Source organism: Micromonospora sp. ATLC16 (assembly GCF_057196645.1).
This window is the reverse complement of sequence record NZ_JBXUOW010000015.1, coordinates 1-56,860: the sequence shown is the minus strand read 5'-3', so window position 1 is coordinate 56,860 and position 56,860 is coordinate 1. Positions and strand designations below refer to the sequence as shown.

At 71.3% G+C, this 56,860-nt stretch carries 52 protein-coding genes; 23 read left to right on the top strand and 29 right to left on the bottom strand.

Going from position 1 to position 56,860, the window contains the following annotated elements; all coding sequences use genetic code 11:
* Positions 1–67 precede the first annotated feature (67 nt).
* The 5 genes from AC2CHE_RS09175 to AC2CHE_RS09155 form a co-directional block, all read right to left on the bottom strand.
* A complete protein-coding gene (locus tag AC2CHE_RS09175; RefSeq protein ID WP_484504470.1) occupies positions 68–1,159 on the bottom strand; it encodes a DNA glycosylase AlkZ-like family protein in 1,092 nt (363 codons plus the stop codon).
* A gap of 218 nt (positions 1,160–1,377) precedes the next feature.
* A complete protein-coding gene (locus AC2CHE_RS09170) occupies positions 1,378–3,567 on the bottom strand; it encodes a transglycosylase domain-containing protein (protein ID WP_484504469.1) in 2,190 nt (729 codons plus the stop codon).
* A 331-nt stretch (positions 3,568–3,898) separates the two neighbouring features.
* The gene (locus AC2CHE_RS09165) at positions 3,899–4,711 is read right to left on the bottom strand and encodes a hypothetical protein (RefSeq protein ID WP_484504468.1); all 813 of its coding nucleotides are present in this window, start codon (positions 4,709–4,711) and stop codon (positions 3,899–3,901) included.
* A 440-nt stretch (positions 4,712–5,151) separates the two neighbouring features.
* On the bottom strand, positions 5,152–6,261 hold the full coding sequence (locus AC2CHE_RS09160) for an SPFH domain-containing protein (RefSeq protein WP_484504467.1): 1,110 nt from the start codon (positions 6,259–6,261) through the stop codon (positions 5,152–5,154).
* A 4-nt stretch (positions 6,262–6,265) separates the two neighbouring features.
* Positions 6,266–6,736 (bottom strand): NfeD family protein, encoded by a 471-nt coding sequence (locus tag AC2CHE_RS09155; RefSeq protein WP_484504466.1) that lies wholly within the window; start codon positions 6,734–6,736, stop codon positions 6,266–6,268.
* A gap of 83 nt (positions 6,737–6,819) precedes the next feature.
* On the opposite strand from AC2CHE_RS09155, the gene AC2CHE_RS09150 reads away from it, so the two are divergent.
* A complete protein-coding gene (locus tag AC2CHE_RS09150) occupies positions 6,820–8,139 on the top strand; it encodes a serine hydrolase domain-containing protein (RefSeq protein WP_484504465.1) in 1,320 nt (439 codons plus the stop codon).
* A 24-nt stretch (positions 8,140–8,163) separates the two neighbouring features.
* Here AC2CHE_RS09150 and AC2CHE_RS09145 read toward each other — a convergent pair whose 3' ends face one another.
* Positions 8,164–9,453: an AI-2E family transporter gene (locus AC2CHE_RS09145; protein WP_484504464.1), complete on the bottom strand. Its 1,290-nt coding sequence runs from the start codon at positions 9,451–9,453 to the stop codon at positions 8,164–8,166.
* A 77-nt stretch (positions 9,454–9,530) separates the two neighbouring features.
* Positions 9,531–10,343 (bottom strand): DUF3097 domain-containing protein, encoded by an 813-nt coding sequence (locus tag AC2CHE_RS09140; protein ID WP_484504463.1) that lies wholly within the window; start codon positions 10,341–10,343, stop codon positions 9,531–9,533.
* Between the two features lie 205 nt (positions 10,344–10,548).
* Here AC2CHE_RS09140 and AC2CHE_RS09135 point away from each other — a divergent pair, with 205 nt between their 5' ends.
* Positions 10,549–11,343, top strand: a complete 795-nt coding sequence (locus AC2CHE_RS09135) for a hypothetical protein (protein ID WP_484504462.1) — start codon at positions 10,549–10,551, stop codon at positions 11,341–11,343.
* Positions 11,344–11,361: 18 nt separating this feature from the next.
* Here AC2CHE_RS09135 and AC2CHE_RS09130 read toward each other — a convergent pair whose 3' ends face one another.
* The 4 genes from AC2CHE_RS09130 to fabG form a co-directional block, all read right to left on the bottom strand.
* Positions 11,362–12,141: an HAD-IIA family hydrolase gene (locus AC2CHE_RS09130; protein WP_247674807.1), complete on the bottom strand. Its 780-nt coding sequence runs from the start codon at positions 12,139–12,141 to the stop codon at positions 11,362–11,364.
* Positions 12,142–12,178: 37 nt separating this feature from the next.
* Positions 12,179–13,210 carry a ferrochelatase gene (locus tag AC2CHE_RS09125; protein ID WP_484504461.1) on the bottom strand — a complete coding sequence of 344 codons (1,032 nt, stop codon included), beginning with the start codon at positions 13,208–13,210 and terminating at the stop codon, positions 12,179–12,181.
* A 79-nt stretch (positions 13,211–13,289) separates the two neighbouring features.
* Positions 13,290–14,057 carry an enoyl-ACP reductase FabI gene (gene fabI / locus AC2CHE_RS09120; RefSeq protein WP_484504460.1) on the bottom strand — a complete coding sequence of 256 codons (768 nt, stop codon included), beginning with the start codon at positions 14,055–14,057 and terminating at the stop codon, positions 13,290–13,292.
* Between the two features lie 25 nt (positions 14,058–14,082).
* Entirely contained in the window at positions 14,083–14,787 is a 705-nt protein-coding gene (fabG, locus tag AC2CHE_RS09115; RefSeq protein ID WP_484504459.1) for a 3-oxoacyl-ACP reductase FabG, read from the bottom strand.
* Positions 14,788–14,940: 153 nt separating this feature from the next.
* Between fabG and AC2CHE_RS09110 the strand changes: the two genes are divergently transcribed.
* The 4 genes from AC2CHE_RS09110 to AC2CHE_RS09095 all read left to right on the top strand — a co-directional run bounded on the left by AC2CHE_RS09110 (position 14,941) and on the right by AC2CHE_RS09095 (position 19,070).
* Entirely contained in the window at positions 14,941–16,227 is a 1,287-nt protein-coding gene (locus tag AC2CHE_RS09110) for a sensor histidine kinase (RefSeq protein WP_484504458.1), read from the top strand.
* On the top strand, positions 16,224–16,886 hold the full coding sequence (locus tag AC2CHE_RS09105) for a response regulator (protein ID WP_484504457.1): 663 nt from the start codon (positions 16,224–16,226) through the stop codon (positions 16,884–16,886). The genes AC2CHE_RS09110 and AC2CHE_RS09105 overlap by 4 nt, the downstream gene beginning before the upstream one ends.
* A gap of 97 nt (positions 16,887–16,983) precedes the next feature.
* The gene (locus tag AC2CHE_RS09100) at positions 16,984–17,946 is read left to right on the top strand and encodes an alpha/beta fold hydrolase (RefSeq protein WP_484504456.1); all 963 of its coding nucleotides are present in this window, start codon (positions 16,984–16,986) and stop codon (positions 17,944–17,946) included.
* Positions 17,943–19,070, top strand: coding sequence for an acyltransferase family protein (locus tag AC2CHE_RS09095; RefSeq protein WP_484504455.1), 1,128 nt, complete (start codon positions 17,943–17,945; stop codon positions 19,068–19,070). Before AC2CHE_RS09100 ends, AC2CHE_RS09095 begins: the two co-directional genes overlap by 4 nt.
* A gap of 590 nt (positions 19,071–19,660) precedes the next feature.
* On the opposite strand, the gene AC2CHE_RS09090 is transcribed toward AC2CHE_RS09095, so the two are convergent.
* From AC2CHE_RS09090 to AC2CHE_RS09080, 3 genes are read right to left on the bottom strand one after another with little or no spacing between them, the layout of a single operon-like run.
* The gene (locus AC2CHE_RS09090; RefSeq protein ID WP_484504454.1) at positions 19,661–20,611 is read right to left on the bottom strand and encodes a VWA domain-containing protein; all 951 of its coding nucleotides are present in this window, start codon (positions 20,609–20,611) and stop codon (positions 19,661–19,663) included.
* Positions 20,608–21,621 carry a DUF58 domain-containing protein gene (locus tag AC2CHE_RS09085; protein WP_484504453.1) on the bottom strand — a complete coding sequence of 338 codons (1,014 nt, stop codon included), beginning with the start codon at positions 21,619–21,621 and terminating at the stop codon, positions 20,608–20,610. The genes AC2CHE_RS09090 and AC2CHE_RS09085 overlap by 4 nt, the downstream gene beginning before the upstream one ends.
* On the bottom strand, positions 21,600–22,706 hold the full coding sequence (locus tag AC2CHE_RS09080) for an AAA family ATPase (RefSeq protein ID WP_484504452.1): 1,107 nt from the start codon (positions 22,704–22,706) through the stop codon (positions 21,600–21,602). The genes AC2CHE_RS09085 and AC2CHE_RS09080 overlap by 22 nt, the downstream gene beginning before the upstream one ends.
* 235 nt (positions 22,707–22,941) lie before the next feature.
* On the opposite strand from AC2CHE_RS09080, the gene AC2CHE_RS09075 reads away from it, so the two are divergent.
* The 3 genes from AC2CHE_RS09075 to AC2CHE_RS09065 all read left to right on the top strand — a co-directional run bounded on the left by AC2CHE_RS09075 (position 22,942) and on the right by AC2CHE_RS09065 (position 25,205).
* On the top strand, positions 22,942–23,214 hold the full coding sequence (locus AC2CHE_RS09075) for a hypothetical protein (protein WP_484504451.1): 273 nt from the start codon (positions 22,942–22,944) through the stop codon (positions 23,212–23,214).
* Between the two features lie 39 nt (positions 23,215–23,253).
* A complete protein-coding gene (locus AC2CHE_RS09070) occupies positions 23,254–23,784 on the top strand; it encodes a PH domain-containing protein (protein WP_484504450.1) in 531 nt (176 codons plus the stop codon).
* 137 nt (positions 23,785–23,921) lie between these two features.
* A complete protein-coding gene (locus AC2CHE_RS09065) occupies positions 23,922–25,205 on the top strand; it encodes a PH domain-containing protein (protein ID WP_484504510.1) in 1,284 nt (427 codons plus the stop codon).
* Positions 25,206–25,223: 18 nt separating this feature from the next.
* Here the strand turns inward: AC2CHE_RS09065 and AC2CHE_RS09060 are convergent, their stop codons facing one another.
* A complete protein-coding gene (locus tag AC2CHE_RS09060; RefSeq protein WP_484504449.1) occupies positions 25,224–26,243 on the bottom strand; it encodes a phosphatase PAP2 family protein in 1,020 nt (339 codons plus the stop codon).
* A gap of 115 nt (positions 26,244–26,358) precedes the next feature.
* Here AC2CHE_RS09060 and AC2CHE_RS09055 point away from each other — a divergent pair, with 115 nt between their 5' ends.
* Both AC2CHE_RS09055 and AC2CHE_RS09050 read left to right on the top strand, forming a co-directional pair.
* Positions 26,359–26,763, top strand: coding sequence for a thioesterase family protein (locus tag AC2CHE_RS09055; protein ID WP_484504448.1), 405 nt, complete (start codon positions 26,359–26,361; stop codon positions 26,761–26,763).
* Positions 26,760–27,596: an MBL fold metallo-hydrolase gene (locus AC2CHE_RS09050; RefSeq protein WP_484504447.1), complete on the top strand. Its 837-nt coding sequence runs from the start codon at positions 26,760–26,762 to the stop codon at positions 27,594–27,596. The genes AC2CHE_RS09055 and AC2CHE_RS09050 overlap by 4 nt, the downstream gene beginning before the upstream one ends.
* A gap of 62 nt (positions 27,597–27,658) precedes the next feature.
* On the opposite strand, the gene AC2CHE_RS09045 is transcribed toward AC2CHE_RS09050, so the two are convergent.
* The gene (locus tag AC2CHE_RS09045) at positions 27,659–28,594 is read right to left on the bottom strand and encodes a PfkB family carbohydrate kinase (protein ID WP_484504446.1); all 936 of its coding nucleotides are present in this window, start codon (positions 28,592–28,594) and stop codon (positions 27,659–27,661) included.
* A 404-nt stretch (positions 28,595–28,998) separates the two neighbouring features.
* Here AC2CHE_RS09045 and AC2CHE_RS09040 point away from each other — a divergent pair, with 404 nt between their 5' ends.
* On the top strand, positions 28,999–30,114 hold the full coding sequence (locus AC2CHE_RS09040; RefSeq protein ID WP_484504445.1) for a lytic polysaccharide monooxygenase auxiliary activity family 9 protein: 1,116 nt from the start codon (positions 28,999–29,001) through the stop codon (positions 30,112–30,114).
* Between the two features lie 59 nt (positions 30,115–30,173).
* Here AC2CHE_RS09040 and asnB read toward each other — a convergent pair whose 3' ends face one another.
* Positions 30,174–32,135 carry an asparagine synthase (glutamine-hydrolyzing) gene (asnB, locus tag AC2CHE_RS09035; protein ID WP_484504444.1) on the bottom strand — a complete coding sequence of 654 codons (1,962 nt, stop codon included), beginning with the start codon at positions 32,133–32,135 and terminating at the stop codon, positions 30,174–30,176.
* Positions 32,136–32,267: 132 nt separating this feature from the next.
* Here asnB and AC2CHE_RS09030 point away from each other — a divergent pair, with 132 nt between their 5' ends.
* The 3 genes from AC2CHE_RS09030 to AC2CHE_RS09020 all read left to right on the top strand — a co-directional run bounded on the left by AC2CHE_RS09030 (position 32,268) and on the right by AC2CHE_RS09020 (position 37,897).
* Positions 32,268–33,749, top strand: a complete 1,482-nt coding sequence (locus AC2CHE_RS09030; RefSeq protein WP_484504443.1) for an aminopeptidase P family protein — start codon at positions 32,268–32,270, stop codon at positions 33,747–33,749.
* Positions 33,750–34,112: 363 nt separating this feature from the next.
* On the top strand, positions 34,113–35,876 hold the full coding sequence (locus AC2CHE_RS09025) for a right-handed parallel beta-helix repeat-containing protein (protein ID WP_484504442.1): 1,764 nt from the start codon (positions 34,113–34,115) through the stop codon (positions 35,874–35,876).
* Positions 35,877–36,226: 350 nt separating this feature from the next.
* Complete coding sequence (locus AC2CHE_RS09020; RefSeq protein ID WP_484504441.1) at positions 36,227–37,897, top strand: hypothetical protein; 1,671 nt, start codon at positions 36,227–36,229, stop codon at positions 37,895–37,897.
* Here AC2CHE_RS09020 and AC2CHE_RS09015 read toward each other — a convergent pair.
* The 3 genes from AC2CHE_RS09015 to AC2CHE_RS09005 all read right to left on the bottom strand — a co-directional run bounded on the left by AC2CHE_RS09015 (position 37,869) and on the right by AC2CHE_RS09005 (position 39,790).
* A complete protein-coding gene (locus tag AC2CHE_RS09015; RefSeq protein WP_484504440.1) occupies positions 37,869–38,258 on the bottom strand; it encodes an alpha-1,6-glucosidase domain-containing protein in 390 nt (129 codons plus the stop codon). The genes AC2CHE_RS09020 and AC2CHE_RS09015 overlap by 29 nt on opposite strands.
* 73 nt (positions 38,259–38,331) lie before the next feature.
* Entirely contained in the window at positions 38,332–39,033 is a 702-nt protein-coding gene (locus tag AC2CHE_RS09010; protein WP_484504439.1) for a cellulose binding domain-containing protein, read from the bottom strand.
* 79 nt (positions 39,034–39,112) lie between these two features.
* Positions 39,113–39,790: a hypothetical protein gene (locus tag AC2CHE_RS09005; RefSeq protein WP_484504438.1), complete on the bottom strand. Its 678-nt coding sequence runs from the start codon at positions 39,788–39,790 to the stop codon at positions 39,113–39,115.
* A 12-nt stretch (positions 39,791–39,802) separates the two neighbouring features.
* On the opposite strand from AC2CHE_RS09005, the gene AC2CHE_RS09000 reads away from it, so the two are divergent.
* Positions 39,803–39,958, top strand: a complete 156-nt coding sequence (locus tag AC2CHE_RS09000) for a hypothetical protein (RefSeq protein ID WP_484504437.1) — start codon at positions 39,803–39,805, stop codon at positions 39,956–39,958.
* A 113-nt stretch (positions 39,959–40,071) separates the two neighbouring features.
* Here AC2CHE_RS09000 and AC2CHE_RS08995 read toward each other — a convergent pair whose 3' ends face one another.
* Together AC2CHE_RS08995 and AC2CHE_RS08990 are read right to left on the bottom strand one after the other, a co-directional pair.
* Positions 40,072–40,461 (bottom strand): hypothetical protein, encoded by a 390-nt coding sequence (locus AC2CHE_RS08995; RefSeq protein WP_484504436.1) that lies wholly within the window; start codon positions 40,459–40,461, stop codon positions 40,072–40,074.
* A gap of 37 nt (positions 40,462–40,498) precedes the next feature.
* Entirely contained in the window at positions 40,499–41,158 is a 660-nt protein-coding gene (locus AC2CHE_RS08990; RefSeq protein ID WP_484504435.1) for a hypothetical protein, read from the bottom strand.
* A 19-nt stretch (positions 41,159–41,177) separates the two neighbouring features.
* Between AC2CHE_RS08990 and AC2CHE_RS08985 the strand changes: the two genes are divergently transcribed.
* Positions 41,178–41,366 (top strand): hypothetical protein, encoded by a 189-nt coding sequence (locus AC2CHE_RS08985; RefSeq protein WP_484504434.1) that lies wholly within the window; start codon positions 41,178–41,180, stop codon positions 41,364–41,366.
* Between the two features lie 7 nt (positions 41,367–41,373).
* Here the strand turns inward: AC2CHE_RS08985 and AC2CHE_RS08980 are convergent, their stop codons facing one another.
* Positions 41,374–43,047 (bottom strand): right-handed parallel beta-helix repeat-containing protein, encoded by a 1,674-nt coding sequence (locus AC2CHE_RS08980; protein ID WP_484504433.1) that lies wholly within the window; start codon positions 43,045–43,047, stop codon positions 41,374–41,376.
* A 554-nt stretch (positions 43,048–43,601) separates the two neighbouring features.
* On the opposite strand from AC2CHE_RS08980, the gene AC2CHE_RS08975 reads away from it, so the two are divergent.
* Positions 43,602–44,258: a C39 family peptidase gene (locus AC2CHE_RS08975; protein WP_484504432.1), complete on the top strand. Its 657-nt coding sequence runs from the start codon at positions 43,602–43,604 to the stop codon at positions 44,256–44,258.
* Between the two features lie 270 nt (positions 44,259–44,528).
* Here AC2CHE_RS08975 and AC2CHE_RS08970 read toward each other — a convergent pair whose 3' ends face one another.
* Entirely contained in the window at positions 44,529–44,888 is a 360-nt protein-coding gene (locus AC2CHE_RS08970; protein ID WP_484504431.1) for a VOC family protein, read from the bottom strand.
* Between the two features lie 158 nt (positions 44,889–45,046).
* Here AC2CHE_RS08970 and AC2CHE_RS08965 point away from each other — a divergent pair, with 158 nt between their 5' ends.
* A complete protein-coding gene (locus AC2CHE_RS08965) occupies positions 45,047–47,902 on the top strand; it encodes an aconitate hydratase (RefSeq protein ID WP_484504430.1) in 2,856 nt (951 codons plus the stop codon).
* Between the two features lie 62 nt (positions 47,903–47,964).
* Here AC2CHE_RS08965 and AC2CHE_RS08960 read toward each other — a convergent pair whose 3' ends face one another.
* From AC2CHE_RS08960 to AC2CHE_RS08950, 3 genes are all read right to left on the bottom strand, one after another.
* Positions 47,965–48,564, bottom strand: a complete 600-nt coding sequence (locus AC2CHE_RS08960) for a GTP-binding protein (protein WP_484504429.1) — start codon at positions 48,562–48,564, stop codon at positions 47,965–47,967.
* A gap of 121 nt (positions 48,565–48,685) precedes the next feature.
* Positions 48,686–49,108: a roadblock/LC7 domain-containing protein gene (locus AC2CHE_RS08955; RefSeq protein WP_484504428.1), complete on the bottom strand. Its 423-nt coding sequence runs from the start codon at positions 49,106–49,108 to the stop codon at positions 48,686–48,688.
* Between the two features lie 84 nt (positions 49,109–49,192).
* Positions 49,193–51,667 carry a sensor histidine kinase gene (locus tag AC2CHE_RS08950; protein ID WP_484504427.1) on the bottom strand — a complete coding sequence of 825 codons (2,475 nt, stop codon included), beginning with the start codon at positions 51,665–51,667 and terminating at the stop codon, positions 49,193–49,195.
* A gap of 305 nt (positions 51,668–51,972) precedes the next feature.
* Between AC2CHE_RS08950 and AC2CHE_RS08945 the strand changes: the two genes are divergently transcribed.
* The gene (locus tag AC2CHE_RS08945) at positions 51,973–52,221 is read left to right on the top strand and encodes a DUF2630 family protein (protein WP_484504426.1); all 249 of its coding nucleotides are present in this window, start codon (positions 51,973–51,975) and stop codon (positions 52,219–52,221) included.
* Between the two features lie 179 nt (positions 52,222–52,400).
* Here AC2CHE_RS08945 and AC2CHE_RS08940 read toward each other — a convergent pair whose 3' ends face one another.
* Positions 52,401–53,333: a serine protein kinase RIO gene (locus AC2CHE_RS08940; RefSeq protein WP_484504425.1), complete on the bottom strand. Its 933-nt coding sequence runs from the start codon at positions 53,331–53,333 to the stop codon at positions 52,401–52,403.
* 160 nt (positions 53,334–53,493) lie between these two features.
* Entirely contained in the window at positions 53,494–54,138 is a 645-nt protein-coding gene (locus tag AC2CHE_RS08935) for an HAD family hydrolase (RefSeq protein WP_484504424.1), read from the bottom strand.
* Positions 54,139–54,291: 153 nt separating this feature from the next.
* Between AC2CHE_RS08935 and AC2CHE_RS08930 the strand changes: the two genes are divergently transcribed.
* From AC2CHE_RS08930 to AC2CHE_RS08920, 3 genes are all read left to right on the top strand, one after another.
* Positions 54,292–54,864 (top strand): TetR/AcrR family transcriptional regulator, encoded by a 573-nt coding sequence (locus AC2CHE_RS08930; protein ID WP_484504423.1) that lies wholly within the window; start codon positions 54,292–54,294, stop codon positions 54,862–54,864.
* A 102-nt stretch (positions 54,865–54,966) separates the two neighbouring features.
* Positions 54,967–55,890: a TIGR04222 domain-containing membrane protein gene (locus AC2CHE_RS08925; RefSeq protein WP_484504422.1), complete on the top strand. Its 924-nt coding sequence runs from the start codon at positions 54,967–54,969 to the stop codon at positions 55,888–55,890.
* Entirely contained in the window at positions 55,887–56,705 is an 819-nt protein-coding gene (locus AC2CHE_RS08920; RefSeq protein WP_484504421.1) for an MbnB/TglH/ChrH family RiPP precursor modification enzyme, read from the top strand. The genes AC2CHE_RS08925 and AC2CHE_RS08920 overlap by 4 nt, the downstream gene beginning before the upstream one ends.
* Positions 56,706–56,860: the final 155 nt, after the last annotated feature.

Here is a 56,860-nt window from a genome sequence, read left to right as displayed (position 1 = left end):
AGCGGCCAGGGCCGGGATCGGGTACACGTTTCAACGGCGGGCCAGCCGGCGCGGTCCGAGCCGGTGGCTACGACGTCTGGGCGCGGGTGGTCTTCAAGCCGAGCCAGGTGGCGAGAGCCTCGATCTCGGCGTCGACCTCGGCGGACATCGCCCGGGTGAAGGGAACGTCCTGGTGCAGGGCGTTGACGACGAGGACGCCCGCCTTGCGGTCGGCGGTCGCGTCCAGCTTGCCGACGAGCCGGTCATGGTGGAGTACCGGCAGCGCGAAGTACCCCCACCGGCGCTTGTCCCGGGGCTTGTACATCTCCAACAGGTACTCGTAGCCGAACAACTGCTCGGTGCGTACCCGATCGTGGATCAGCCGGTCGAACGGCGACAGCAGCGCGGTGCGCCCCTCGAACGGCAGCCCGAGGTACGCCGGGTCGACCCGCCAGGTCCCGGGTACGCCCTCGACCTCGGCCTCCTCCCCCGCGACGCCGACGAACGGCGACTCGTTCGGGGTCAGCGTGCCACCGGACCGCGCGATGCCCAGCGCGGCGAGCCGGCGCTCGTCGCGCAGCCCGGCCGCCTCGACCGGATCGAGATCGGGCAGGTCGACCGGGTACACCCGCTCGGGGAGATCCCAGTAGCGTTGCCGTCCCTTTCGGCCGGAAATCGCCACCTCGCCGTGCCGGGCCAGCAGTTCGAGCATCCTGGTGACGTTGCGGTTGTTGGTCCAGCCGCTCGATGGCCACGGAACCACGCTGGTGTCGGGGATGTCCCGGGACAGCAGCGGCCCCTTCGCCGCCAGCACCGCCAGGATGTCCCGGCGAAACGACGCGTTCTGCTCCAGCCAGGCTCGGGCAGACGGGTGGGTCGCGGCGCGGGCCTCGGCGATCGCGGCGGGCAGGTCGCCCGGCGTCCGGATGTAGGCGACGGTCTCGACCAGGTTGCGCTCGACCTCGATCGCCCTGGTCAGGTGCGCGGGCTCATAGGTCGGACCGAGCCGGCTGAACAGCACCAGATCGGCGCTTGGCGCGATGGCCGCCGTGGGATCGAGTTGCAGGATCGTGAGCCGCTCGACGACCTCCACCAGGTCGCTAGGACGCGGCACGGCGAGCAACTGGGCCTGGACCGCGATCCGCCGGGCGTCGTCCCCCGTCAGTCGATGAACGACCACACCACCGACCCTACCCGACCGACCGACTCTCTCAAGATCCCCACCCCACCCCACCCCACCCCGCCCCGCCCCACCCCACCCCGCCCCGCCCCGTTGATCATGAGGTTAGCGGCAGTTTTTGATCTCCAAACTGCCGCTAACCACATGATCAACGAGGTGCAGCCGGGGGGCCGGGGGGCCGGGGGGCCGGGGGGCCGGGGGGCCGGGGGGCCGGGGGGTTAGCCGCGGTTTTGGGGCCAGCGGCGGAGGTCGGACAGGGGGTTGTCGGGGGTACGGCGGGGATCGGGAAGCGGGTCGCGTTCGACCGGGCGGCGGGGGGTGCCGACGAGTTCACGGCTGGGTGGGGTGAAAGCCTGCTCCGGCTGGCCCTCGACCGCCGTGGCGATGGTCCGGGCGACCGCGTCGATCACCCGGGCCTGCACGGCGGCGCCGACGTGGTCGGTCGGGTCGTCCGGGTTGGCGGCGATACCGGCGACCGCGACCTGCGGGGTGAAGCCGACGAAGCTCTCCGTGGCTGCCTGGTCGGAGCTGCCGGTCTTGCCGGCCACCGGGCGCCCGTCGATAATCCGGTTCACCGCGGTGGCGGTACCCCCGTTGCACTGCCCGAAGGCGGACTGCTGACCCACCGGGCAGCGCGCCGCGTCGGTGGCGGCGCGGGCCACGTCGGGGTCCAGCACCTCGTGGCAGTCCGGATCGCCGACCGGCAGCCGCTGACCGTCCGCCGCGGTCACCGACACCACCGGCAGCGGCGCGCAGTACGTCCCCTCGGCCGCCACCGTCGCGTACGCGTTGGCCAGGTCGAGTGGGGTGGTGGCGGCCACGCCGAGGGTGAACGCGCCCCAGTCGGCCGCGTCGTGCTGGGCGAAGTCGGCGTCGGACTCGGCGCGGAAGGTGATGCCCAGCCGCTGGGCCATCTCTACCACCTTCTCCGGCCCGATCTGCTCGGCCAGCCAGACGAAGTAGGTGTTCACCGAGCGGCCGAAGCCGTCCCACATCATCCGGTAGCCGTCCATCCACTCCGGGTTGGAGTTGGCCGGACACCAGCGACCGTCGCAGCTGCTCTCCCCCTCGGCCGGGTACCGGGTGGGCAGCCGACTCGGCGCGTCGAAGCCGGTCGACAGGGTCCGTCCGGATTCCAGCGCGGCGAGCATGGTGAACAGCTTGAAGGTGGAGCCGGCCTGGTAGCCGGCGACACCGGCACCGCCGGAGATCAACGGGTTGACGGTGTTCGGGTAGTTGACCTGCCCGTCGGGGTTGTTGTCGAGGCTGTAGTGCCGGTTGACCGCCATGGCCAGGACGCGACCGGTGCCGGGCTCGACGGCGGCGATCGGTACCGCGCGCGGGTTGTCGTACCCGTAGATGCCGGTGGCCTGACGCTGGGCGGTGGCCTGAATCTGCGGGTCCAGCGTGGTGACCACGGAATACCCGCCGCGTCGCAGCGCCTGCTCCCGCTCCTGCTCGGTGTCGCCGAACTCCGGCTGGGCGACCCACCAGCGGCGTAGGTAGTCGCAGAAGAAGCCCCATTCGTCGCGCCCGCTGGCGGTGGCGGCGCAGCCGTTGGCCTGCTCGCTCGGCTCCAACATCACCTTCCCGGCCCCGGCCTCGGCGGCCTGCTCGGCGGTGATCGCGCCGGTCTCGACCATGGAGTCCAGCACGTACCCCCGGCGCTCCAACGCCGCGTCGGCGTCACCGTCGATCGGGCTGTACGCCTCCGGCGACTGCACCAGGCCGGCGAGCAGCGCCGCCTCGGCGAGGGTCAGGTCGGCCGGCGCCTTGGAGAAGTAACGCTGGCTCGCGGCGGCCACCCCGTACGCCCCGGAGCCGAAGTACGCGATGTTGAGGTAGCGGTTGAGGATCTCGTCCTTGCCGAGACGCTGTTCCAGCGCGTTGGCGTACCGGATCTCCTGGAGCTTGCGGCCGATCGTCGGTTCGGTGGCCGCGGCCCGCTCCGCAGCGGTGCGGCTCGGGTCGGTCTTGAGCACGTTGCGGACGTACTGCATGGTCAGCGTCGAGCCGCCCTGCCCGCTGCCCTCGGTGGCGTTGCTGACCACCGCCCGGAGCATGCCGCGCAGGTCGACCCCGCCGTGGTCGTAGAAGCGCCGGTCCTCGGCGGCCACGATCGCCTGGCGCATCACCGGCGCGATCTCCGCCAGCGCCACGTCGGTCCGGTTGACGTCGTAGAACGTGGTGAGCAACGTCTTGCCGTCGTTGGCATAAAGGTAGGACCGTTGCGGGGTGGCCGGGGTCCGCAACGCGTCGGGCAGCGCGGCGTAGTTCCCGAGCGCCGCCTCCGTGGCGAAACCGAGCAACAGGTTGCCCGGCAGCGCGGCGACCGCCAGGACCAGACCGGCGAGCACGCCGGCCAGCACGACGGTGAGCAGCCGCGACAGCGGCGTAGGGGTGGCCATGGTCCCCAGGATTGCCGCGAATGCCACCTTCCGGCCACCAGAATCGGCCAGTTGTCAGGCAATTCACCGCTATTTGCCAGCCGCTGCTGCGCTTGTCGACGAGCAAATCGCCGGATCCGGTTCGAGCGCCGACAGGCGGCACAGCCAGTCACAGGACAGACAAACGGTTCCGACTCGTCGGCATCCCGGCGTGGCGACGAACGTCGGACAACCGCCGATGAGACCGTCGCGTACGTGCCGCACTCAGGCCGCCGCCAGGGCCGGGCGACTCGGGCGTCACGCCCGTGCCGCACCGGGGTTCCGCCCGGCGATGCGGGTCGACTCGCTTCCCTCAGGCGGTTCCGAGTGGGCCCGCGCCGCCGCCGGGGCCCATCGGCGCGGGCGGACCGGCGGTGGCGACGCTGGCGCTGGTGGCGTCCCGGAGGATCTCCCGGGGCAGCAGGCGGCCCGAGCGGTAGCAGATGCCGATGCCGGAGATCAACACGAAGATAGCGCCAAAGGTCTGCAGCGAACCGATCAGCGCGCCGCCGAGGCCAAGCAGCGGGCTGGCGATCATCAGCATCGCCCCGTCCCCGATGCTGAACATCCCCGAACGCGCCACCGCCCACCCGGTCAGCAACCAGCCGGCGCTGTAGCAGGTGGCACCGACCAGCACCAGCGAACGGGCGCTGGTGCCGAAGACCGGGGTGTGCTCGGACAGGCCCGCGAAGGGCAGCATCAGCACCGTACCGGCGATGCTGACCAGCAGGCCGGACACTGCGGCGTGGCGGCTGCGGGTGGCGGCCAGCAGCCCGGTCAGGCCGAGCAGGGCCAGCAGGCCGAGCCAGACCGCGGCCACCCAACCGATCAGGTACAGGGCCCGACCCTCGGCCGGATACGGATCGTTGCCCACCCCACCGTCGCTGGCCATCGCCACCGCGCCGTAGAGGATCGCGTACGCCGGCAGCAACCAGACCGCAGCGCGGGCCAGCCGCCGCAGCGACCAGGCCCAACTGGCGTTGGTGGCGGGTCTGGGTGGTGCCGGCTCGTCGACGAAGGGGAGGACGCCGAACCCCCCACCGGTACGCCGGGTGCCGATCGGCCCCTGCGGGTCGTGGGCTCCGGGCACCTCCGGCGTGGACCACAGCCGCCGCACTGGCTCCATGCGTCACCTCGCTCACCTGCGGACGGTTCCGGGACCCGCCGAGGTGCCCCGATGCCTGGCCACCACCCGCACTAGGACCGATCGTGGCAGGCAGCGGGCCACTTAATGAGCATTTCTCGCATTTGTCGTCGGATCCGAGCCGCGCGGCGGAATCCCACCCCGCCACAGCGCGAGACCACCGGTCCAGACGCCGGTCGGAGCCGGCCCGAGACGCGGCATCCCGCGCCAACCAGCCACACGGAGACCGCAAGATGCGGCATCTCGGGCCCACCGGCCGCACGGAGACCGCAAGATGCGGCATCTCGGGCCGACCCGACCACGCGCAGGCCACACCCGCATCCAGGTCGTCTCGGACGCGAACCGGGCCAGGACGCGAACCGGGCCAGGACGCGAACGGCCCGAACCGCCGAAGCGGTTCGGGCCGACAGCACCGGATCGGATCAGCCGCGCTCGCGCTGATCCGAGGTGTCGTTGAGCAGGGCAGCCGGGGAAACCGGCTCCGGCGCGGGCAGCCCCTGCGGGCTGTTGCCGCCGGTGGCCTGCGCCTCGGCTACGCGTACCTCGTTGTGGATCTCCTGGGCCGCCGCGGCGGCGGCCTGCGCGGCCTCCGCGGCCTCCCGCTCGACGGCGCTGGCATCGTCGGAGGCTTCCTTGCTTGGCGCGTCACCGACCATCTGGCCCAGACCGCCGAGTGCGCCGCCCATACCTTCGAGGGCCTTGGTCAGCTCGGTCGGCACGATCCACACCTTGTTGGCCGTGCCGTTGGCGATCTGCGGCAGGGCCTGGAGGTACTGGTAGGCGAGCACCTTCTGACTCGGATTGGCCTGGTGGATAGCGTCGAACACGGTACGGATCGCCTTCGCCTGACCCTCGGCCTGCAGGATCCGGGCCTGCCGGTCACCATCGGCGCGCAGCACCGCCGCCTGCTTCTCACCCTCGGCCGAGAGGATCTGCGACTGCTTGTGCCCCTCGGCGTTCAGAATCGCGGCCCGGCGGTCCCGCTCGGCACGCATCTGCTTCTCCATCGAATCGCGGATGCTCGGCGGCGGCTCGATCGCCTTGATCTCCACCCGGGTCACCTTGATGCCCCAGCGGCCGGTGGTCTCGTCCAGCACGCCGGAGAGGTGCCGGTTGATCTCCTCCCGGCTGGTCAGCGCCCGCTCCAGGTCCAACGAGCCGATCACGTTACGCAGCGTGGTGACGGTCAGCTGCTCGATCGCCTGGAGGAAGTTGGAGATCTCGTAGGTGGCCCGGACCGAGTCCACCACCTTGAAGTAGAGGACGGTGTCGATCGAGACGACCAGGTTGTCCGAGGTGATCACCGGCTGCGGCGGGAAGCTGACCACCTGCTCGCGCATGTCGACCTTGGTGCGTACCGCGTCGATGAACGGCACGAGAATGTTGAGGCCGGGATTCAGCGTGCGCTTGTACCGGCCGAGCCGCTCGACGACGTCCTGACGCTGCTGCGGCACGATCCGCACCGACTTGGCCAGGGTGACCACGACGATCAGCGCCACTGCTATCAATAGGGCGGGAACTACGAACTCCATCCGTTCACCTTTCCGCTTCGGGTAGCTCATTAGGAGTGGTGACGTCCCGCCAGACCAGGGCTACCGCTCCCTTGACCTGGATAACCTGCACCCGCTCGCCGGGTGCGAAAACCTGGGTGGCGTCATAGGCGCGGGCGCTCCACACCTCGCCGTCGATCTTCACCATGCCCCGGTCGGCGTCCACCTGCTCAAGTACCAGGGCGGTGGAGCCCTCGATCGCCTCGACCCCGAAGGTGGTGTCGCCGCTGTCGGAGCTGGTCTGCTTGTGTCGTTGGATGACCGGCCGCGCGGCGAACACGGTAAGTGCGGAGACGACCGCGAAGACCACCGCCTGCACGGCCACCGGCGCACCCAGCGCGGCGGCGCCCGCAGCGGCGAACGCGCCGACCGCGAACATGATCAGGAACAGGGTCGCCGTGAAGATCTCAGCGACCGCCAGCACCACACCCAGCACGATCCACAACACGGCATCCACGTAACGATCGTGACACGTCCGTGCACGTGTCATCGAACTGTCATGATCTTAGGGCGACCCACCCCGACATCGAGGGAGACTTCGTGCCCCTGCGTCCCGAAACCACCCGGCAGGTCGACGCTCTGGTGGCCGACGCGCAGTCCGCCGGCCACGTCCCATCGCTGATCATCGGCGTGGTGCGCGACGGTGCGCTGGCCCATCTGGCCGCCGCCGGCACGCAGCCGCTCCCCGGCGCCGATCTCCAGTACCGGATCGGTTCGATCACCAAGACGATGACGGCCGTACTGGTCATGCAGGAACGCGACGCCGGCCGGCTGGCACTGGACGACCCACTGCGCCGACACCTGCCAGAGGCCGCGGCGGCCGGACCGGCCACCCTGCGGCAGTTGCTCGGACACGCCGGCGGCCTGCAACGCGAACCCGACGGGCCGTGGTGGGAACGCACCGAGGGCGTCGACCTGGCCGCCCTGCTGGCCGGGTTCGGCGTCACGAAGGTCGCGCACCCGCCGCACCGCGTCTGGCACTACTCGAACCTGGCGTACGGGCTGCTCGGCGGCGCGCTGGAGCGGATCACCGGCACTCCCTGGGCGCAGCTGGCGCAGGAGCGGATCCTGGAGCCGCTCGGACTACACCGCACCACCTACGCCGCCACCGAGCCGTTCGCCCGTGGATACGTGCTGCACCCCTGGCACGACACGCTGCGGGAGGAGCCACGGACCGACAGCCGGGCGATGGCGCCGGCCGGTCAGCTCTGGTCAACCGTCACCGATCTCGCCCGCTGGGCGGCCTTCCTCGCCGACCCGGATCCGGCCGTCCTCAGCCCCGCCACCGTCGACGAGATGTGCGCTCCGGTGATCCTCAGCGACCTCGACGCCTGGCGCGGCGGATACGGCCTCGGCATCCAACTCACCCGCGACGGCGACCGGGTCCACGTCGGGCACGGCGGCTCCATGCCCGGCTACGTCGCCACGCTGGCCGTGCACCGTCCCAGCCGCACCGGCGTCGTCGGCTTCGCCAACGCGTACGGCTTCCGCACCGGCGGGATCGGGCCGCTCGGCCACCGGATCCTCACCCACGTGCTCGACGCCGAGCCCGTGCCGACCCGGCCGTGGACACCGGCCGAGGCCCCACCGCCGGCCGACCTGGCTCCGCTGACCGGCCGCTGGTGGTGGATGGGCACGGCGCTCGACGTCAGCTGGGACCGGGCGGGCGGCGAACTGGTCGGCACCCTGCGCGGCGACCGGGTCAGCCGCTACGCCCCGGAGGGCCCCGACCGGTGGCGCGGCGTCAGCGGCGTCGAGAACGGCGAGGTGCTGGCGGTGCTGCGCGACGAGGCGGGCCGCCCGGTCGCCCTGGACATCGCCACCTTCGTCTTCACCCGTGACCCGGACGACGAACCCTGACGGTCCGCCCGGTCGTCGGCACCGTCACGGCGCGGTGGACCGGACCACCACCGCGTCGGGCACCTGCGACGTCGGCGACGGGGGCAGGGGAGTCGGTGGCGTCGGCCGTTGCCGGGACAGTCGGCGCACGGCGGTGTTGAGCACCGCGATCAGCGGTACGGCGACAAGCGCGCCGACGATGCCCTCCAGCACCACTCCGGCGGCCACCGCCAGCACCACGGGCAACGGGTGCAGCGCCACCGCCCGACCCATGATCCACGGTTGCAGGACGTTGCCCTCCACCTGCTGCACCACGACGACCGCACCGAGAATGATCAACGCGGTGACCCAGCCGCCGTCCACCAGGGCCACCAGGACCGCGACCGCGCCGGACAACGTCGCGCCGACGATCGGGATGAACGCGCCGAGAAACACCAGCGCCGTCAGCGGGAAGGCGAACGGCACATCGAACACCACCAGTGCGATGCCGATGCCCACCGCGTCGATGAACGCCACCAACACCGTGGCGCGTACGTAGGCGACCAGGGTCCGCCAGGAGGCCCGCCCGGCGTCGTTGACCCGCCAGCGGGCGGCGACCGGGAACATCCCGACCAGGAACCGCCAGATCCGGTCCCCGTCGCGGAGGAAGAAGAACGTGGCGAACAGCACCAGCAGTGCGCCGGTGAACACCTCGACCACGGTGCCGGCGGTCGCGATCGCGTTGCTGGTCAGCGCCTGCGAATTCTCGTTGACCCAGTCCTGCCCGGACTCGATGTAGCTGTCGAGCTGGGTGTCGGAGAGGTTCAGCGGTCCGTCGCGCAGCCAGTCCTGGATCTGCCCGATGCCGGCCGCGGCGCTGGAAGTCAGCTCGGGCAGGCCCGCGATGAACTCGTTGACCACAAGCGTCAACGTGCCGATCACCGCGGCCAGCCCGCCGATGAGCACCACGGCCGTGGCCAGCGTACGTGGGAACCGGGCGCGCAGCAGCCAGCCGACGGCCGGCGCCAGCAGGGCGGCGAGCAGCAACGCCACAAGCAACGGCACGATGACGACGCGGATCGCGCCGAAGACGCGCAGCAGTCCCCAGCCGACGATCCCGATGACGATGAGCCGCCACGACCAGGCGGCGGCGATCCGCAGCCCTCTCGGCACGTCCGCGTCGTCCTGGCTCGCCGTGGAGACGGCACCGTCGTCGGTCGGCGTCACCGGGTCGACGATGAACCGATCCCGCTCGGCACGCCGCGCCTTCTCCCGCTCGCGGGTCGCACGCACCGACTCGCGTCCCGTCGCGTACGCCTGACGCAACAGCCGTCGCAGCTGCTCTAACCGGCTCACGTGCGTACCCCCGGGGGGTGGTAGGGATCAGGCCGTTCACGGTAGCGGTCGACGACCTCGCGGGTGCGGCCGGCGGCTCAGTCCGCTTCGGTCACGAAGTCGATCAGCCGCTCCATCGCGTTGATCAGCGGCGTCTCCACGTCGGCGAAACTGTCCACCCGGGACAGGATGTGCCGCCACATGTCGGCCGGTCCGGCGACACCGAGCGCGGTGCAGACACCTTCCTTCCAGGGCCGTCCCGGTGGCACCACCGGCCACGCCGCGATGCCCAGCGCGGCCGGTCTCACCGCCTGCCAGACGTCGACGTAGGGGTGACCGGTGACCAGGACGTGCGGCGAGTTGACCCGGGCCACGATGCGGCTCTCCTTGGAGCCGGGCACGAGGTGGTCGACAAGCACACCGAGCCGACGGCCCGAACCCGGTCCGAAGTCGCGTACCTCGGCGTCGAGCGCGTCGATGCCGGACAGCGGTTGCACCACCACACCCTCGACGCGCAGGTCGTCGCCCCAGATCCGCTCGACCAGGGCGGCGTCGTGCACGCCCTCGACCCAGATCCGGCCGGCTCGGGCGACCCGGGCGCGGACCCCGTCCACCGCGACCGACCCGGACGCGGTACGCCGCCGGGCAGCCGGCACCGGCGGCCGGGTGGGACGGCGCAGGGTGACCGGGCGGCCGTCAAGCAGGAACGCCGCCGGCAACAGCGGAAAGTTACGCCGACGACCGTGCCGGTCCTCCAGCACCACCGCGCCGGATTCGAAGCCGACGACCGCCCCGCAGAAGCCGGATTCGGCGTCCTCGACCACCAGGTCCGCTTCGGCGTCGACCTCCGGGGTCACCTTCCGCCGCCGCCAGTCCCCCGCCAACACGTCCTCGCCGTACCGCCGCCCCATCCCGCCACGCTAGTCCCCTCCACCCCCACCCCCACCCCCGACACACCCCACCCCCAGCCAGACGAACGCGATCATGCAGTTGTGGCACGTGGCAAAAGCCGTGAAAAGTAACGAATCGCGTGCCACAACTGCATGATCGGCGCGACGGGGAGGCGGCGGCCCGGCAGTCGAGACACGGACGGGCGTCACCACGTACTCTTTCGGCATGTCCACCCCCGCTGCGGGTGCGGCCATCCTCGCGCCGCGCCGGTCGAGCCGGTTCGTTGCCTGGGTGCGCGCGTGGCGCGCCGGGCTGGTGCCGTTCGACGAAGTCGCCGACGCCGTCGCCGGCACCGAGGAGCATTTGGTCGCCGACGCGCCCGGCACCTGGACCGACGTACCGCTGCGGGACGCGCTGCCCACCCTGGCCAAGCTCTCGCCGGACGAGATCCGGCTGGTGCTGCCGGCGCCGGGCGACCCACGCGGCCTGCCCGGCCCGGGCGACTTCGCCGGTGCCGCGCTGCTCGCCGGCGAGGCCGTGATAGCCGGCGGGCTGGGGCTGATCCCCGAGGTACGCGTACACACCTCCGGTTCCGGCGACACCTTCGAGACGGTGCTCTGGCGAGTGCACCCGCTGCCGGCGAACGCTCCCGCCGCCTGCCTCACCCTGCCCGGCGCCGCCGAGGCGGAGGCGGAGCTGGCCGCCGCGCTGGCCGACACCACCGCCGCGCTCACCCGCCTCGACGTGGCCCAGTGGCGTCCGGAGCTGGCCGGCGCCCTGGAGGCGTTGCGTCGCCCCGACGGCACCACCGACCTGCCCCCCGGGTTCGACCCGCGCTCGCGCCGGCTGTTCGCCCGCGCCGCCGTGCTCGACCGGGTGCTCGCCCTGGCCGGGCACGCGGCGCCCGGTGGCGCGGTCAACAACTACGAGGCCCAGCAGCGCGACGCCGCCCTGCGCCCGCTCACCGCCGCCTGCCGCCAGGCCCTCGTGGCCGCCTGCAACGCCCCCCTGCGACCCTGAATCGCCGCCCGGCGGGGGTCAGACCTCGTCGATCAGGTCGGCGACCGAGTTGACGATGCGGGAGGGGCGGTACGGGTAACGCTCCGCCTCCGCCCGGGAGCTGATCCCGGTCAGCACCAGGATGGTCTCCAGCCCGGCCTCCAGGCCGCAGAGGATGTCGGTGTCCATCCGGTCACCGATCATCGCGGTGCTCTCCGAGTGCGCGTTTATGGTGTTCAGCGCCGATCGCATCATCATCGGATTGGGCTTGCCGACGAAGTACGGCTCCACTCCGGTGGCCTTGGAGATCATCGCGGCCACCGAGCCGGCGGCCGGCAGGGCGCCCTCCACCGAGGGTCCGGTGGCGTCGGGGTTGGTGCAGATGAACCGCGCCCCGTCGTTGATCAACCGGACCGCCTTGGTGATCGCCTCGAAGCTGTAGGTGCGGGTCTCCCCCAGCACCACGTAGTCGGGGGCGAAGTCGCTGAGCACGTAGCCCACCGCGTGCAGGGCGGTGGTCAGCCCTGCCTCCCCGATGACGTACGCGGTGCCGCCCGGCCGCTGGTCGGCCAGGAACTGGGCGGTGGCCAGGGCGGACGACCAGATTGCCTGCTCCGGCACGTCCAGGCCCATCCGGGCCAACCGGGCCTGCAGATCACGCGGGGTGTAGATGGAGTTGTTGGTCAGCACCAGGAACGGCTTGCCGGAGGCACGCAGCCGCTTGACGAACTCCGGCGCGCCCGGCACCGGCTGGCCCTCGTGCACCAGCACCCCGTCCATGTCGCTGAGCCAGCTCTCGACGGGCTTACGGTCCTGCATGGTCATCCTCAGGGGTGTCGTCGGGTTCGCCGGGCGGTCAGGACGGACGGCGGGCTGAGACGCAGCAAACCGTGGGACAGGTGTCCCACATCGGCAGGTCACCCAGCCGACGGCGCAACTCGACCCCGTTGGGGGCGATCCGTTCCCGCACCAGTTCCCGCACCATGGTCACGTAGCGCGGGTCGGTGCCGGGGGTGCCGGCGCGGACGAAGTCCACCCCGAGCCGCTTGGCCGTGTCCAACGCCTCGGTGTCCAGGTCCCACACCACCTCAAGGTGGTCGGAGACGAAACCGATCGGGCTGACCACCACCCCGGTCACGCCCTGCTCGGCAAGCGTCTCCAGGTGGTCGTTGATGTCCGGCTCCAGCCACGGGACGTGGGGCGGGCCGGAACGGCTCTGCCAGACCAGGTCGTACGGCAGGTCCGGGGCCGCCGCCGCGTGCACCAGCCGGGCCGTCTCGGCGAGTTGGGCGGTGTACCGGCCGCCGTGCGGTCCGGCGCTGTCCGCCGCCGAGATCGGCACCGAGTGCGCGGTGAACACGAGCCGGGTGCTGTCCCGGCGCGCCGGGTCGAGCTGGGCCAGCGCGGAGCGCACCGCGTCGGCGTGCGGCTCGACGAAGCCGGGATGATCCCAGAACTGGCGCAGCTTCTCGATCACCGGCGCGTCCGGACCGACCGCAGCCCGCGCGGCGGTGATGTCCTCCTGGTACTGCCGGCACGAGGAGTACCCGCCGAAGGCGCTGGTGACGAACGCCAACGCCCGTCGTACGCCGTCGTCACGCATCTGGGCCACCGTGTCGGCGAGCATCGGATCCCAGTTCCGGTTGCCCCAGTACACCGGCAGGTCGAGCCCGTTGGCGGCGAAGTCGTCGCGGACCGCCGCCAACAGCTCCCGACACTGCTGGTTGATCGGGGAGACCCCGCCGAAGTGCTGGTAGTGCTCGGCGACCTCGGCCAGCCGCTCCGGCGGGACGCCCCGCCCCCGGGTCACGTTCTGCAGGAACGGCAACACGTCGTCGGGCCCCTCCGGGCCGCCGAAGGACACCAGCACCACCGCGTCGTACACCATGGGCCCATTCTTGCCGGTGGCCTGCGGCGTCCCGGCAACGCCCCCGGGTTCCGGTCGTTGACAGCGCCCCGGCGACGCCTCAGGCGCCGACCGCGTGGTAGCCGCCGTCGACGTGCACGATCTCTCCGGTGGTCGCCGGGAACCAGTCCGACAGCAGCGCGAGACAGGCCCGGGCGGCCGGTTCCTGGTCGGTGAGGTCCCAGCCCAGCGGGGCACGCCCGGCCCAGGCGTCCTCGAACTGCTCGAAGCCGGGGATGGACTTCGCGGCCATGGTGCGCAGCGGCCCGGCGGCCACCAGGTTGCTCCGGATGCCCTGCTTGCCCAGGTGCAGGGCGAGGTAGCGGGAGGCCGACTCCAGCCCGGCCTTGGCCACGCCCATCCAGTCGTACACCGGCCACGCCTGAGTGGCGTCGAAGGTCAGGCCGACCACCGAGCCGCCCGGCGACATCAGCGGCAGCGCCGCGACCGCCAGGGACTTGTAGGAGTACGTCGAGACGTGCAGCGCCGTCGACACGTCCTCCCAGGAGGCGTCGAGGAACCCGCCACCGAGGCAGCTCTGCGGGGCGAACCCGATCGAGTGGACCACCCCGTCGAGGCTGTCGACGTGCTCGCGGACCTTGTCGGCCAGCCCGGCGAGGTGCTCCGGGTCGGTCACGTCCAGCTCGATCACGGGCGCCGGCTCGGGCAGCCGCTTGGCGATCCGCTCCACGAGTGACAGTCGGCCGTAACCGGTGAGCACGACCTGGGCGCCGTTCTCCTGAGCGAGCTTGGCCACCGAGAAGGCGATCGAGGCGTCGGTGATGACGCCGGTGACGAGCAGCCGCTTACCGGCCAGCAGTCCGGACATTAGCTCATTCCTCCGTGCTCAGGATTCAGTGACCCATGCCCAGGCCACCGTCGACCGGGATGACCGCGCCGGAGACGTACCCGGCGCTGTCGCCCGCCAGCCAGGTGACCACCGCCGCCACCTCGTCCGGGCTGGCCATCCGGCCCGCCGGGATCGACTTGAGGATCTCGTCCTTACGCTGGTCGGTCAGCCCGGCGGTCATGTCGGTCTCGATGAAGCCCGGCGCGACAACGTTGGCGGTGATGTTCCGGCCACCCAGTTCCCGGGTGATCGAACGGGCCACCCCGACCAGGCCAGCCTTGCTGGCCGCGTAGTTGACCTGACCGGCGCCACCGGACAGGCCGACCACCGAAGAGACGAAGATCATGCGCCCCCACCTGGCCCGCAGCATCTTCCCGGAGGCCCGCTTGGCGCAGCGGTACGCGCCGGTCAGGTTGGTGTCCAGCACCCGGGTGAACTGCTCCTCCGACATGCGCAGCAGCAGCGTGTCGTCGGTGATGCCCGCGTTGGCGACCAGCACCTCCACCGGCCCCAGCTCCGCCTCGACCGCCGTGAAGGCCGCTTCGACGGACTCGCCGTCGGTGATGTCGCACTGCACGCCGAACAGTCCGTCGGGGGCTCCGCTGCCCCGGTGAGTGATCGCCACCCGGTCACCCTGCTTGGCAAAGGCCTCGGCGATGGCCCGACCGATCCCCCGGTTGCCTCCGGTAACCAGCACAGTTCGCGACACGGTACGTCCCCTCCCAATGATCGCTGCGGCTTGGAGACTAGGCGCTACCGCACGGTAATCACTAACCCGCCGGGCGTCATACCCGGGTACCACTGGATGGATCACTCCGTGGTCGCACGACGGAGTCCGTCAATCGAACTACCCTGCCGGGATATGGACCGCAGTACCGTCGGTGCCGCCCTGACCGGGCTGCGCCGCACCGTGGCGGGGCCGGACTATCCGGCGCGGCGCCGACCACTGGACCGGTTGCGACACCGGCCCGGCACCGTCGCCGTCCTGCGGACGCTCGGGCTGCTGGCGCTGCTCGGGCTGGCCGCGGTCACTGCGCACTTCCTGCTGGACACCCGGCGCCTGCCCGTCGCCACCGCGTGGGTCATCGCGCTGCTCACCGTCGCACCGCTGCCCCTGCTGCCCAACCGACCGCTGCTGGCCTGGCGGATCATGCTCATCGGACAGCTGTTCGGCACCTTCAACCGACGCTCGACGGACCACGCCGTGGTGCTGAGCCCCGCCACGTACGAGGTTTGGCCGTGGAACCCGACGCAGGTCCTGGTCATCATCGTCGTGCTGGTCACCGTGGCCGCGCGGGTCGACCGGACCGTGCTCGCCTGGACAGGACTGTTCAGCCTGATCCCGGTCTGGATGTTCGTGCCGCCGGGCAACCAGGTGGCCGTCACCCTGCTGTTCGTGGTGCTGCTCATCGTCGGCGACCTGCTGCGGCACAACCTGCTCACCAGACGGGCCCTGACCGAGCAGGCCGAGCTGAGCGAGTTGGAGAAGGCCCGGCGGGCGGTGCTGGAGGAACGCACCCGCATCGCCCGGGAGATGCACGACGTGGTCGCACACCACATGTCGCTGATCGCCGTCCAGGCCGAGACCGCGCCGTACCGACTCGCCGTGCCCGAACCGACCCGCGCCGAGTTCACCGCCATCGCCGAGGCCGCCCGGGCGGCACTCACCGACATGCGGCGGCTGCTGCGCGTACTGCGCAGCGATACGGAGGATCCCTGGACCGCCCCGCAGCCGACGCTGGCTGAGTTACCGACGCTGGTGGCCGCCGCACGGCGGGCCGGCATGACCGTGGAACTGGACGACAACGTCGCCGCCGAGCCACCGGCCCCGGTCGGGCTGGCCGCGTACCGGATCGTGCAGGAGGGACTGGCCAACGCGGCCCGCCACGCGGCCGGCGCCGAGGTGCGCGTCACGGTCCGCGATCGCCCCGGCACCCTCACGGTACGCGTCCAGAACGCCGCCGGCGGAACTCCGGCCGGCGCCGACACACGTGGTGGCGGGCAGGGACTGACCGGCATGCGGGAGCGGGTCCTCGCCCTCGGCGGCAGCTTCACGGCCTGTCCCACCGCCGACGACGGCTACGTCGTCGAGGCGCTACTGCCGGCTGACCCGCAACCATCCGACGAGCCAACGGACGGGACATCATGATCCGGGTGCTGATCGCCGACGACCAGGCGATGGTTCGGCAGGGCTTCGGTGCCCTGCTGGCCGCCCAGCCCGACCTGCTGGTGGTCGGCGACGCCGCCGACGGCGCCCAGGCGGTCGCCCAGGCCCGCCGACTCGACCCCGACGTGGTGCTGATGGACGTGCGGATGCCGGTACTCGACGGGCTCGCCGCGACCCGCAAACTGCTCGGCGGCGGGCCGACCGACCGGCCCCGCGTGCTCATCCTCACCACCTTCGACCTGGACGACTACGTCTACGAGGCGCTGCGCGCCGGTGCCAGTGGCTTCCTGCTCAAGGACGCCCCCGCCGGCGACCTGATCCACGCGGTACGCGTCGTCGCGGGCGGTGACGCGCTGCTCGCCCCGACCGTCACCCGCCGCCTGATCGCCGAGTTCGCGGCCCGGCCACACCGGCAGCGGCCCCGACCCACCGCTCTCGCCGCACTCACCCCACGCGAGACCGAGGTGCTGCGGCTGATCGCCCAGGGACGCTCCAACGGCGAGATCGCGGCGGAGCTGGTCGTCGCGGAGCAGACCGTCAAGACCCACGTGGGCCGGATCCTGGCCAAGCTCCAGTTGCGCGACCGCGCCCAGGCCGTCGTGCTCGCCTACGAGACCGGTCTGGTCGCCGCCGGAGAGTAGCTCCAGCGTGGTAGCCACGAACGGTTCCCCGGGTTGACGACCGGCACCACACCGCCGACACATCCTGCCCTTCACGACCGGGTGGAGGGAGTACGTGATGGTGGGCGGCACGTTGTTACGACTGGGCCTCGCGGCGGTGCTGGCGACCGGGCTGGTACGGCCACCGACGGTCCCACCCGACCCCGCGCCGGCCGGCTTCGTCGAGGCGTACCCGTCGACCGCCGCCGCGCTGGACGCCGCCGGCCCGCCGTACACCCACTGGGCCGCGCAGGGACGACGGTTCCTGGCCTTCGACCCACGCGGTGACGGTCGGGCCGTCGAGGTTCTCGGTGACCTGGCCACGGCCGATCGGATCGCGGTGCTGGTGCCCGGCGTCGGAACCCGGCTGGCCGACTTCGATCGAGGGCTGGGTGGCGTCTCCCAGCGCGCCCCGGCCCGGCAGGCCCGAGACCTGCTTGCCGCGTTGCAGGCCGCCGATCCGCAGGCCCGGGTGGCCGTGCTGGCCTGGCTCGGCTACGACCCGCCCGACGGTATCGTCACGGCAGCCATCCCGGCCGCCGCCCGTCGCGGTGCCGACCGGCTCGGCGACGACCTGCGCACACTGGCCCGGCGGCTGCCGGCGGCCCGCATCACGTTGGTGGGTCACAGCTACGGCGCGCTGGTCGTCGGGTTGGCTGCCATGGACGCCCCGCCGCAGGTCACCGACGTGGTCACCCTCGGCGGTGTGGGCGTCGGTGCGGGGCACGCCGACGATTTCGGGCCGATTCGGGTTTGGACGGCCGAGGCACCGGACGACTGGATCCGACGGTTGCCGCAGCGACGCGTCCTCGGGCTGGGACATGGTCGACGACCAGGTACACCCGCCTTCGGCGGCCGACCGATACCTGTCGACGCCACCGGTCACGACGGGTACCTGCGGCCCGGTGGGCCGACCCTGACCGCGATCGTCGCGGTGGTGTTGCACGGCGCCACGCAGTCGCACGGCAGTCGCTCGACGCCACCGACCTCCGGGCACGCCGCCGCGGCGGGGAGCGGCCGGACGACGGGACAGACCCGATGAGCGACCGCGACACCGCTCACCGATCGGCTCGGGACCCCCTGGTTGACGGCCTGCGCGCCGTCGCGGTCGCCGGAGTGGTGCTCGGTCACTGGCTCGTCACCGGCCTGGTGCTCGACACCGAAGGCGCGTTGAACCTGGCCAGCCCGCTGACCGCCATGCCGGCCCTGGCCCCGCTCAGTTGGGTGTTGCAGACCCTGGGGCTGTTCTTCTTCGCCGCCGGTCACGCCTCCGCCCGTTCGGCGGACCGGCACCCCGGAGCCGGTTGGCTGGGACACCGGCTGCGGCGGCTGCTCCTGCCGGCGGTCGCGCTGCTCGGTACCGGGTCGGCCGTACTGCTGGCCGCTGCCGTCGCCGGTGTCGCCGACGACACCCTGTCGGTGGCGCTGACCCTGGCCATCAGTCCCCTGTGGTTCCTGGCCCCCCTGCTGGCCCTGGTGGTGCTCACCGGTCCGCTGCGCGCCGCCGTACGCCGCTGGGGCATTTTGCGCTGCGCGGTCACCGCGACGGCCGTGGTGGCCGGCGCCGACCTGGCCGTGCGGCTGCTGCCGGCCGGCGCCTGGCTGCCACCGGTGACGGTGCTGGCCGCCTGGGCCGTGCCGTATCTGCTGGGACTGGCCCATGCCGACGGCCGGCTGAGCCGAGGGCGTGAAGTCCGTTGGCTGGTCGCCACGGGGGCCGTTGGACTGGCCGCCGTACTCGCTCTCGGCTACCCGGTCAGCGCGGTCGGGGTCCCCGGCGACGGCCGATCCAATCTCGATCCGCCATCGCTGCTCGTGGTGGCGCTCGCGGTCACCCAGACAGGTCTCGGCCTGTTGGCCCGGCCGACGCTGGTCCGACTGCTGTGCCGGCCGTTGCCCCGCCGGCTGACCGATGGGATCAACCGGCATGCGGTACGCGTCTACCTCTGGCACCAACCGGTGCTGGTCGCGGTGGTGGTGCTCGCCGCGCACGGCGGGACCGCGCTGCCGGGGCTGCACACCGCGCCGGACGATCCGACCTGGCTGCTGGCCCGGATCGGTTGGCTGCCGGTGCTCACCGCCGTGCTGGTGCTGCTTGTCCGACGCCGGAAGCCCCGGCTGAGGACGGCATCCGTCGGCGCCGGCCGGGCCGCCGACGACCGATGAACGGGGGCGCCTCGTCGGCCGGTCGGCCGAATGTGCCGGACGCGCACCCCGGGTGTACGATGATCGACGTTTGCGGGTCGCTCGGCGGTCCGCGTCGCCCCGGAAGCCGACCGCAGGAGGTGATCGCTGTGCGAGATAGCGATCCTCCCAGTCGTGGCCGGGCCGACCGCCAGCCACGCTGAGCCCCGCTCCGCCTGAGCTGGCACCGCTCTCCCGCGCATCCGTCCCGCCGCCCGGCTCCCCTGCCGGGGCGGCCGATCGGACGGGTGCCGCCGGAAAGCACCCGGTCACGACTTCGCGTGTGCGCGTCCCGATCCACCCCTCCCGCGGCCCCCTCTGCCCGGGCCGCCAGTCGCCACGTCGGAGCTGTCATGAGCCGCTACGTCGCCCCGCTGGGCTTCACCCTCGCCGCCGTCTGGGTAGCCGTCCTCTTCTTCCTGGCCAGCGCCACCCACTAACCCACCCACCCCCTAACACCCACCCACCCACCCGCCCAACCGCCCGTCCACCTCCGTTGATCATGAGGTTAGCGGTCGGTTTGATCTTCAAAAGTGCCGCTAACCTCATGATCAACGGGGCTCTGGTGGCGGTCAGATCATGCGGGAGGACCAGAGGAGGCTGAACGCCCCGGCGCAGAGGGCCAGCAGCAGGGCTATGCCGGCGTACCACTGGGTGATCTCTCTCGGCTCGGTGCGGAAGCCGATCGAGCTGCCCATGTCCTGGTACACCTGCTTCAGCTCGTTGACGGTGGCCGCCTCGTAGAAGTAGCCCTCCGTGGCCTCGGCCAACTCGGCCAGGGCCAGGCGGTCCACCGGCACCCGCTGCAACTGACCACCGATGTCCACGTGCCCGGAGTCGGTGCCGAAGGCGATCGTGGAGACCGGCACGTTCGCCGCCTGCGCCGCGGCGGCCGCCTCCTCCACCGACCGTCCGGCCGTCCGGAAGCCGTCGGAGAGCAGCACGATCCGGGCCGGCGGGATACCGGCCGCACCGTCGGCCGGCACCGACCGGATCGCCTCCAGGCAGGTGAAGACCGCCTCGCCGGTGGCCGTCGCCTCCGCCAGCACCAGCCCGTCGATGGCGCTGGTCACCGCCGGACGGTCCTTGGTCGGCGGCACCAGCACGTTCGCCGACTTGGCGAACGAGACCAACCCCAGGTTGTACGTCTCCGGCAGTTCCGCGACGAACTGCATGGCCGCTTCCTGGGCCGCCTCCAGCCGGTTCGGCGGCACGTCGTCGGCCTGCATCGACAACGACACGTCGATGGCCAGCATGACGGTGGCCCGCTCCAGCGGTTCCCGGGTGTCGACCGCGGGCCGGGCCAACGCGCCGGCCAGCACCAGCAGGGCCAACAGGAACGCGGTGGCCGGCAGGTGCCGGCGCCAGCCGAGCCCCTTCGGCGCCACGGTACGCAGCAGGTCCACGTTCGTGAACCGCAGCGCGTAGTCGCGCCGGCGCAGCTGCCGCCAGACGTACAGCGCGGCGAGGGCGAGCACCGGCAGCACGGCCAGCAGCCACCACGGTTGCAACAGTCGAATCATCGTGTCGTCCCCCGGGTGCGGGCGTGCCGCTGGGCGGCAACGAAACGCACCATGTCCAGCAGCCAGTCTCGATCGGTACGCAGACGCAGGTGCGCGGCGCCTGCGGCACGCAACGCGGCGGAGATCTCCGCCCGCTGGGCCGCGGCGGCCGCCGCGTAACGGTGCCGCAGGCTCGGGTCGGCGGTCTGCACCTCGTGCAGCTCGCCGGTCTCCGGGTCGACCACCGGAAGCACCCCGACGTCGGGCAGTTCCAGCTCCCGCGGATCGACCACCTCGATCGCCAGCAGATCCTGTCGTACCCGCAGCTTGCGCAGCGGACGCGCCCACTGGGCCGGCGGGGCGAGGAAGTCGGAGATGACCACGGCCACCCCGCGCCGCCGGGGTGGCCGGTTGAGCATGTCGATGAGCGCGCCGAGGTCACCGCGCCCCGGTCGGATCTCGGTGCCGGCGATGGCCCGCAGCATGCCCTGGGCCTCCTTGCGTCCGGACCGGGCGGGCAACCGGACCAGTCGCCCCGGGCCGGCCGGTGGCGCCTGCCGCCGGCCACGGCGGGGCACCGGCATGTCGCCGCCGCTGCCGACGACCGCACCGATCCGGTTGCCGCCCCGCACGGTCAGGTGGGTGATCGCCGCTGCCGCCGCGATCACGATGTCCCGCTTGAGCCACCGGCCGGTACCGAAGTCGAGGCTCGCCGACAGGTCCACCGCCAGCCACGTCTCCAGCTCACGGTCGGCCACGGTACGCCGCACGTGCGGGGTGGTGGTGCGGGCGGTCACCGGCCAGTCCATCCGGCGCACGTCGTCGCCGGGACGGTACTCGCGCGACTCGCCGGCCTCGCTGCCCGGCCCGGGTAGCAGGCCCGCGTAGTCGCCCTGAAGCAGGCCGTCGAGTTTGCGGGTCACCAGCAGTTGCAGGCGGGACAACACGGCACCGGGACGGTCGGTGGCCGCCAGCGGGTCCGGCTCACCGGGTCGAGGGGTGGTCGAGGTCACGGCCGCTGCCCGGGCCACCCCGAGGTAGGCGCCGCCGCCCCGACGGGCGGGGTGGCCTGCTGCCGGGGTGCCACCGACGGCAGCGGGATGGTCGACATCACCCGGTGCACCACGTGGTCGGCCGGTACGTCGTCGGCGAGCGCGTCGTAGCTGAGCACCAGCCGGTGCCGCAGGATGTCCGGTGCGATGTCCTGCACGTCCTGCGGCAGGGCGTAGTCGCGACCACGCAGCAGCGCCAGCGCCCGGGTCGCCCGGACCAGCCCGAGCGAGGCCCGCGGGCTGGCACCGTACTGGATCAGTTGCGCGACGTCGGGCATGCCGTGCTCCGCTGGCGTACGGGTGGCCAGCACCAGCCGGACCGCGTAGTCGACCAGGGCATTGTGTACGAAGACCTGGTCGGCTTTGTGTTGCAGGGCGATCAGGTCCTCGGTGTCGAACACGGCGGTGGGCTCGGGCGACGCCACACCCATCCGGTAGACGATCTCCCGCTCCTCGGCGTCGGTCGGGTACCCCACAATGATCTTCATCAGGAAGCGGTCCCGCTGCGCCTCCGGCAGCGGGTACACGCCCTCCTGCTCGATCGGGTTCTGCGTCGCCATCACCAGGAACGGGTTCGGCACCCGGTGGCTCTCGCCGCCGATCGACACCTGCCGCTCGCTCATCACCTCCAGCAGCGCGGACTGCACCTTCGCCGGTGCCCGGTTGATCTCGTCGGCGAGCAGGAAGTTCACGAAGACCGGGCCCAGTTCGACGTCGAACTTCTCGCTGGACTGCCGGTAGATCCTGGTGCCCATGATGTCCGCCGGCACCAGGTCCGGGGTGAACTGCACCCGGGCGAACGATCCGCCGACCACCTTCGCGAGGGTCTCCACCGCGAGGGTCTTGGCCACCCCCGGTACGCCCTCCAACAGACAGTGCCCGCGGGCGAGCAGCGCGACGAACATCCGCTCGACCATCCGGTCCTGCCCGACGATCACGCGCTTGATCTCGAACAGCGCCCGCTCCAGCAGGGAGGCGTCCTGCGCCGGCGTGGTCGGCGGTGCGGGCGCCTGTGGTTGCGCCCCGTTCGGCGGCGGGGCATCGGGCGTGGTCGGCTGGGCCACTGGTCCTCCACAGCGTGATCGGTCGTCGCGGCGTGTGCGGTACCAAGCCTCGCATGCCCGACTGAGTACCGACGGAGGGAGCGACCGTTTTCCGCCACGCCGTTCCGGACGACGGAATCGCCGATCGCCAGTGGACAAAAGCCGCCCCGGCGTGTGTACCATTCATCCGTCGCCGGGCGGCTTCCCCCGTGGCCGCCCGGCGCTCACTCTTTCCCGCCGTCCTAGACTGAGCGGGATGACGCACTCCGACAGCCCCGCCGAAACACTGCTATGTTCGGCCCGCGGGTGTCGTGCCGCGGCCCGATGGGCACTGCGCTGGAACAATCCCCGCCTGCACGCGCCGGAGCGGCGCAAGACCTGGCTCGCCTGTGACGTGCACCGGTCGTCACTCGGCGACTTCCTCGGCGCGCGGGCCTTTCTGCGCGAGGTCACCCCGCTGGCGGGATCGCCTACGCTCGAAGAGTGGACGCGTACAACGAAAGACCGGCACCGTGAGCGCGAGGAGTGAGCTTGCGAGCCCCGCAGTCGCGAACGAAAGGCCGGCACCGTGAGCGATGACGCGCCCGAGTTCCGGCCGCCGGCCGCGCCGACCAGCCCGCTCGAACCGTGGCCGGACGCCGTCCGGTGGCAGTCGATATCGACCGACCTGATCTGGGTGGAGTTGTTGCGCCTGGCGGCCGGGGTGGCCGTCGTCTCGGCGGTGCTCGGTGTCGGTTGGGCGCTGACCGGTTCCTGGACGTTCGGCTTGGCGCTCGGTGCCGTCGGGCTGTTCGCTCTGTGGCGGGTGGTGACCATCGTCCGGGCGGTACGGGCCTGGGGCTATGCCGAACGTGAAGACGACCTGCTGGTCCGGCACGGTCTGCTGGTCCGCCGGCTGTCGATCGTCCCGTACTCGCGGATGCAGTTCGTCGACGTCAGCGCCGGCCCGCTGGAACGGGCATTCGACCTGGCGACCGTGCAGTTGCACACCGCTGCGGCGGCGAGCGACGCCCGGGTGCCGGGGCTGCGTCCGGCGGAGGCGTCCCGGCTGCGGGACCGCCTGACCGCGCTCGGCGAGGACCGGGCGGAAGGGCTGTGAGCGGGTCGGCCGCTCCGGGTCCGGACCGGACCCCGCCCACCGCTGAAGAGCACAGTCACGTCGGGAACGCGGTTGGCGACCAGGCGCCCCGCGGGTGGGTAGGTCCACCGCCGCAGGATTCGTCGGCGCGGCAACGGCTGCATCCGTTGAGTCCCGCGCTGCACGGCGCCAAGTCGCTGGTCGTGGTCATCGCCGGGTTGTCCTGGTCGACCCTGTCCCGGGTCGGGTTCGGTTGGTTCGTCGCGATGGTGATCGTGCTCGCGCTCGGCGCGAGCGTGCTGGCCGTGATCAGCTGGTACAACACCGGCTACCAGGTGGTGGGCCGGGAGCTGCGCATCCACGAGGGGTTGCTCTGGCGGCGCACCCGGGCGATTCCGCTGGAACGGCTCCAGGCCGTCGAGGTGGTCCGGCCGCTGCTCGCGCAGCTCACCGGGCTGGCCGAGCTGCGCCTGGAGGTGGTCGGCGGCGGCAAGACCGAGGCCCCTCTGGCGTACCTCAGTGTCGCCGAGGCCGCGGCGCTGCGGCAGCGCCTGCTGACCCTGGCCGGTCACCCCTCCGGTGCGGTGCCGGCGCGGCCGGTGCCGGCCGGCGCAGAGGCACCCCCGCCGCCCGGCCGTCCGCTGCACGCGGTGAGCAACCGGGACCTGCTGATCAGCCAGCTGCTGACCCCGCAGGCGTTCCTGCTGCCCTTCGGCGTGGCCTTCGTGGCGACGCAGTTCCTGTCCGAGGGCTCCTGGTCCTTCATCGCGGTGGCGAGCACGCTCACCGCGATGGCCGGTGTCCTGCTGCAACCCGTCCGCCGGGTGCTCGACGACTGGCGGTTCCAGCTGGCCCGCGACGACGACCGGCTGCGCATCCGCAACGGGCTGCTGGAGACCAGGTCGCAGACCGTACCGTTGCACCGGGTGCAGACCGTGCGGGTGACCTGGCCGTTGCTGTGGCGGATGAAGGGCTGGCTGCGGCTGCGGCTGGAGGTGGCCGGTTACGCCGCCGGCGAGGCCGGCGAGCGCAACCGGCCGGACCGGCTGCTTCCCGTCGGTGACCAGCCGACCGGCGAGATGATCGTCGCCGAGGTGCTGCCCGGGGTGGCGCTGTCGTCGCTGCCGCTGCGGCCACCACCGGCTCGGGCCCGCTGGGTCAACCCGCTGAGCCGCCAGGTGCTCGGTGCCGGCCTGACCGAGCAGGTGCTCGCCGTCCGTTCCGGCCTGCTCACCCGCCAGTTGACGATCGTGCCGTACGCCCGCTTGCAGAGCGTCCGGGTGATGCAGGGGCCGGTGCAGCGGCTGCTCGGCTTGGCCACCGTGCACGCCGACACCGCTGGTGGTGCCGGCGCGGCAGCGGCGGACCGGGACCTCGCCGACGCCTGGGCCCTGGCGGCGGAGTTGGCCGCCCGGGGCCGGGCCGCCCGGCGCGCGGGCTGACCTGGCGCGGCGACGGAGTCAGCGGGGGGCGGGCACGGCGGAGGAAGCCTCGGGCACGTGCTCGGCGGTGTCGATCGGGCCGGGGCGGGCCTTTCGGCGCGCCCACCAGCGTTCGGCCCAGCCGACCGCCAGGAACGTCATCCCGACGTACGCCCAGCCGACCAGCACGTCGATCACGTAGTGCTCGCCGCTGTAGACCAGCGTGAAGGTCATCGCCAGCGGGTAGGCCAGCAGCAGCGGCCACCAGCGACGCCGGGCGTTACGCAGGAAGAACAGCACCACGAACAGGGCGAAGGCGGTGTGCAGCGACGGCATCGCGGCCACCGGGTTGGAGGCCAACTGCCCGGCGTTGAGCAGGTTGCCCGCCCCGTGCATGCCGAACGCCTTCCAGCCCCGGGTGGAGATCCGGGCAACCTCCTCGATCAATCCGTTCTGTGCCGCCCACCACGGCGGCGCGGCCGGGTAGAGGAAGTAGGTGATCAGGCCGGTGCCAAAGAGGAAGAACCAGCGGCGCATGAACGCCGCCCACCGGCTGCGCTCGAGCATCCAGAGCACCGCCGCGGCGGCCAGCGCCGCCACGAAGTGCGAGAAGTACACCCAGCTGACCAGGACGTCCCACCAGCGGACCTCCGGCTGGTACAGGTGCTGCTGCAACCAGACGGTCGGCACCTGACCGTCCATGGCCCAGCCGAACATCAGGCGGTCGGCCAGGATCAGCTCGTAGGCGTGTGGCACGGTCCCGTCGTGGTAGGCGAACCCACGGGAGAGGTTGTAGGCGACCAGCAGCAGGACCACCGGCACCCAGTCCCGGGCGAAGCGCAGGTGGCTGCGCCACGGGCGGGCGGAGTACCAGGCGATGGTGCCGGCCCAGATCCATAAGAACGCGTACACGGGGTCGGTGGGCAGGCCGATGACGAGCCACCCCGCCACGAAGGCGACGCCCCAGACCGACATCGCGATTACGCGGCGGCGCCCGCCGTCGAGCGGGGCGGGCGGCTCGGTCGGGGCTGGGGGCTGGGGGTCGGTCGCGGCAGACATCGCGGACAAGGTTAGCGGCGACCCGCGCCCGACCGGCGGCAGGAGCGCCTGCGGTGTCGTGGCGCATCTGCCCGGCCGCGTGGCCCGGGCTCCGCCGAGCACCTACGCTGTGGCCATGCGGGAGCCACCGGATCAAGCCCTGGCCCCGGGTCTGACCGCCCGGGTCGAGTTGACCGTCACCGACGCCGACACCGCCCAGGCGGTCGGCTCCGGCGACGTTCCGGTGCTCGGCACGCCACGGGTGCTCGCCCTGGCCGAAGCGGCGACCGTGGCCGCGACCGCCGGCCACCTGCCGGACGGCTCGACCACCGTGGGCACCCGGGTGGAGTTGGAGCATCGGGCCGCGACAGCGGTGGGCCGCACGGTCGCGGCGCAGGCCCGGCTGACCGAGGTGGAGCGGCGGCGGCTGGTGTTCGAGATCACCGTCACCGAGGGCGGGCAGGCCGTCGCCGAGGGGCGGGTGGAGCGGGCCCTGGTCGACCGGCACCGGTTCCTGGCACGCGCCGGCGGGGCAGCATGACGACGGCCGGCCGGTTCGTCGAGGTCGCCGACCGGGTGCTCGTGCTGCGTGAGCCGGTGCTCGCGGTCAACGTCACGTTGGTGCTGGGCGACGGAGCGGCGCTGCTGGTGGACACCCTCTCCACCGTTGGGCAGGCGACCGAGCTGGCCGCCGCCGTACGCGCGGTCACCACCGACCCGCTGACGCTGGTGAACACCCACCACCACTTCGACCACTGCTTCGGCAACGCCACGCTGGCGGGTCATCCGGCCCGCCCGGTCTGGGCGCACGAACTGGCCGCCGTGACGATCCGCGACGAGTCGGACCGGCTGCGCCGGGAGGCGTACGCGGAACTGCAACCCACCCATCCGGAACTCGCCGCCGAGCTGGCCGACACCGCACTGCTGGCGCCCACCCACACCGTACGCACCGAGGCGGTCCTCGATGTCGGCGGCCGACAGGTGGTGCTGCGCCATCCGGGGCGGGGGCACACCGACGCCGACCTCGTCGTGCAGGTTCCCGACGCCGACCTGCTGGTCGCCGGTGATCTTGTCGAGCAGGCCGGTCCGCCGGCGTTCGAGGACTCGTACCCGTTGCAGTGGCCGGACGCGCTCGCCGAGCTGTCGCGGTCCATCTCACCGGGGACGGTGGTCGTGCCCGGCCACGGCGCGCCGGTCGACGCGGAGTTCGTCCGAGCCCAGCACGCCCAACTGGTGGAGCTGGCCTGGCTGATCCGGGCCGGGCACACCGGCGGCGCACCGCCCGAGCGAGTCGCCGCCGAAGCCCCGTTTCCGGCCCGGCACGCGCTGATCGCCGCCCGGCGTGGATACGCCGAACTCGACGGCACCGCCTGACCTCGTCCCCCGCGATCGACGCCGGTCTGCCGGTCGGATGGCCCCCGGCCGGAGGCTTGCCGTCAGTCGCCGAAGCGCTGGCGCACCTCGTCGCGGGTGGGCATGGCGACCGCGCCGCCGGGGCGTTCGCAGACCAGGCCGGCCACGCGCAGGGCGTACCCGACCCGCTCGTGCCAGCCGGACGGGCCGACCGGCTCGCCGTCGGTCAGCAGGTCGGCGACGAGGGCGGCCATCACCGAGTCACCTCCACCGGTGGCGTCGACGGCGTCGACCTTCGGGGCGGGTACGCGTACCGGATCGGCATCTGCGGCGGCGATCACCGCGCCAGCCGCGCCGAGGGTGACCACGACCGTGGCCGCGCCGAGTTCGCGCAGGTAGACCGCCACCGACTCGACCGGCTCACCTGGATAGAGCAGTTCCGCGTCGGCCGCGCTGAGCTTGACCAGGTGCGCCCCGGCGGCGAACTCGGCGACCACCTCGCGCAGTCCGGCCAGCGCCTGCGGGCCGGCCAGCAGCCGGGGACGGACGTTCGGATCGAACACCCGCAGGCCCGGAGCGGCCGCCCAGGCCCGGCGGGCGGCGGCCAGCGTCGTCGGTGCCAGCAGCACGATCGAGCCGCAGTAGAGCACCTGAGCGCCCTCGACCAACGCGACGTCGAGTTCGTCGGGACCGAGCAGCGCGTAGGAGGGCGGCTCGCCGTAGAAGCGGAAGTCCGGTTCCGCGCCGGAGAAGGTGGCCACGGCCAGCGTGGTCGGTAGCGCAGCGGTCACCGCGCCGGCCAGGCCGACCTGCTCGGCGGTGAGGAAGTCCCGGATCCGGCCGGCGAGCACGTCGTCGCCGAGCGACCCGACGAACTGCACCGCGCCACCGAGCCGGGCGACACCGACGGCGACGTTCAGCGGTCCACCGCCGATCGCCTGCCGGTAGACCGGCGCGCCGTCGCACTCGGTGTCCAGCAGGTCGACGAGCGCCTCGCCGAGCACGACCGCGTATCCCATCGTCAGGTCCTTCCGTCTGCCGTACGTGATGCCCAGGCTGGCACAGCGGGTGTGCGCCGGGGTGTGGAAGTCACGGTATTGGCGCGACCCGGGCCCCGCACACCGGGTCGGTCGCACACATCGAGGGGTGACTATTGCGCCAAGCGCGTCGGCATGGTGGGATGGTGATGCCAGGTGGCGCGGGGCTGCGCGTCCACCGGTGCCGGGCTTCACATCGCGCGAGGGCATTCACGCGTCGACACTCCGCCGGCGACAGCGTGCCGGGCTGGGCCATCCGTCCCCATCCGCACGGTCGCCGCGTAGTCGCATTTCGCCCGCAGCAGCGGGGGCGGCACCATACCCGTCCACCCGCGCGTTCGGCGGGGCGCGCCCACGCAGTGCGCTCCGCGAGTCAGGAGAAACCCGTGCACCGTCCACGCTTGGCCGCGCTGCTAACCGCGGCTTTCACTCTTCTCGCGGGTGCGGTCGTCGTGACCGCCAGCCCCGAGCCGGCCGCCGCGCACGGCGCGGCGATGACGCCGGGCGCCCGCACCTTCCTGTGCTGGCGCGACGGCCTCACCCAGTCCGGTGAGATCAGGCCGAACAACCCGGCCTGTGCTGCCGCCGTCGCGCAGAGCGGGACGAACTCGCTCTACAACTGGTTCAGCGTGCTGCGTTCCGACGCCGGCGGTCGCACCACCGGCTTCATCCCGGACGGCCAGTTGTGCAGCGGCGGGGCCACCGGCTTCCGCGGCTACGACCTGGCCCGCAACGATTGGCCGTTGACGCACCTGACGGCCGGCCGGTCGATCGAGTTCAAGTACAGCAACTGGGCCCACCACCCGGGCACGTTCTACTTCTACGTGACCCGGGACAGCTGGAGCCCTACCCGGGCGCTGGCCTGGAGTGACCTGGAGGCCCAGCCGTTCCTGACGGTGACCAACCCGCCGCAGCGCGGTGCGGTCGGCACCGACGACGGTCACTACTACTTCACCGGCAACCTGCCCTCGAACAAGAGCGGCCGGCACATCATCTACTCCCACTGGGTCCGCTCGGACAGCCAGGAGAACTTCTTCGGCTGCTCCGACGTGGTCTTCGACGGCGGCAACGGTGAGGTGACCGGCATCGGCGGCAACCAGTCCACGCCCCCGCCGAACCCGACCACCCCGCCGCCGAGCCCGACCACCCCGCCGCCGAGCCCGACCACGCCCCCGCCGAGCCCGACCACCCCGCCGCCGGGCCCCGGTGGCTGCACCGCCACGGTCAAGGTGACCAGCAGCTGGTCCGGTGGATTCCAGGGTGAGGTCGAGATCCGCAACACCGGCACCTCGCCGCTGAGCGGCTGGACCGCCAGTTGGAGCTGGCCCGGTGGCCAGCAGATCAGCCAGGTCTGGAACGCCACCCAGACCACGTCCGGATCGTCGGTGACGGCCCGCAACGTGTCGTACAACGGCACCGTCGCGGCCAACGGCAGCACGAGCTTCGGCTTCCTCGCCAGTGGCAGCAACGCGACGCCGACGGCGACCTGCGCCAGCAGCTGACCGTCAGCAGCACGAAGGGGGCCCCGCGCGGGGCCCCCTTTCGCTTGTCCGTTCGCCGCTCAGCGCACCATGGAGCCGACGACGGGCTTGGTCAGCAGGGCCGACTGGTTGCGTTGGATGCCCGGGTCGAGGGTCTTCGCGACGAAGATCGCGTGCCAGATGCAGAAGATCAGCACCGTCCACACCTTGCGGGAGTGGTCGAACTCCTCCCGCTTGTGCTCCTCCAGCAGACGCAGCGCGTACGACAGGTCGAGCAGGTCGCCGGCACCGGAGGTGGACAGCACGTGCCGGGCCCACTCGTACATCTCGCCGCGCAGCCAGACCCGGGTCGGGGTCGGGAAGCCCAGCTTCCTGCGGTTGACGATGGCCGGCGGCACCACACCCTGCAACGCCTGGCGCATCGCGTACTTGGTGGCGTCGGAGCGTGGCGGCAGCTTCAACTCGACCGGGATTTTCGCCGCCACCTCGAACACGGCACGGTCGAGGAAGGGCACCCGCACCTCCAGCGAGTGCGCCATGGAGATCCGGTCCGCCTTGACCAGGATGTCGCCACGCAGCCAGGTGTAGAGGTCGACGTACTGCATCTTGGTGACGTCGTCCAGCTCGGTGCACTCGGCGTAGATCGGCGCGGTCACGTCGGTGTAGCGCACCGACGGGTCGTAGCGGCGCAGCAGCTGCTGCTTCTCCTCCTCGGTGAACATCCGGGCGTTGCCGTAGTAGCGCTGTTCGATCGGCGTGGTGCCGCGCTCCAGGAAGCTCTTGCCCTTGACCCCCTGCGGGATCGCCTTGGAGACCGCCCGCAGGCCCTTCTGCATCCCGTCGGGCAGCCCGTTGACGCCGCTCAACGAGAGCGGCTCCCGGTAGATCGTGTAACCGCCGAAGAATTCGTCGGCGCCCTCGCCGGAGAGCACCACGGTGACGTGCTCGGCGGCCTTCTTCGCGACGAAGTAGAGCGGCACCAGCGCCGGATCGGCGACCGGGTCGTCCAGGTGCCAGACGATCTTCGGCAACGCGTCGATCATGTCCTGCGGCCCGATCTTGGTCGGGATGGTGGTCACGTCGAGGTGGCGGGCCGATTCCTGGGCGACGTCGATCTCGGAGTAGCCCGGCACGTCGTAGCCGACGGTGAAGGTGAGGATGTTCGGGTTGAACTCCCGCGCCAGGGCGACCACCGCCGTGGAGTCGATCCCGCTGGACAGGAACGAACCGACCGGCACGTCGGAGCGCATGTGCACGCGTACGCTCTCGCGCAACGTCTCGCGGATCTCGTGGTAGAGCTTCTGCTCGTCGGAGACCGGCGCCGGCCGGAACACCGGCCGGTACCAGCGCCGCACGTCGATCCGGCCGCCCGGGGTCCAGGTGAGGTACTCCCCCGAGCCGATCCGGTTGATTCCCCGGTGCAGGGTGCCGGGCTCGGGGACGTACTGCAGGGTCAGGTAGTGGCTGAGGTTGGCCGGGTCCACCCCGGCGTCCCCGGCGTACGCCGACTGGGCGAAGGGCAGCAGGGCCTTCTTCTCCGAGGCGAGGTAGAGCCCGTCGGCGGTCTCCAGGTAGTGCAGTGGCTTGATGCCGTAGTAATCGCGGGCACCGAAAGCGCGACGCTCCTGCCGGTCCCAGATGACGAAGGCGAACATGCCCCGCAGCCGGGTGAGTACCTGCTCGCCCCAGTAGTGGTAACCGGCGACGATGACCTCCCCGTCGCCGTTGGTGGCGAACCGGGCACCGAAGTCGCGGATCAACTCCTCGCGCAGCTCGATGTAGTTGTAGATCTCGCCGTTGAAGGTCAGTAGGTAACGCCCGGCGGCGTAGGGCAGCGGCTCGTGGCTGAGCGCGACGTCGATGATCGCCAACCGCTTGTGGGCGAACACTCCGTCCGCGTACCGGCCGGAGGCGTCACCGACCACCTCGACCCCGGTCTCGTCCGGGCCGCGGTGGTGCAGGCATTCCAACGCTCCGGCGATGTTGTCGCGGTGGGCGGCGGCATCGCCGCGCGCACTGAAGAAAGCCAGGAGTCCGCACATGTCCGTCATCTTTCCACGCGTGCTGATCGGCCGTCGCGGCACTGTCGGCTCACCGCAAGGCCACCGGCGGGTCGGCCGCGCCCGGGTTCGCGGTACCGTCGGGACCAGCATTGAGGCGAAGGGAGCGGGGCAATGACCGAGGAACGCGACGACGGCAAATCGACCGACGGCACCGAGTCGCACGACCCGGATTTCCCGCCCGCGTTCCTGTCGTTCATGCGGCGTGGCTGGCAGGACACCACCCTGCCGGTCGGCCCGCGGCCGGAGGTGCCGAACTACGCCAAGCGTCGGGCCGCCCTCTCGGCGGCCTTCCCGGGCGAGACGTTGGTGATTCCCACCGGCGGTGAGAAGGTACGCGCCAACGACACCGAGTACCGATTCCGACCGGGCAGTGACTTCGCCTACCTGACCGGGGACCACGAACCGGACAGCGTACTGGTGCTGCGGCCGAACGGCTCCGGTCACGACGCAATGCTGTACATGCGGCCCCGCTCCTCCCGGGAGAACGACGAGTTCTTCCGCAGCCGTCATGGCGAGCTGTGGGTGGGCCGGCGACACACCCTGACCGAGAAGTCGACCGAGTTGGGCATGCCCACCGCCGACCTGACCGAGTTGGAGGCGGCGCTGGCCGGGCTGGCGCCCGCGCGTACCCGGGTGCTGCGCGGCTTCGACGTGCGGGTGGACACCGCGGTACGGCCCTGGGACGGCCCGCGCGAGGAGGGACAGCCGGCCCGCGACCGTGAGCTGGCGATCGCCGTCGCCGAGCTGAAACTGGTCAAGGACGAGTGGGAGATCAGCCAGCTCCAGGAGGCCATCGACGCCACGGTCCGCGGCTTCGAGGATGTGGCCCGGGTGCTACCGGCCGACCGGGGCGTCTCCGAGCGGCTTTTGGAAGGGGTATTCGCGCTGCGGGCCCGGCACGACGGCAACGACGTCGGCTACGGCTCGATCGTCGGTGCCGGTGAGCACGCCACGATCCTGCACTGGGTGCACAACCACGGCGTCACCCGACCGGGTGAGCTGCTGCTGATGGACATGGGTGTGGAGGGACGGCGCCTCTACACCGCCGACGTGACGCGGGTGCTGCCGGTCGACGGGCGGTTCACCCCCTTGCAGCGCCAGATCTACGACATCGTGTACGCCTCGCAGCAGGCCGGCATCGAGTTCATCAAGCCGGGGGTGGCGTTCAAGGACGTGCACCGCACCTGCATGCGGGTGCTCGCCGAAGGGCTGGCCGAGCTGGGGCTGCTGCCGGTGAGCGTGGACGAGGCGATGGACGACAACTCCACCGTCTACCGTCGGTGGACCCTGCACGGTTTCGGGCACATGCTCGGCATCGACGTGCACGACTGCACCAACGCCCGCAAAGAGATGTACCGCGACGGCACCCTGGGCGAGGGGTACGTGCTCACCGTCGAGCCGGGGCTGTACTTCCAGTCGGAGGACGAGCTGGTGCCGGAGGAGCTGCGTGGCATCGGCATCCGGATCGAGGACGACGTCCTGGTCACCACCGCCGGCGCGGTGAACCTCTCGGCGGGCCTGCCGCGCCGGGCCGACGAGGTGGAGACCTGGTTGGCCGAGCAGCGCGAAGCCGGGCCGCGACTGCCCGGCTGACCGTGCCGCCCGACTGATCGGGCGGTACGCGTCGACCGGGTTCCCCAGCTCGCCGAGCTGGTAACCCGCAGTCAGGAGGGCGGGCCCCCGCCGGAGCGACCAGACTGTCGCTCCCGGCGCGGGTCCGCCCTCGTCTGTCCTGAGGACAGGGTTTTTGTCCTGTTCAACCGCTTTCAGCCAGATCTGGCGCGATGGCGTGAGTACGCCCGATCAGGTGCCAATGCGGCTTTGTTTCAGATTCATCCTTGTCGCGAGGAACATTCTCATACGGTGGTCACCAGAGGCTGCAACCTATTTGTAGCTGATCGCACCCATTCGCTCGGTGCGAACCAGTCCGGTAGCAGGAAAGGGCGGAAGGCCTTGATGTCTGATGACGTGACCACTTCCTATGGTGGGCCGCCCCCGGCGCCACCACCCCCGGCACCGCCGGGGCTTCGACGACGAACACTATGGCTCACCGCGGGCGTCGCCGGCCTGACCGGCGTGGTCGGTCTGGCCGCCCTGGGTGGCGTGGCCGCCCGCGACGACCGATCCGGCGCGTCGGGCCGGACGGACACGCAGTCCAACGCCCGGCAGAACGTCAGCGACGCCGGTAGGGCCGACACGACCGAGAACGGCGACGCCAAGACCTATTCGGCCGGCGATCATGCCGGCCGCAAGGGCGCCGGGCGCACGGACGATGGCGGTGGCGACAAGGACCGGGTTCACCAGGTGCCCTGCGACACCGACAAGCTGATCCAGGCCATCGTGCACGCCAACCAGAACCAGGGTGGCGTACTCGGCCTGGCCCGGCACTGCACGTACGAGCTGACCCGCGGCGATGACGGCAACGGGCTTCCGGTGATCACCAAGCCGATCACCTTGAACGGCGACGACAGCGAGATCGTTCGGGCCGCGAACGTGGCGCGGTTCCGCATCCTCAACGTCGGCCGAGGTGGTCATCTGACGCTGAAGGGCGTGACGGTGAAGGGCGGCCAGACCGTTCCGGGCATGACGACCGCGGCACCGGTCACGGGACTGGAACTCGGCACCGTGAAGCCCGCCGGGACCGCACCGGCGGCCAAGGCCAAGGCGGCCAAGGCCAAGGCGGCCAAGGCCAAGGCGGCCAAGGCGAAGGCGGCCGAAGCCAAGGCGGCCAAGGCGAAGGCGGCTGCGGCGAAGCCCACGACCGACGGGGCCAGGGCGACACCGGCGGCGAAGGCCGGGGCCGGGGCCGGCGGAGCGGACGTCGCTCCGCCGAGCATCGCCGCCGACGGCGTCGACGGAGGCGGAATCCTGGTGCAGCGAGGCGGCACCGCAGACCTGGAGCACAGCCGGATCGTGCAGAACCAGGCGACCCGCAACGGTGGTGGCATCGCCAACTACGGCACCACCACGATCCGCCACAGCACGGTGGAACAGAACAGTGCCGGCGGTTTCGGCGGCGGCCTGTTCAGCACGGGCACCCTGCGGGTCGAGGAGTCGAAGATCGCTTACAACAACTCGGGCACCGGGGGCGGTGGCATCGCCAACGGGTCCACGCCCAACGGGTTCGCCGGCACGGGCGGCACGGTCTGGATCTGGAAGACCACGGTCAGCCACAACCGGACCGGGGTGCTCGGCGGCGGCGTCTTCGTCAACGGTGGCGACACCACCGCCGCCCAGAGCCAACTCGCCGACAACACCAGCAGCCTCGACGGTGGCGGCCTGGTCGCTCTCGGCGACAGCCGGCTCAGCCTGGAACACACGCTGGTCGTCCGAAACTTCGCCAGCGACGACGCCGGCGGCCTCGGGATCGCCGAAGACTCCACCGCGGTCATCGCCCACAGCGTGGTCAAGGAGAACGTGGCCGCCAACGGAGCGGCGGGCGGCCTGTTCAACGACGGCGCCTCGGTCACCCTGCGCGACTCCGAGCTGTGGGCCAACCACGCCTCGGGTACGGCCGGTTTCGCGGGCGGCCTCGCCAACCGGGACGGGGTGACCACGCTCATCCGCACCAAGGTCGCGGACAACGTGGCCACCAACGCACCCGGCGGCATCTACACCGACAACGACCAGGTGGAGATCGACCGGAAGTCGGCGGTCACCGGTAACCGACCGACCAACTGCATCGGCAGCCCGGTCATCCCCGAACGCTGCTTCGGCTGACCCATCGCCGATGCGAGCGACGAGCAACAGGACAGCAACACCACATAGAGGGGCTCCTCCGTGGCGCTCGGCGCCGCGGAGGAGCCCCACCTTCGTCCGGCTTCTTTCTCTTACAGGGCGTCCGAGCGGGTCAGGGCAGGTCCGGGCGGAAGGCACCCCGGCGTGCCGGTCAGCACGTTCCTGGGGGTTCTTGCCCGGCAACGTACCTGATGTGGGGTTATTTCGGATAAGCGCCTGAGGTGAGGAACATTCCCATACGGTGGTTCTGGGAGCTACAACCGATTTGTAGCAGGGGACGTCGCCTGTACATGACGACCCTGTCGGGTACGACGAGAGGGCAGAGAGCTCCGATGTCCAACTATGTAGCTAAGAACAACGCCAGCGAGCCGGCGGCGAAGCCCAAGCGGCGTCGCAAGCTCTGGCTCGCCAGTGGCGTCGCCGGGCTCACCGGCGTGGTCAGCATCGCCGCCGTCGGGGTCGCCACCGGCGCCGGCGCGGTCGGTACCGATGGTCTGCGCCGGTCCATCGCCCAGCAGGTCAGCAGGGACGGCGACCAGAACGCGGTCGCCCCTGAGGGGCACAAGGGCAAGAAGGAGGACCGGGCCGACAACGCCGCCGACGAGCGTGCCCGGCACGACCAGAAGCGGGACGGCGAGAAGCGGGACCACGGCAAGGACGTGCCCTGCGACAGCGACAAGCTGATCCAGGCCCTGGTCTTCGCCAACGAGAACCACGGCGGTGTGCTGAACCTGGCCAAGGGGTGCACCTACTCCCTGACCCGTTCCGACGCGGGCGACGGGACGGGCCCCAACGGCCTTCCAGTGATCACGGACAACGTGGTGCTCAAGGGCCACGACACCAAGATCGTCCGGGATGCCACGGCCGAGGAGTTCCGGATCCTCAACGTGGGTCGCGGCGGAAACCTGACCGTCAAGGGCCTGACCATCAAGAACGGCCAGACCCGGGCGCTGCCGGTCAACGGCGACACCCCGGAAGTCGTCTGGTCGCGGTTCTCCAACTCCGTCGAGGCGACCAAGGCCGCCGAGGCGAAGCAGGAGTACCTGCCGTTGCTCCAGGCCGAGCCGAAGGGCATCGCGCTCAAGGCCAAGGCCGCAAGCGCGCCGTCGGTGCTGGTCGACCCGGAGTCGAACGACGGCGGTGGCGTGCTCGTGCAGCCCGGCGGCACCGCCTCCTTCGAGGAGACGCACATCGTCGCCAACCAGGCCGGTGGCGTCGGAGGTGGCCTGGCCAACTTCGGCAAGGCCAGCCTCTACCACACCACGGTCGCCGACAACACCGCCTTCCTCTACGGCGGTGGCATCTTCAACGCCGGCGTGCTGCGGGTAGCTGAGTCGACCGTGAAGAACAACGACGCGATCATCGGCGGTGGCGGCATCGCCAACGGCGCGGCGTTCATCTTCCGGGACGACATCGACGGCGGTACCGCGTGGATCGAGAAGACCGAGGTCACCGGCAACGAGGTGCTCGGCTTCGGCGGTGGCGTGCTCGACATCGAGGGCAACACGACCGTCCGGTACTCGAAGGTCACCGGGAACACCGCGCTCCTGGCTGGCGCCGGGGTCACCGCGGCCGGCGACGACAGCACCCTTGAACTGGCGCACGCGGAGATCGCCAAGAACACCACGGCCGGCGTCGGCGGTGGATTGGCGCTCGGCTTCCGCGCGATCGCCAACGTCGAGGAAACCAAGATCGTCGAGAACAAGGCCGGTTTCTTCGGCGGTGGCGTGTTCAACGGCACCGGTGAGGCGACCTTCCGGCACAGCGAGATCAGCGGCAACCGGGCCGTCGGTCCGCTGGGCGTCGGCGGCGGCATCTTCACCGTTGCCGGTGTGATCGATCTGGAGAAGACCAAGGTGGCGCACAACTTCGCCACGCTCGCTCCGGGCGGGGTCTTCAGCTTCATCGGCGTGGTCAACGTGGACGACAAGTCGGCCATCACGGCCAACAAGCCGACCAACTGCGCCGGCACCTTCACCCCGATCCCGAACTGCTTCGGCTGATCGAGCGGGGCCGGCTCCGCCGGACCGAGGTGACGGGACTTCGGCCCCGCCGGGACGATCCATCCGGATCGGACCGGCGGGGCCGGAGCGTGTTACTGGCGCGGCACCACCGCTGGACGAACGCCGCCACGCTGCGTCGCGGCACGGTGAACGTGCCGCTGGACCGGTCGAAGGCTGCGGTACGCAGCACCGGGTCGGCCGAGGAGCGCAGCACCGGGTGCAGCGTCACGTCCGCCCCGCGCAGCCCGGTCACCCGCTGCGCGGCAGCCTCCGGGCCGGCGTTGAGACCACCCTCGGCACGGCTGCGGCCGGCGGTGAGCAGAGCGGCGCACACGCTGGCCTTCGCCGAAAGATCCTTCAACACCTTGCAGACAGACCCGTAACAAGGCAGATACTTGCGCAAGCCGGGCTGCCGCCCCGTCTCCCGCTGGATGCTAACGGCTGCGGCAGGTGCGTCCGGAGACGCTGCAACTCGTGGGCCGGGCATCAGCCGACTCGATGTGGAACCGCAGGTACACCGATGATCCGCCAGCCAGTTCCGGCCCGCTGCGATAGGTCAACGTCCCGTCCGCACCGCTGAACGTCCCCTGTGGAACGCCCTCCAGCCAGGCGGTCACCACCCGCCCGCCCGGGTATTCCACCCGCGCCACCCAATCCAGCCCACGACCCGAGGTGTTGCGGATGAACACCTCGGCGATGAAGCCGCCGTGGAACGTGTGCAAGACCCGGTACCGTGCCTCGATCGGCGCGGGCGGCGGTGCCGGCGTACGGGACGGTGCGACCGATGGCGACGCGGCCGGCGGCGGCGACGACGTCGTCGTACGCACCGCGCTGGGGGTCGGGCTCGGCGGGTCGGTCCGGCGTGGGGACAGCCCCGGCACCGCCACCGACGGCGGCGCCGACACCTCCCGACCTGTCGACGAGGCGCGCTCGGGTATGGGCGCGGCGGCGACCGGTGGCTGTCCCGGCGGCACCGGCTGGAAGTCCGGCGCGGGCCCCCGGTACGCGCCTACCGCGATGACGAGCAACACCACCATGATGACGACGCCGATCGACACCAGGATCCACGGCGAGGAAGCCATGGCGGTGGAGCCGTGCGGCGGAAACTCACGGGGAGCGCGACGCGTACCGGACATGTCTCTCCTCAGCGGGCAGCCCGGCAAGCGTAACGATCTTCAGCCGGACGGGAAAGTGCCCGACGTATCACCAGTTGTCTCAACCGGTCCCGCATCCGGTTCCGTTGACCGTGCACTGGTTCGGATACTCCTCGCCGCCGTTGCGCGTGAACCGCAGTTGCACCGACTGCTGGGCCCCGGCGGCGAGCTGACCGGTTCCGTTGAGCAGATACCAGCCGGGGCCCCTGATGGTCACCGAGACCCCCGGGCCGCTGGAGGCCCGGATCCCGGTGACGCTGCCGGTGAAACGCAACTCCACCTGCCATCCATCCGACCGGCTGGTGCCGTTGCTGACCACCAACTGCGCCTCGAAGTGATCCGCGTCGTCGGCGTCGAGCACCCGGTAGCTGGCGGTGACCGCCCCGCCCCCGTCGGTCGGCGCCGCCGGGGTGGAGGCGCTCGGCGACCGGTTGGCCTCCGGCCGCGCGGGCGATCCGGTAGGCGCCGGATCGGTCGGCGGTGCCGGCGACCCGGATGACGTGGGTGAGCCGGACGGGGTGACCGAAGCCGTCGCGGTGGGGCCGGTCGAGGTCGTCGTACGTGCCGTGGTCGCTGTCTCCGCGCTCTCCGCGGCAGTTGTCGGCAGACTCATCGGTGGCCCCGGCGCCCACGCGGACGGACGCTCGGGACCGCGGAACGACAACACTGCGACCACCAGCAGCACCGCCAGCACCGCGACGCCGACCAGCACCACCACCCAGGGTACGGAGGCGATCATCCTGGACAGGGCGTGCCCATCGACGGCGTCATCGCTCCGCGCACCGGTGGCACCACCACTCTGGTCACCGGCGGCCTCGTCGTTCCGGTCGCCGGTGCCGGCACGGTTGCCGTCGCCGTACTGGTCACCGGTGGCATCGTCATCGGCATCACCGGACGGCCGCACTGACATTGAGGTCCCCACTCGTCGTCGCCGACCGGCAGCCTAGTCACGCCGGGCCGGGGCGCGAAACGGGCAGGTGCCAAAGCCGGCCGGTCGGCGGCCCGGGTCGTACCGCTGGCTCAGCCCGTCCGCACGACAGTGCAGATGGCCGGCCCCTCCTCGGTGCTGCGGAGCAGGTAGCGGTACCGTTCGCCGGGCACCTGCCGGCCCTGGCTGTCCAGGAACTCCCAGCGCACCGCGACCTCCATAAGCAGGGCGGAAATCTGCTGCACCTGCTCGATGTCGGCATGCGCCGCGACCAACTCACGCTCGGCGTAGTCCGGCGCGGCGCCCACGAAGGACAGTGCGACGGCGGCCGGGGAGTTGAACGAGAAGCTGTAGGTGTCTGCCACCACCAGCCCGGGCAGGGCGTAACAGCCGGCGATCGACGGCAGGTCGCCGGCGGTCAGCGCCACCCCGTACCGGTCGAAGAAGTCGGTCAGCAGGTCGAGATCGGTGGAAGCAGTCACGCCGCAAGCAATTGCCGGGGCGTTCCTCGACGAAACCTCAACGAGGTGGGATCCGCACCTCGATCTCGCTGCCCAGCCGGGTGCTCCCGTGCAGACCAAGGTCGTCCCCGCTCCAGAACCGGCCCGGGTCGTACCAGTTCGGTCGGCGTCCGACCGGTAGCAGCCCCATCGCCTCGTAGGTGACCGCCACAACCTCCGCGCAGTACGCGGTTTCCAGGTCCAGGTCCTGCGCTGCCGTCACGCGTCGCCGGGAGGCCGGCAGCGGCAACCGCGGCGACGGTACGCGCCCGCGCATCCACCGCCAGGCCAGCTGGGCGGTGGACGGAAACGGTGTGCCGTCCAGCCGGGCGATGGTCCGCAGCACCGACCGCTCCATCTCCTCGTCGGCCGGCGGCTCGAGCTGACGCAGCCAGCCACGCTGGCCGTACCGGTTGGCCCAGACACAGACCGCGTCCCGCAGGTCGTGCAACTGCACACCACGTTGGTGGGTGCCGCTCCACAGGTCCGGCAGCGACCGGCCCAGCTCGGCGTGCCACATCAGCGGTGGCATGTCGTCCAGCACCACTGCCATGCCCACATGGTTGACCGGGCTGTTGGTGGTCAACTGGATGGCCCGGTCGGGCACGCTGCGGCCCCGGAAGACCCACAGATCGCCGGTACGGGTCAGCTCCACCGCCTCGTCCAGGCTGATGCTCATAACCGACTACCCTAAGCGGATGCGGCGACGGATGCGGTGGTGGAAGGTCCTCGGGTTGGCCGGTCTGGCCGGTGTCGCGGCCTCCGGCGTGGTGGTCGCCCGGGCGGAGCGGCGGCGGCGCGCGTACACGCCGGAGGAGATCCGGGCCCGGCTGCGCGACCGGCACGCGGAGGCCAACTCAAAGTCCCCGCACGACGAGGCCGGCTGAGTTCGCCTCAGTCCACGTCGATGTGGTTGCGGTCCCAACGGCCGCCGACCGGTTGGCTGTCCAGCCGCATCGCGCCCTCGGCGTTGCCGGCGAGGTCGTTGTCCTCGACCCGGCAGGAGACGCACGCGCCCCGGTCGCTGATCCACATGCCGTAACTCTGCGTCGGGTCGTCGCGGTTGTCCCAGATCCGGTTGCCGCGCACCGTCGCCGACTCGAAGTGGGCGTTCACCGTGAACCCGGCCCGGATCGGCGCCGCCGCCGGCAACTCGTAGCGCGCGCCCGGTGGTGGCACGTCCTCGTTCCACGCGATCGCGGCATCCGGCCGCAGATCGGCCAGGTCCAACTCCATCTCGGTGTTGCCGACCACAAGCGCCAGTCGGGACCCCACCCGCAGCAGCTTTCCGCGATGCCCGTCGGGCGGCCACACCGCCGCCCGGTCCGACACGGCACGCCGGCCGTACCGCACCGACTCACCGAAGCCGGTCGCCGCCGGAGCGCACTGCCGCCCGTTGCTCCGGACCCGGTTGTTCGTCACCGTCGCGTCGACCATCGGCCGGTTTACCCGGATTCCGTCCAGACCGTTGTCCCAGAACTCGTTGCTGTCGATCACCACGTCCGACGCCGGGCCCTCGTAGCCGTCGCCCAGGCTGTGCTGGTGGTACCCGTACCAACCGTTGCCGCTGATCCGGTTGCCCCGGATCGTGTACGGCCCGGGAGTGTTGCCCATGCTGATCCCATCGCGGACATTGCGGTCGATCACGCAGTCGGTGAGGATGCCGCCTCGGCCGGCGATGCCCGCCGTGCCGTTGGCGGACACGTCGAAGCCGGCCTCCAGGTTCCCGGTCAGCGTGCAGGCGGAGACGATCAGGCCGTCGGCGCCCCAGTCCGAGATGCCGAACCGGTTGGCCTGGCTGTGACAGCCGATGATGCGGTACCCGCGCGGCGGCGTCCAGTACGGCTTCTGCAACTCGAGGAAGATGCCGTTGGTGCCGTTGCCGAGGGTGGTGCAGTTGCTGATGGTGCAGCGCTCCACCGCACCCCAGCCACCGATGCCGATGCCGATGCCAGCGCCGCCGATCTCCTCACCGGTGTCCAGCCGGCCGCAGCCGACCACCACCACGCCGTCGATCAGGCTGTCCTGGAGGAAGTCGCAGCCGAGTCCGGTGGCGCCGGTGTGGTGGATGTAGAGATTGCGGAACACACCACGCACGACGTACTGCAGGCCGAGTCCCTTGGCCAGATAGCTGTACTCGGCCATGGCCACGCCCGAGCCGTCGATCTCGAAGTCGGCGAAGGTGCAGTCGGCGATGTGCCGGTCCCGGTCGGCACCGTGCTGCACGGTGGTCCAGAAGGCCAGTGGTGTCGGGTCTGCCCGGTTACCTTCGTTGCTGAGCACGAACCGGGTGGCGCCGGGCCCCGCACCGATCAGTGACACCCCGCTGCGCCAGATCGTGCCCGCGTCCCGGATCGAGTAGATGCCCGGCGGGCAGTAGATGACCCGGGCTCTACTGTCGGCGGCGTACCCCTCGCCAAGGCGGTCGACCAGGGCAGACAGCGCTGGCTGGTCGTTTGTCACCCCATCGCCCCGAAGTCCGAAGTCAAGCGCGTCGCACCACAGCGGCGCCCCGGCGACCGGCGACAGACGCTCCCGGATGGCGACGGACCGGTCCTGCTGCCGCACGGCCTCTCCCCTCGGTCGTGAACTGCTGACTGCCGCCGCTTTCCCCTTGCCCCCGCCCGAAAACGCCGCGGCACACCCGCGCCGTCATGCGCCTCGGCACGCCTACCGACCTGCCGAGGCGGCAGCCCGTCGCGGAACGTCCGTTACTTGACGTTTTGTGGTGATGTCGGTCACCGCAAACGCGGAATCCAGTCGGCAGCACCGCCGTTGTACATGGCGTAACCGCGAGCACCCCCGGGCACCCCCCGGCTGGAATGACTATCCCCCGCCGGGCGTTACACCCCCGCAGGACAAAGCGGCGCGGCATTCGCCTCCGCGCGAGGCCCCCCGGAATGCACCCAGCCCGCCCGGCGTTACACCCGGGACGACGCGGCCCTGTGGGCCCGACCCCCGGTCGCAACTCTCCGGAATGACTCCGGCCGACCCGGCGTTACATCATCTCCCGGGCACCGAGAGCCGGATGCACGCCATGCACTCTCCTTTCCGCGCGGCCCACCCGCATCCCCCATCGCGGGCACAGCCGCGCGCACCCCCGACCGAAAGGTGAACCGATCATGGCTACCACCATCCTGCGCAAGACCGCTCTGACCATCGCCGCTGCCGCCGCCACCGCCGGTGGCATCGCCGGCCCCGCCATCGCCGCCCAGGCCGCCCCGGCGACCAAGCCGGTCGTGGAGGTACAGGCCGAGCGCAAGCCCGGCGGCGAGCGTCAGCTCGACGTGCGATACCAGGCCCAGGACACCTTCTACTACTGTGGACCGGCCGCCACCCGCAACGCCCTGTCCGTGCAGGGCAAGAACATCGACCAGCACGACATGGCCGAGCGCATGGGCACCACCGAGGCCGGCACCAACTCCATCAACGACATCACCCCGGTGCTGAACAGGGAGACCGGCAAGGACGTCTACCGGTCGGTCGAGATCTCCGACGCCAAGGCCGACACCAAGCAGGCTGACAGGCTGCGCGAGGACGTCATTCGCACGGTGGACGCCGGCCGGGCCGTGGTGGCCAACATCGCCGGCACCGCCATCGACATCGACGGCACCGCCCACAGCTTCGAGGGTGGCCACTACATCAGTGTCGTCGGCTACCGCGACGGTGGCGAGCAGGTGAAGATCGCCGACTCGGCCGACCCGAACCAGGCCTCCTACTGGGTGACCACCGAGGACCTGGCCAACTGGATCGCCACCCGCGGCTACGCCGCCTCCTGACCAACCAAGAACACCACGAAGGGCCGACCCCACCCGGGGTCGGCCCTTCGTCGTCCGCGCCCCGCCCCGCCCCGCCCCGCCCCGCCCCGCCCCGCCCCGGGCAGCAACATCCCCGATGTTGCTGTGTCATGCCATGTGCCGGGCAGCAACATCCCCGATGTTGCTGTGTCATGCCATGTGCCGGGCAGCAACATCCCCGATGTTGCTGCCTGGTCGTGCCCCGGCGCTCTGACCCGACGGCGGTCGGGGGTGGCGCTGGGGTGGTGCGGGTCAGGGAGTGGTGGGGGTGAGGAACTCCAGGCGGTTGCCGTGGGCGTCGTGGGTGTGGAAGCGACGCAACCCGGGCAGTTCGTCATCGCCCCAGGTGACCGGATAGCCCGCGGCGCTCAGCCGCGCGGCGAGGGTGTCGAGATCGAGCCGCAGCAGGGCAGGGTGCGCCTTACGCGCCGGCCGGAAGTCGTCCTCCACACCCAGGTGCAGCTCCGTGCCGTACCCCCGGAACCAGCAACCACCGCGGGCCGCGAGGGCGGGCGGTTTGGTCAGCTCGGTGAGGCCGAGGATGCCGACGTAGAAGGCACGCGACAGGCCCTCCGAGCCCGGCGGGCAGGCCAGCTGTACGTGGTGGATCATGTCTGCACCTCCCGTCCTCACGATGACACCGGGTTGCGTGAATAGCAAGACGGACGTACGGTTTTATTGACGGCGAGAATCGGCGGTAAGTGTTGCCTAACCACGGCAGCACTCCGACCGGTGCGAAAGACTGCTCAGGACTACTCACGGTCGCTGGTGTGAAGGAGTACGACGTGGCGAGCCTCGACACCTTCGGTGCGAAGACCCAGCTACGCGTCGGAGACGCGAGCTACGAGATTTTCAAGATCAGCAAGGTGGAGGGGCAGGAACGGCTCCCCTACAGCCTGAAGATCCTGCTGGAAAACCTGCTGCGGACCGAGGACGGCGCGAACATCACCGCCGAGCACATCCGCCAGCTCGGTGCGTGGGACCCGACCGCGGTCCCGAACGTCGAGATCCAGTTCACCCCGGCCCGGGTGCTCATGCAGGACTTCACCGGCGTACCCTGCGTGGTCGATCTGGCCACCATGCGTGAGGCCGTCCGCGACCTCGGCGGCGACCCGACCAAGGTGAACCCGCTCGCCCCCGCCGAGCTGGTCATCGACCACTCGGTCATCGCCGACCTGTTCGGCCGCGAGGACGCCTTCGAGCGCAACGTGGAGCTGGAGTACACCCGCAACAAGGAGCGCTACCAGTTCCTGCGCTGGGGCCAGAGCGCGTTCAACGAGTTCAAGGTGGTCCCGCCCGGGACCGGCATCGTGCACCAGGTCAACATCGAGTACCTGGCCCGTACGGTGATGGAGCGCGGTGGCCAGGCGTACCCGGACACGGTCGTCGGCACCGACTCGCACACCACCATGGTCAACGGCCTGGGCGTGCTGGGCTGGGGCGTCGGCGGCATCGAGGCCGAGGCCGCCATGCTGGGCCAGCCGGTCAGCATGCTGATCCCACGGGTGGTCGGCTTCAAGCTCTCCGGCGAGATGCCGGCCGGCACCACCGCCACCGACCTGGTGCTGACCATCACCGAGATGCTGCGCAAGCACGGCGTGGTCGGCAAGTTCGTCGAGTTCTACGGCCCCGGCGTGAGCGCGGTGCCGCTGGCCAACCGGGCCACCATCGGCAACATGTCGCCGGAGTACGGCTCCACCGTCGCGATCTTCCCGATCGACGCCGAGACCGTCCGCTACCTGGAGCTGACCGGCCGCGACCCGCAGCGGGTCGCCCTCGTCGAGGCGTACGCCAAGGAGCAGGGCCTCTGGCACGACCCGAACCACGAGCCGATGTACTCCGAGAACCTGGAACTCGACCTGGGCACCATCGAGCCCTCCCTCGCCGGACCGAAACGCCCGCAGGACCGGGTGCCGCTCGGCAACGCCAAGACCCTGTTCCGCTCGGCGCTCACCGACTACGTGTCCGCCGACGAGACCGGCGGCGACCCGGGCCGCAAGCCAGGCGTCCCGCAGCAGGAGCAGCCGTACGGGGTCACCGGTCACGCCGACGAGGCCAGCGCCGAATCCTTCCCGGCCAGCGACGCCCCGGCCAACGGCATCGACGACCCGGCCGACGCGCCCCGCGACCTGGTGAACGCCGCCGTGGGCTCGGGCGGTCGGGCCAGCAACCCGATCCGGGTCACCGGCGCCGACGGCACCGAGTTCGAGCTGGACCACGGCTCCGTGGTGATCGCCGCGATCACCTCCTGCACCAACACCTCCAACCCGCAGGTGATGATCGGCGCGGCGCTGCTGGCCCGCAACGCCGTCGACAAGGGCCTGAACCGCAAGCCGTGGGTGAAGACCACCCTCGCGCCCGGCTCCAAGGTCGTCATGGACTACTACGAGCGGGCCGGCCTGACGCCGTACCTGGAGAAGCTCGGCTTCCACCTGGTCGGCTACGGCTGCACCACCTGCATCGGCAACTCCGGCCCACTTCCGGAGGAGATCTCCGCGGCGGTGAACGAGGCTGACCTCGCGGTCGTCTCGGTGCTCTCCGGCAACCGCAACTTCGAGGGCCGGATCAACCCGGACGTGAAGATGAACTACCTGGCGTCCCCGCCGTTGGTGGTGGCGTACGCCCTGGCCGGCACGATGGACATCGATCTGGCCAACGAGCCGCTCGGTGCGGACAGCGAGGGCAACCCGGTCTTCCTGCGCGACATCTGGCCGAGCACCGCCGAGATCCAGGACGTCGTCGCCTCCGCGATCGGCGCCGCCGGCTTCAGCTCCGCGTACGCCGACGTTTTCGCCGGTGACGAGCGCTGGCAGTCCCTGCCGACCCCGACCGGCGACACCTTCGCCTGGGACGGCGACTCCACCTATGTCCGCAAGCCCCCGTACTTCGAGGGAATGGGGCAGCAGCCGGAGCCGGTGACCGACATCGCCGGTGCCCGGGTGTTGGCCAAGCTCGGCGACTCGGTGACCACCGACCACATCTCGCCGGCCGGTTCCATCAAGGCCGACTCCCCCGCCGGGCAGTACCTCGCCGAGCACGGTGTCCCGCGCCACGAGTTCAACTCCTACGGCTCCCGCCGGGGCAACCACGAGGTGATGATCCGGGGCACGTTCGCCAACATCCGGCTGCGTAACCAGCTCGTTCCCGGGGTGGAGGGCGGCTTCACGGTCAACCACCTGACCGGCGAGCAGACCTCGATCTACGACGCCTCCACGGCGTACCAGGAGGCGGGCGTGCCGCTGGTCATCCTGGCCGGCAAGGAGTACGGCTCCGGCTCGTCGCGGGACTGGGCGGCGAAGGGCACCATGCTGCTCGGGGTGCAGGCGGTCATCGCCGAGTCGTACGAGCGGATCCACCGTTCCAACCTGATCGGGATGGGCGTGCTGCCGTTGCAGTTCCCCGCCGGGGAGAACGCCGAGTCGCTCGGGCTGACCGGCACCGAGACGTTCACCATCACCGGGGTGGCCGCCCTCAACGACGGCGAGACGGCGCGCACGGTGAAGGTCACCACCGATGGCGGCGTGGAGTTCGACGCGGTGGTGCGGATCGACACCCCGGGTGAGGCGGACTACTACCGGCACGGCGGCATCCTGCAGTACGTGCTGCGGCGCATGATCGCCAGCTGACCGCGATGCCGTGAGGGCTCCCACCCGCCCGGGTGGGAGCCCTCACGTCGTCGGTGTCCCCGTCAGTCGGTGCGGCGGGCATCCCGAATCTTCATGGCGTGCTCCACCAGCATGATGAGCACCTCCTTGGCCGAGTCCCGCTGCCGGGCGTCGCAGAGCAGCACCGGCACCTCGGGGTCGAGGTTCAGTGCCGACCGCACCTCGTCGAGCCGGTGCCGGCGGGCGCCCTCGAAGCAGTTGACCGCGACGACGAACGGGGTCCCCCGACCCTCGAAGTAGTCGATGGAGGGGAAGCAGTCTGCCAGCCGACGGGTGTCGGCCAGCACCACCGCGCCGATCGCGCCGAGTGCCAACTCGTCCCAGACGAACCAGAACCGGTCCTGGCCCGGAGTGCCGAACAGGTACAGCACCAGGTCGTCGCTGATGGTGATCCGACCGAAGTCCATCGCGACGGTGGTGGTCCGCTTCGCCTCGACGCCTTCCAGGTCGTCGATGCCCACTCCCGACTCGGTCAGCACCTCCTCGGTCCGCAGCGGGCGCGTCTCACTGACCGCGCCCACCAACGTGGTCTTACCCACCCCGAACCCGCCGGCGATCAGAATCTTGATCGCCGTGGGCAGAGCCGTCGCGTCCGACGACCGCTCAGAGTGCCCGTAGTCCATTGATAACCGCCTCGAAGATGCTGTGTGCCGACGATCGCCAGGTGCACCGGGCCCAGGCCGGCGAGCCGGTGGCCGGGCGGGCCGGCCACTGGTCACCGCGTTCCCGCCACCGTCACCCGGGCTACTTCTCCCCGTTGACCTGCTCAGCTGGCCGGGACGGCGAGGCGACGTACCTGCCGACCCGGGTGATCAGCATGGCCATCTCGTACGCGATCAGCCCGATATCGGCGTCCGCAGTGGCCAGCACTGCCAGGCAGGCGTTACGCCCGGCGGCTGTGACGAACAGGAACGACGACTGCATCTCGATGATGGTCTGCTGCACCTGCCCGCCGCCGAAACGCTTGCCGGCGCCGCGGGCCAGGCTCTGGATGCCGGCCGCCATCGCCGCCAGGTGCTCACCGTCGTCGCGGCTGAGCCCCTGCGAGGAGGCCATCAGCAGGCCGTCGGCGGACAGCGCGACCGCATGTTCGGCCTGCTTGACCCGGTCAACCAGATCATCCAGCAACCACGTCAGGTCGGCACTCGAAGCCGTCTTCTGGGCCACTTCGTCGTCCTCTTCTCCCCCGGCTCATCGCCGTGCTCACTTGGGCCTGACCGAACTCCCGGCTCGCCGGGCAGCGCACCTCGGTCAGGTCGCCTGTTGATCGGCGTCCGCGGGCTCATCGTCGGGCCCGGACCGACCGCCAGCACCGAGCAGCCGTGCGGCGTCGGAGCGTCCGCGCCGGGTGCCGGTCTGGTACGAACTCATCATCCGCCGAACCTGTTCGGGCTCGCGGACCACGTCCTCGTCCGCTTGCACCGCCTCGGGCTCGGCCCGCAACGCCGGGGCCAGGCTCGCCTGGCGTACCCGGACCGGCAGGCCCGACTCGGTGCGGGTCAGCTCGATCTCGGCAGGCGTCGGGCCGCCCGGGGTCACCGGCTCGGCCGGCCGACCGGCGGCGGGGTCCCCACTGCTTCCGGGATCAGTGGTCGGGAGCGGCGGCCATGGCGGGCTGTCGGCGGACGCTGAGGCCACCGGCAGTCCAATCGGGATGGTCGGTCCGTCCCAGTCAACGGATTGCCCGGCACGGGGCCGGGGCACGCTCGGCAGCCCGGATCCATCGGCGCCGTCGCCGGTGGAGTGCCCGATCTCCGCCGGCACCTCCCGGCCGGTACCGATCGCGTCACCGTCGCCGGTGGGCTGTGCCGGGGCGTCCACAGGTTGTCCCCCGGTCATGCCCGGCTCGGCCTCGTCGACGATCAGGTCGCTCGGGATCAGCACCACGGCGGTCGTCCCGCCGTACACCGACTCCTTGAGCCGGACCCGCACGCCATGCCGGTCGGTCAACCGGTTCACCAGGTAAAGGCCCAGCCGGGACGGGTCGGCGAGGTTCAGCTCGGTACGGTCCCCGATGCGGTGGTTGGCGGCGGCGAGGTCCTCCTCGGTCATGCCCAGCCCGCGGTCCTCGATCTCGATGGCGAAGCCGTTGGCGGCCAGTTCTCCGCGTAGCTCGACGCTGGTGTGCGGTGGCGAGAACGAGAGCCCGTTCTCGATCAGTTCGGCGATCAGGTGGATGACGTCACCGACGGCCCGCCCCGCCAGCCACACACCGCCGATCGGACTCACAGTGACGCGGGTGTGGTCCTCGACCTCACCGACCGCGCCCCGGACCACGTCCACCATCGGGACGCTACGGCGCCAGACCCGGCCCGGAGTGGAGCCGGAGAGCACGATGAGGTTCTCCGCGTTGCGTCGCATCCGGGTGGCCAGGTGGTCGACGCGGAACAGATCTGCCAACTCCTCGGCGTCCTGTTCGCGGCGCTCCATCGCGTCGAGCAGGGTGAGCTGGCGGTGCACCAGGGCCTGGGTACGCCGGGCCAGGCTCAGGAACACCTCGCGTGCGGCCCTGCGCAGTTCGGCCTGCTCGACCGCGGTGCGGACGGCGCCCTCCTGCACCACGTCGAAGGCGCGACCCACCTGGCCGAACTCGTCGTCACCGAAGCGCAGCGGTGGCAGTTCCCTGGCGACGTCCACCTGTTCACCGCGCCCGAGCCGCTCCGCCACGCTCGGTAGCCGTTCGTCGGTGAGTCGGAACGCCGCATCGCGCAGTCGTTGCAGCTGCCGCGCCAGGGCCCGTGCCGTGGTGATCGAGACGACCACCGAGGCGATGACCGCGAGCAGGCCGAGGCCCGCGGCGAGGACCAGTCGGACGATGACACCGATCGCGACCGGCGTGGCCCGCTCGACGACGTCGTCGGCGCCGGCCAGCACCACGTCACCGATCTCGATCAGCGCCGCACGGGTGGTGTCGGACCAGTCCGCGGTCGAGAACGGCAGCCGGTTGGTGCCGTTGCCGTTCATGACCTGGGATTCCAGATCGGCCAGCCGCCGGAAGTTCGCTCCGGTGACCATCTGCTCGTAGCGGCGCTGATCAGCATCGGGCAGCCGGACGACCGCCTGCTCGGCGACGAACCGACGGGCACCGACGACCCGGGTGAACTCGGCCCGCTCGACCTGGGTGATCCGGCCCGCGGCGAGCACCCCGGCCAGCATGGCGTCCTCCTGGGACAGCAACTCCCGGGCCCGGTTGAGCCGGATCAGGTGAGCGGCGTCCTCGGCGACCTGGTCGTCGTCGAGCTTGCCGAGTTCGTCGTACACCTCGTAGATCGACTCGATCAGCGCGGTGAACGTCGCACCGGCGTCGCTGCGGCCTATGTTGCGCCCGTCGACGGCGGTACGCGTGTCCGGCAGCGCGGCCAGTTGCCGCTTCAGCTCGGCGACACCGTCGTGCAGCGCGTCGCTGCCGAGCACGCCGACCTGCCAGTCGTCGGTCGACTCGGCGAATTCGGCGGCCAACTGGTCGGTGCGCTCGCGTAGCCGCGTCAGCTCGTCGAGCTGTGCCTCTTGCGGGCGTCCGAGATAGACCAGCGACGTGCGCCGTTCCAGCTGCAAGTGCAGCAGCAGCGGCTCGGTGGGATCGAACACCTGCGCGTCGAGCGCCTGCACACCGAGCAGATTCACTCCATCTCGGACGGTCACCCAGGCAGCGAAGCCCCAGAGCGCCACCAGTGTGGCCAGCAGGGCCACCACCTTGGCGCGCAGCTTCGTACTGCGGGAACCCATCACACCGTCCCTGGCCCTGAGCTAGTTGACCGATCAGTCAGGAGAGGCCACACAGCACACCGGCCCCGGCGCAACCTAACAACGTCACCGCTTCAACTCAAGCGCTTGGTGATCATGCGCTGGTCGGCCCGGGTCACCCCGCCACAGGTGCATGTTCCGGCCCGAGCGCCGGCCGCCGGGCCGCCTGCGCCACCACCGGTAGGTGAGCGGCGGTGGGTGGCTGTCGGGGGCGCGTCGGCCCGTCCGGGCGATTCGCCGACGGGAATGCGAGCCGTGGTCGGTCCCGCTGTGTCAGGCTCAGGGACATGGACGACAAGACCATCCTGAGCCGGATCTCGGATCTGGTTGACGAGGAGCACCGGCTGCGCGCACAGGCCCAGGCCCACGAGTCGGGCACCGCCGACGAGGCCCACACCCGCCTCAGTGAGCTGGAAGAGTCCCTCGACCAGTGCTGGGATCTGCTGCGCCGCCGCCGCGCCGCTCGGCAGGCCCATGGCGATCCCGAGGCCCAGGGTGCCCGCCCGGTGTCCGAGGTCGAACGGTATCTGCAATGAATTCCGCTCGCCCGCGCCCCGCGGTCCGGCCGAGAAAGGCCGACACCATGTCGAGCAGCACGAGCGGGCCGCCCACCAGCCCTGCGATCGCCGGGTACGCCAGGCGGTCCGGATTGCGCAGGCCCCGGTAGCCGCCGACGGGCTCCGGGTGGTGGTCAGCACCACCCGGAGCCCGTCGGTCAGGCCAGACCGGCCTCGCGGCACAGCAGTTCGGTAAGCGCCGTCGGGTCCACGAGGCCCGCCGGCAGCCCCCGGGCGGCGAACCAGGTGGCGACGATCCGAACATCGCGGGCCAGGAACTCCCGCCCCTGCGGGTTGACCACCACGTCGACCACCTGTGGTAGGTCGATCAGCGCCAGCCGTCCCGCGTGCACCAGCAGGTTGTACGGCGACAGGTCGCCGTGCGCGTACCCGGCCCGGGCCAGCACGACAAGTGCGTCGACCAGTTGCCCCCACAGCTCACGTAGTTCGGCCGGTGGTGGGCGCAGCTCGGCCAGTCGGGGTGCGGCGCGGCCCTCGTCGGCGTCGCCGAGGAACTCCAGCATCAGCTCGGTGCCCCGCAACTGCACCGGATACGGCACGGTGATGGTGCCGTAGCGCTGGCCGATCTCCCAGAGCCGGCTCAGGGCGGCGAACTCCGCCGCCGCCCACTGCCCGGCGATCATCTGCCGGCCGAACGCGGTCCGGCCGGTCATCGCCCGCATCTCACGTGACCGGCGGACCCGGCGCCCTTCGAGGTAACCCGCGTCGCGGTGGAACAGCCGGTGTTGGGGATCCCGGTAGCGTTTCGCCGCCAGCAGGCAGGACCGGTCCGTGCCGGGAAGACCTCGGCGCACCAGGTGGACGTCGGCCTCCTTGCCGGTCTTGAGCACACCGAGCTCGGTGTCCTTCGCCGCCAGCTCGGTGACCAGCCAGTGTGGATGGGGCTGTGGGCCGTGCAGCGCGTCGTCCCAGGAGGTCCACGTTTCGTCGGTCTCCGGGTCTGGTTCGTCGGGGTCGGTGGGAGCGGGGCCGGTCGGCCGGCCGCGCTTCAGGAAGTGCGGTTCGTCGTCGTCGAAGCGGCGTCGGCCGCGGGTTCGGCGCTCGGGCGCCGGGAAGTCGTGATCGCGCATGGCGCTGGTAATCCCTTGGTCGAGGTGTGGGGAGGCAGGAAGTGACCTGCGAAGACGGCCATGACCGACCCCCTCTCCTCGACCGGGCGACGCCCGGATCGCACGATGCGCGGACCATGCTCGTCGGCGCGTCCGGCCGGGTCAACCGAATTAGAGCGACTCAAGCGCCCATGATCTCGGCGATGGCGGCGATCACGGTGTCCACCGTCGCCGTGGGTGCGAAGCGGGCGTCGGTCCAGGGACGCCCCCGGTGCAGCCAGATGCTGGGCAGGCCGACGGCGGTGGCTCCGCCGATGTCCGCCTCCGGGCCGTCGCCGACCACCCAGGCGCCGCGCAGCGGCATCCTGGCCCGCTGCGCGGCGAGCGCGAAGATGCGCGGGTTGGGCTTGCTGACCCCGGCCTCTTCGGAGATCACCCAGTCGGCGACGTACCGGTCCAAGCCGGTACGTCGGATCTTGGTGTCCTGTTGCCGGACCGCGCCGTTGCTCACCACGACCGGCATCCATCCGGCGTCGTCGGCGATCCGCAGGGCGCACGCCACCAGCGGGTCCAGCCGGGTGAACTCGACCACCCCGTCGTGCAGTTCCTCCACCAGGTCGATGGAGGGGATCCGCAACCGGTAGCGGTCCCGGATCGCGTCCGCCACGTCCCAGCGATCCGTCAATCCGTCGGCGTCGATTGATAGCAACCACTCGATGTCGTGCGGTGGCGCTCCGATGCCGTCGAGGAAACGCTCTGCCCAGGTGCGGAACGGCCCGGCCCGATCGAGCAGGGTGTTGTCCAGGTCCAGCAGGAGCAGCGGCACTCGGGCACCTTACGGTAATCGGGTACCTCGCCGACAGGGCGGAAGGTTACGCGGCGGTGTCGGTCCGGAACAGCAGTCGCGGGCGGCCGACCATCGGGAACCAAGCCGTACGTACGGTTTGCGTCAGCTGAGGAGAGCTGACACGATCGACACGTGCCCAGAGTAAGTCAGGATCAGCTCGACGCCCGCCGCCAGGAGATCCTCGCCGCCGCGCGAGCCTGCTTCGCCCGGCACGGCTACGAGGGCGCGACCGTTCGACGTCTGGAGGAGGCCACCGGCCTGTCAAGGGGAGCCATCTTCCACCACTTCCGGGACAAGGACTCCCTCTTCCTCGCCGTCGCCGAGGACGACGCGGCCACGATGGTGGAGACCGTCGCCCGCAACGGCCTGGTCCAGGTGATGCGTGACCTGCTCGCCCGGGCGGTCTCCCCGGACACCACCGGCTGGCTGGGCAGCCAACTGGAGGTGTCGCGACGGCTGCGGACCGACCCGGCCTTCGCCACCCGCTGGGCACAGCGGTCGGCCGCCATCGCCGAGGCGACCCGGGACCGGCTGGCCCGGCAGCGGGAGGCCGGCGTGCTCCGCGAGGACATCCCCATCGACGTGCTGGCCCGTTTCCTCGAACTCGCCTACGACGGGCTGGTGCTGCACCTGGCCATGGGCCGACCCGCCGGCGACCTGGGCGCGGTGCTCGACCTGGTCGAGGAAGCGGTGCGCCGACACTGAACCGTCAGGTAACGAGAAGATAACTCGACCGTACGGGCAGCCGGATGCTGGCATCGCCGCTCCACAATGAAGCCGCGTTCCCTCGCGTGACAGGAGCAGGCCATGACGGGTTTCGCGGTCGATTACGACACCTGGGGAGTTCCCGGTCCCACCTTCATCACGCTCTATCTGGTGGCTACGGTGATCGCCGTCGCCGTCGTGCTGATCCGCCGTCGGGCGCTGCTGGGCGGGCGGGTCGCTCCCCCCGCCGACCAGCTGAATCCGCAGCAGGTCGCCTATCTCAACGGCGGCGATGATTTCGCCGTCTGGACCTCCCTCGGCGCGCTGCGGAGCCAGGGCGCGATCGGCGTCCATCCGGACCGCCGGCTGACCGCCGACGGTCCGCTACCGCCCGCCGCCACCTCACTCGACCGGGCCATCCACTACGCCGCGACACAGCGCACCCTGGCCCGGGAGCTGCGGCGCGCCGAGTGGGTCGAGCGCGCCCTCACCGAACTGCGTGACGGACTCGACCAGCGCGGTCTCGCGATCGGACCGGACCGGCGGGCCGCCCTGCGGCACGGTCCGCTGCTGCTGGTCGCCCTGCTGGTGCTCGGTGCCGCCCGGATCGTCGCCGGGCTCGCCAACCACCGCCCGGTCTGGTTCCTGGTGCTCACCGTCCTCGCGCTCGGCATTCTGACCGCCGTCCTGCTCGTCCGGGTGCCCCGGCGTACCCGGGCAGCCGAGGCCGCACTGCGGGCGCTACGCCAGCGCAACCGGCACCTCACACCCGCCGCGAACCCGGCGTACGCGACCTACGGAGCGGCGGGAGCGGCCATGGCGGTGGCCCTCTACGGCAGCGCGTCACTCTGGGCACTCGACCCGGCCTTCGCCCAGCAGGCCGAGATCCAACGCCAGGCCGTGGCCGGCGGCGCGAGTTCCACCGGAGGATTCGGCGGCAGCGCCGCAGGCGGGTGCGGCGGCGGCAGCTGTGGTGGCGGTGGTGGCGGTGGTGGGGGCTGCGGTGGCGGCGGGTGCGGCGGATGAACCTTCCGCACGGCGTCGGCATCGGCTGGCGACCGGAGATCTCCGGGTTCGTCGCCGAGCTGCCCGGCCTGCGCTTCGTCGAGGTGATCGCCGAGTCGGTTCCGGCCGCCGGACCGCCCCCGGACGACCTGGTCGCGCTGCGGGACCGTGGCGTCACCGTGGTACCGCACGGCGTGCGGCTCTCCCTCGGCGGCGCGGAACCGGTCGACCCGGTCCGGGTCGCCCACCTGGCGGCCGTCGCGCAGCTGCTGGCGGCCCCCCTGGTCAGCGAACACATCGCCTTCGTCCGGGCCGGTGGTCTGGAGGCGGGCCACCTGCTGCCGCTGCCCCGCACCCACGAAGCGGTCGACGCGATCTGCGCCAACATCACCCGCGCCCAGGCGGACCTGCCGGTGCCGATCGCGCTGGAACCGATCGCCGCCCTGTTCGACTGGCCGGACGACGAGCTCGACGAGGCGGCGTTTCTCCACGAGATCCTGGACCGCACCGGAGCGCTGCTGCTGCTCGACGTCGCCAACGTGTACGCCAACGCCCGCAACCGCGGCACCGACCCGGCCGCGCTGCTCGACCGACTGCCGCTGGAGCGGGTGGCGTACCTGCACGTCGCGGGCGGCGCCGAAGGTGGCGGCTTCTACCACGACACGCACACCGACCCGATCGGGCGGGAGGTGCTGGAGCTGCTCGCCGAGCTGTGCGCCCGGCACCGCCCACCGGCGGCCCTGCTGGAGCGCGACGGGCACTATCCGCCGGCGGCCGAGTTGCGCACCGAACTGGACGCCGTCGCCGCCGCCTGCGGCTTCCCGGTGGTGACGTGACACCGGCCGGGTCGAGACCCGACGCCCTCGCCGGCAGGTCGGTCGGGTCACTCGCCTCGCGGCAGGCGGAGCTGGTCGCGGCCCTGGTGGCCGGCGGTACTCCGCCGCCCGGCTTCGCGCCCGGCCCGTTGGCCGCCGCCCGCGCCGCGCTGCTG

Coding starts and splice junctions, on each gene's coding strand:
- AC2CHE_RS08945 (WP_484504426.1), top strand. CDS start 51,973: ATGGACGACAAGACCATCCTGAGCCGGATCTCGGATCTGGTTGACGAG.
- AC2CHE_RS09140 (WP_484504463.1), bottom strand. CDS start 10,343: ATGGGGCGGCGGTACGGCGAGGACGTGTTGGCGGGGGACTGGCGGCGG.
- AC2CHE_RS09090 (WP_484504454.1), bottom strand. CDS start 20,611: ATGATTCGACTGTTGCAACCGTGGTGGCTGCTGGCCGTGCTGCCGGTG.
- AC2CHE_RS08940 (WP_484504425.1), bottom strand. CDS start 53,333: ATGCGCGATCACGACTTCCCGGCGCCCGAGCGCCGAACCCGCGGCCGA.
- AC2CHE_RS09165 (WP_484504468.1), bottom strand. CDS start 4,711: ATGGAGCCAGTGCGGCGGCTGTGGTCCACGCCGGAGGTGCCCGGAGCC.
- AC2CHE_RS09170 (WP_484504469.1), bottom strand. CDS start 3,567: ATGGCCACCCCTACGCCGCTGTCGCGGCTGCTCACCGTCGTGCTGGCC.
- AC2CHE_RS09105 (WP_484504457.1), top strand. CDS start 16,224: ATGATCCGGGTGCTGATCGCCGACGACCAGGCGATGGTTCGGCAGGGC.
- AC2CHE_RS09110 (WP_484504458.1), top strand. CDS start 14,941: ATGGACCGCAGTACCGTCGGTGCCGCCCTGACCGGGCTGCGCCGCACC.
- AC2CHE_RS09030 (WP_484504443.1), top strand. CDS start 32,268: ATGACCGAGGAACGCGACGACGGCAAATCGACCGACGGCACCGAGTCG.
- AC2CHE_RS09160 (WP_484504467.1), bottom strand. CDS start 6,261: ATGGAGTTCGTAGTTCCCGCCCTATTGATAGCAGTGGCGCTGATCGTC.
- AC2CHE_RS09135 (WP_484504462.1), top strand. CDS start 10,549: ATGTCCACCCCCGCTGCGGGTGCGGCCATCCTCGCGCCGCGCCGGTCG.
- AC2CHE_RS09095 (WP_484504455.1), top strand. CDS start 17,943: ATGAGCGACCGCGACACCGCTCACCGATCGGCTCGGGACCCCCTGGTT.
- AC2CHE_RS09100 (WP_484504456.1), top strand. CDS start 16,984: ATGGTGGGCGGCACGTTGTTACGACTGGGCCTCGCGGCGGTGCTGGCG.
- AC2CHE_RS09005 (WP_484504438.1), bottom strand. CDS start 39,790: ATGATCGCCTCCGTACCCTGGGTGGTGGTGCTGGTCGGCGTCGCGGTG.
- AC2CHE_RS09010 (WP_484504439.1), bottom strand. CDS start 39,033: ATGTCCGGTACGCGTCGCGCTCCCCGTGAGTTTCCGCCGCACGGCTCC.
- fabI (WP_484504460.1), bottom strand. CDS start 14,057: ATGTCCGGACTGCTGGCCGGTAAGCGGCTGCTCGTCACCGGCGTCATC.
- AC2CHE_RS09045 (WP_484504446.1), bottom strand. CDS start 28,594: ATGGGATACGCGGTCGTGCTCGGCGAGGCGCTCGTCGACCTGCTGGAC.
- AC2CHE_RS09055 (WP_484504448.1), top strand. CDS start 26,359: ATGCGGGAGCCACCGGATCAAGCCCTGGCCCCGGGTCTGACCGCCCGG.
- AC2CHE_RS08985 (WP_484504434.1), top strand. CDS start 41,178: ATGCGGCGACGGATGCGGTGGTGGAAGGTCCTCGGGTTGGCCGGTCTG.
- AC2CHE_RS08990 (WP_484504435.1), bottom strand. CDS start 41,158: ATGAGCATCAGCCTGGACGAGGCGGTGGAGCTGACCCGTACCGGCGAT.
- AC2CHE_RS09020 (WP_484504441.1), top strand. CDS start 36,227: ATGTCCAACTATGTAGCTAAGAACAACGCCAGCGAGCCGGCGGCGAAG.
- AC2CHE_RS09050 (WP_484504447.1), top strand. CDS start 26,760: ATGACGACGGCCGGCCGGTTCGTCGAGGTCGCCGACCGGGTGCTCGTG.
- AC2CHE_RS09060 (WP_484504449.1), bottom strand. CDS start 26,243: ATGTCTGCCGCGACCGACCCCCAGCCCCCAGCCCCGACCGAGCCGCCC.
- AC2CHE_RS08920 (WP_484504421.1), top strand. CDS start 55,887: ATGAACCTTCCGCACGGCGTCGGCATCGGCTGGCGACCGGAGATCTCC.
- AC2CHE_RS08970 (WP_484504431.1), bottom strand. CDS start 44,888: ATGATCCACCACGTACAGCTGGCCTGCCCGCCGGGCTCGGAGGGCCTG.
- AC2CHE_RS09075 (WP_484504451.1), top strand. CDS start 22,942: ATGACGCACTCCGACAGCCCCGCCGAAACACTGCTATGTTCGGCCCGC.
- asnB (WP_484504444.1), bottom strand. CDS start 32,135: ATGTGCGGACTCCTGGCTTTCTTCAGTGCGCGCGGCGATGCCGCCGCC.
- AC2CHE_RS08960 (WP_484504429.1), bottom strand. CDS start 48,564: ATGGACTACGGGCACTCTGAGCGGTCGTCGGACGCGACGGCTCTGCCC.
- AC2CHE_RS09125 (WP_484504461.1), bottom strand. CDS start 13,210: ATGGTGTACGACGCGGTGGTGCTGGTGTCCTTCGGCGGCCCGGAGGGG.
- AC2CHE_RS09025 (WP_484504442.1), top strand. CDS start 34,113: ATGTCTGATGACGTGACCACTTCCTATGGTGGGCCGCCCCCGGCGCCA.
- AC2CHE_RS09130 (WP_247674807.1), bottom strand. CDS start 12,141: ATGCAGGACCGTAAGCCCGTCGAGAGCTGGCTCAGCGACATGGACGGG.
- AC2CHE_RS08950 (WP_484504427.1), bottom strand. CDS start 51,667: ATGGGTTCCCGCAGTACGAAGCTGCGCGCCAAGGTGGTGGCCCTGCTG.
- AC2CHE_RS08925 (WP_484504422.1), top strand. CDS start 54,967: ATGACGGGTTTCGCGGTCGATTACGACACCTGGGGAGTTCCCGGTCCC.
- AC2CHE_RS08975 (WP_484504432.1), top strand. CDS start 43,602: ATGGCTACCACCATCCTGCGCAAGACCGCTCTGACCATCGCCGCTGCC.